This is a genomic window from Streptomyces sp. S.PB5 (assembly GCF_030403745.1).
In the GTDB taxonomy this organism is placed as follows: Bacteria; Actinomycetota; Actinomycetes; order Streptomycetales; family Streptomycetaceae; genus Streptomyces.
Window position 1 is genome coordinate 111808 of record NZ_JAQMWP010000020.1, and the last position, 55492, is coordinate 167299.

Annotated in this window: 56 protein-coding genes (2 of these 56 running past the window's edge); 25 read left to right on the top strand and 31 right to left on the bottom strand. The window is 71.7% G+C overall.

Annotation, left to right across the window (positions count from 1 at the left end; translation table 11 throughout):
* From PH203_RS39605 to PH203_RS39620, 4 genes are all read left to right on the top strand, one after another.
* Positions 1-530 carry the 3' portion of an AraC family transcriptional regulator gene (locus tag PH203_RS39605; protein ID WP_289926707.1) on the top strand. The gene continues 256 nt to the left of window position 1, outside the view, so the window shows 530 of its 786 coding nt (coding positions 257-786); its start codon lies beyond the left edge, outside the window; its stop codon occupies positions 528-530.
* A gap of 175 nt (positions 531-705) precedes the next feature.
* Positions 706-1617: a peptidoglycan-binding domain-containing protein gene (locus tag PH203_RS39610; RefSeq protein WP_289926708.1), complete on the top strand. Its 912-nt coding sequence runs from the start codon at positions 706-708 to the stop codon at positions 1615-1617.
* A 329-nt stretch (positions 1618-1946) separates the two neighbouring features.
* Positions 1947-2276: a hypothetical protein gene (locus PH203_RS39615; protein ID WP_289926711.1), complete on the top strand. Its 330-nt coding sequence runs from the start codon at positions 1947-1949 to the stop codon at positions 2274-2276.
* On the top strand, positions 2276-3736 hold the full coding sequence (locus tag PH203_RS39620) for a M14 family zinc carboxypeptidase (RefSeq protein WP_289926713.1): 1461 nt from the start codon (positions 2276-2278) through the stop codon (positions 3734-3736). Before PH203_RS39615 ends, PH203_RS39620 begins: the two co-directional genes overlap by 1 nt.
* Before the next feature lie 285 nt (positions 3737-4021).
* Here the strand turns inward: PH203_RS39620 and PH203_RS39625 are convergent, their stop codons facing one another.
* From PH203_RS39625 to PH203_RS39635, 3 genes are all read right to left on the bottom strand, one after another.
* Entirely contained in the window at positions 4022-5746 is a 1725-nt protein-coding gene (locus PH203_RS39625) for an acyl-CoA dehydrogenase family protein (RefSeq protein ID WP_289926714.1), read from the bottom strand.
* Between the two features lie 86 nt (positions 5747-5832).
* A complete protein-coding gene (locus PH203_RS39630; protein WP_289926716.1) occupies positions 5833-6405 on the bottom strand; it encodes a PadR family transcriptional regulator in 573 nt (190 codons plus the stop codon).
* 123 nt (positions 6406-6528) lie between these two features.
* Positions 6529-7416 carry an NAD-dependent protein deacetylase gene (locus tag PH203_RS39635; protein ID WP_289926718.1) on the bottom strand — a complete coding sequence of 296 codons (888 nt, stop codon included), beginning with the start codon at positions 7414-7416 and terminating at the stop codon, positions 6529-6531.
* Between the two features lie 136 nt (positions 7417-7552).
* Here PH203_RS39635 and PH203_RS39640 point away from each other — a divergent pair, with 136 nt between their 5' ends.
* Positions 7553-8779, top strand: a complete 1227-nt coding sequence (locus tag PH203_RS39640) for a PP2C family protein-serine/threonine phosphatase (RefSeq protein ID WP_289926720.1) — start codon at positions 7553-7555, stop codon at positions 8777-8779.
* Between the two features lie 30 nt (positions 8780-8809).
* Here PH203_RS39640 and PH203_RS39645 read toward each other — a convergent pair whose 3' ends face one another.
* Complete coding sequence (locus PH203_RS39645) at positions 8810-8956, bottom strand: hypothetical protein (protein ID WP_289926721.1); 147 nt, start codon at positions 8954-8956, stop codon at positions 8810-8812.
* A gap of 13 nt (positions 8957-8969) precedes the next feature.
* On the opposite strand from PH203_RS39645, the gene PH203_RS39650 reads away from it, so the two are divergent.
* Positions 8970-10733: a serine/threonine-protein kinase gene (locus PH203_RS39650; protein ID WP_289926722.1), complete on the top strand. Its 1764-nt coding sequence runs from the start codon at positions 8970-8972 to the stop codon at positions 10731-10733.
* A 39-nt stretch (positions 10734-10772) separates the two neighbouring features.
* On the opposite strand, the gene PH203_RS39655 is transcribed toward PH203_RS39650, so the two are convergent.
* Entirely contained in the window at positions 10773-10970 is a 198-nt protein-coding gene (locus PH203_RS39655) for an AzlD domain-containing protein (protein WP_354671297.1), read from the bottom strand.
* Positions 10971-11414: 444 nt separating this feature from the next.
* On the opposite strand from PH203_RS39655, the gene PH203_RS39660 reads away from it, so the two are divergent.
* Both PH203_RS39660 and PH203_RS39665 read left to right on the top strand, forming a co-directional pair.
* A complete protein-coding gene (locus PH203_RS39660) occupies positions 11415-11741 on the top strand; it encodes a hypothetical protein (protein ID WP_289926723.1) in 327 nt (108 codons plus the stop codon).
* A 156-nt stretch (positions 11742-11897) separates the two neighbouring features.
* Positions 11898-12386 carry a flavin reductase family protein gene (locus PH203_RS39665; protein WP_289926724.1) on the top strand — a complete coding sequence of 163 codons (489 nt, stop codon included), beginning with the start codon at positions 11898-11900 and terminating at the stop codon, positions 12384-12386.
* A gap of 57 nt (positions 12387-12443) precedes the next feature.
* Here the strand turns inward: PH203_RS39665 and PH203_RS39670 are convergent, their stop codons facing one another.
* From PH203_RS39670 to PH203_RS39705, 8 genes are all read right to left on the bottom strand, one after another.
* Positions 12444-13124: a class I SAM-dependent methyltransferase gene (locus PH203_RS39670; protein WP_289926727.1), complete on the bottom strand. Its 681-nt coding sequence runs from the start codon at positions 13122-13124 to the stop codon at positions 12444-12446.
* A gap of 178 nt (positions 13125-13302) precedes the next feature.
* Complete coding sequence (locus PH203_RS39675) at positions 13303-15339, bottom strand: glycoside hydrolase (RefSeq protein WP_289926729.1); 2037 nt, start codon at positions 15337-15339, stop codon at positions 13303-13305.
* A 682-nt stretch (positions 15340-16021) separates the two neighbouring features.
* Positions 16022-16915, bottom strand: a complete 894-nt coding sequence (locus PH203_RS39680; RefSeq protein ID WP_289926730.1) for a universal stress protein — start codon at positions 16913-16915, stop codon at positions 16022-16024.
* 176 nt (positions 16916-17091) lie between these two features.
* Positions 17092-17496: a CBS domain-containing protein gene (locus PH203_RS39685; protein ID WP_289926731.1), complete on the bottom strand. Its 405-nt coding sequence runs from the start codon at positions 17494-17496 to the stop codon at positions 17092-17094.
* Positions 17497-17595: 99 nt separating this feature from the next.
* Positions 17596-17931, bottom strand: a complete 336-nt coding sequence (locus PH203_RS39690) for a hypothetical protein (RefSeq protein ID WP_289926732.1) — start codon at positions 17929-17931, stop codon at positions 17596-17598.
* A gap of 212 nt (positions 17932-18143) precedes the next feature.
* The gene (locus PH203_RS39695; RefSeq protein WP_289926734.1) at positions 18144-18809 is read right to left on the bottom strand and encodes a hypothetical protein; all 666 of its coding nucleotides are present in this window, start codon (positions 18807-18809) and stop codon (positions 18144-18146) included.
* 627 nt (positions 18810-19436) lie between these two features.
* Positions 19437-19931: a hypothetical protein gene (locus PH203_RS39700; RefSeq protein WP_289926735.1), complete on the bottom strand. Its 495-nt coding sequence runs from the start codon at positions 19929-19931 to the stop codon at positions 19437-19439.
* Between the two features lie 137 nt (positions 19932-20068).
* Positions 20069-21400, bottom strand: a complete 1332-nt coding sequence (locus PH203_RS39705; RefSeq protein WP_289926736.1) for a phosphoribosyltransferase — start codon at positions 21398-21400, stop codon at positions 20069-20071.
* A 483-nt stretch (positions 21401-21883) separates the two neighbouring features.
* On the opposite strand from PH203_RS39705, the gene PH203_RS39710 reads away from it, so the two are divergent.
* From PH203_RS39710 to PH203_RS39720, 3 genes are all read left to right on the top strand, one after another.
* Entirely contained in the window at positions 21884-22573 is a 690-nt protein-coding gene (locus tag PH203_RS39710; protein WP_289926737.1) for a hypothetical protein, read from the top strand.
* A gap of 15 nt (positions 22574-22588) precedes the next feature.
* Positions 22589-23533 carry a universal stress protein gene (locus tag PH203_RS39715; protein WP_289926738.1) on the top strand — a complete coding sequence of 315 codons (945 nt, stop codon included), beginning with the start codon at positions 22589-22591 and terminating at the stop codon, positions 23531-23533.
* 164 nt (positions 23534-23697) lie between these two features.
* On the top strand, positions 23698-23988 hold the full coding sequence (locus PH203_RS39720; RefSeq protein ID WP_289926739.1) for a DUF1876 domain-containing protein: 291 nt from the start codon (positions 23698-23700) through the stop codon (positions 23986-23988).
* 513 nt (positions 23989-24501) lie between these two features.
* Here PH203_RS39720 and PH203_RS39725 read toward each other — a convergent pair.
* A complete protein-coding gene (locus PH203_RS39725) occupies positions 24502-25110 on the bottom strand; it encodes a cysteine hydrolase family protein (RefSeq protein WP_289926740.1) in 609 nt (202 codons plus the stop codon).
* A 150-nt stretch (positions 25111-25260) separates the two neighbouring features.
* Here PH203_RS39725 and PH203_RS39730 point away from each other — a divergent pair, with 150 nt between their 5' ends.
* Together PH203_RS39730 and PH203_RS39735 are read left to right on the top strand one after the other, a co-directional pair.
* Entirely contained in the window at positions 25261-25443 is a 183-nt protein-coding gene (locus tag PH203_RS39730) for a hypothetical protein (RefSeq protein WP_289926741.1), read from the top strand.
* 105 nt (positions 25444-25548) lie between these two features.
* The gene (locus tag PH203_RS39735; protein WP_289926742.1) at positions 25549-26130 is read left to right on the top strand and encodes a TetR/AcrR family transcriptional regulator; all 582 of its coding nucleotides are present in this window, start codon (positions 25549-25551) and stop codon (positions 26128-26130) included.
* 41 nt (positions 26131-26171) lie between these two features.
* Here PH203_RS39735 and PH203_RS39740 read toward each other — a convergent pair whose 3' ends face one another.
* The 10 genes from PH203_RS39740 to PH203_RS39785 form a co-directional block, all read right to left on the bottom strand.
* Positions 26172-26345 (bottom strand): hypothetical protein, encoded by a 174-nt coding sequence (locus PH203_RS39740; RefSeq protein ID WP_289926744.1) that lies wholly within the window; start codon positions 26343-26345, stop codon positions 26172-26174.
* 32 nt (positions 26346-26377) lie between these two features.
* Entirely contained in the window at positions 26378-27931 is a 1554-nt protein-coding gene (locus tag PH203_RS39745) for an MFS transporter (protein ID WP_289926745.1), read from the bottom strand.
* Between the two features lie 98 nt (positions 27932-28029).
* A complete protein-coding gene (locus PH203_RS39750; RefSeq protein WP_289926748.1) occupies positions 28030-29082 on the bottom strand; it encodes a class I fructose-bisphosphate aldolase in 1053 nt (350 codons plus the stop codon).
* Positions 29083-29139: 57 nt separating this feature from the next.
* Positions 29140-30165, bottom strand: a complete 1026-nt coding sequence (locus PH203_RS39755) for a 6-phosphofructokinase (RefSeq protein ID WP_289926749.1) — start codon at positions 30163-30165, stop codon at positions 29140-29142.
* Between the two features lie 30 nt (positions 30166-30195).
* Positions 30196-30912: a CBS domain-containing protein gene (locus PH203_RS39760; protein WP_289926751.1), complete on the bottom strand. Its 717-nt coding sequence runs from the start codon at positions 30910-30912 to the stop codon at positions 30196-30198.
* Between the two features lie 175 nt (positions 30913-31087).
* Entirely contained in the window at positions 31088-31744 is a 657-nt protein-coding gene (locus PH203_RS39765) for a TrkA family potassium uptake protein (RefSeq protein ID WP_289926752.1), read from the bottom strand.
* The gene (locus PH203_RS39770; protein ID WP_289926753.1) at positions 31741-32400 is read right to left on the bottom strand and encodes a TrkA family potassium uptake protein; all 660 of its coding nucleotides are present in this window, start codon (positions 32398-32400) and stop codon (positions 31741-31743) included. Before PH203_RS39770 ends, PH203_RS39765 begins: the two co-directional genes overlap by 4 nt.
* Complete coding sequence (locus PH203_RS39775; RefSeq protein WP_289926754.1) at positions 32397-35222, bottom strand: cation-transporting P-type ATPase; 2826 nt, start codon at positions 35220-35222, stop codon at positions 32397-32399. The genes PH203_RS39770 and PH203_RS39775 overlap by 4 nt, the downstream gene beginning before the upstream one ends.
* Before the next feature lie 24 nt (positions 35223-35246).
* Entirely contained in the window at positions 35247-35711 is a 465-nt protein-coding gene (locus PH203_RS39780; protein ID WP_289926755.1) for an OsmC family protein, read from the bottom strand.
* A gap of 56 nt (positions 35712-35767) precedes the next feature.
* Complete coding sequence (locus tag PH203_RS39785; RefSeq protein WP_289926756.1) at positions 35768-36631, bottom strand: CBS domain-containing protein; 864 nt, start codon at positions 36629-36631, stop codon at positions 35768-35770.
* A gap of 182 nt (positions 36632-36813) precedes the next feature.
* Here PH203_RS39785 and PH203_RS39790 point away from each other — a divergent pair, with 182 nt between their 5' ends.
* The 11 genes from PH203_RS39790 to PH203_RS39840 all read left to right on the top strand — a co-directional run bounded on the left by PH203_RS39790 (position 36814) and on the right by PH203_RS39840 (position 47100).
* Positions 36814-37266: a hypothetical protein gene (locus PH203_RS39790; RefSeq protein ID WP_289926758.1), complete on the top strand. Its 453-nt coding sequence runs from the start codon at positions 36814-36816 to the stop codon at positions 37264-37266.
* Entirely contained in the window at positions 37263-38174 is a 912-nt protein-coding gene (locus tag PH203_RS39795; protein ID WP_289926759.1) for a hypothetical protein, read from the top strand. Before PH203_RS39790 ends, PH203_RS39795 begins: the two co-directional genes overlap by 4 nt.
* Entirely contained in the window at positions 38158-39591 is a 1434-nt protein-coding gene (locus tag PH203_RS39800; protein WP_289926760.1) for a V-type ATPase 116kDa subunit family protein, read from the top strand. The genes PH203_RS39795 and PH203_RS39800 overlap by 17 nt, the downstream gene beginning before the upstream one ends.
* Positions 39588-40004, top strand: a complete 417-nt coding sequence (locus PH203_RS39805; protein ID WP_289926761.1) for an ATP synthase subunit C — start codon at positions 39588-39590, stop codon at positions 40002-40004. Before PH203_RS39800 ends, PH203_RS39805 begins: the two co-directional genes overlap by 4 nt.
* Before the next feature lie 2 nt (positions 40005-40006).
* Positions 40007-40228, top strand: a complete 222-nt coding sequence (locus PH203_RS39810; RefSeq protein WP_289926764.1) for a V-type ATP synthase subunit F — start codon at positions 40007-40009, stop codon at positions 40226-40228.
* Positions 40225-40812, top strand: coding sequence for a V-type ATP synthase subunit E family protein (locus PH203_RS39815; protein ID WP_289926765.1), 588 nt, complete (start codon positions 40225-40227; stop codon positions 40810-40812). The genes PH203_RS39810 and PH203_RS39815 overlap by 4 nt, the downstream gene beginning before the upstream one ends.
* Positions 40800-42551, top strand: a complete 1752-nt coding sequence (locus PH203_RS39820; protein ID WP_289926767.1) for a V-type ATP synthase subunit A — start codon at positions 40800-40802, stop codon at positions 42549-42551. The genes PH203_RS39815 and PH203_RS39820 overlap by 13 nt, the downstream gene beginning before the upstream one ends.
* Positions 42548-43927, top strand: a complete 1380-nt coding sequence (locus PH203_RS39825) for a V-type ATP synthase subunit B (RefSeq protein ID WP_289926769.1) — start codon at positions 42548-42550, stop codon at positions 43925-43927. The genes PH203_RS39820 and PH203_RS39825 overlap by 4 nt, the downstream gene beginning before the upstream one ends.
* A gap of 4 nt (positions 43928-43931) precedes the next feature.
* Positions 43932-44552 (top strand): V-type ATP synthase subunit D, encoded by a 621-nt coding sequence (locus PH203_RS39830; RefSeq protein WP_289926771.1) that lies wholly within the window; start codon positions 43932-43934, stop codon positions 44550-44552.
* A gap of 260 nt (positions 44553-44812) precedes the next feature.
* Positions 44813-45706 carry a universal stress protein gene (locus PH203_RS39835; protein ID WP_289926775.1) on the top strand — a complete coding sequence of 298 codons (894 nt, stop codon included), beginning with the start codon at positions 44813-44815 and terminating at the stop codon, positions 45704-45706.
* A 410-nt stretch (positions 45707-46116) separates the two neighbouring features.
* Positions 46117-47100, top strand: a complete 984-nt coding sequence (locus PH203_RS39840) for an alpha-L-glutamate ligase (RefSeq protein WP_289926777.1) — start codon at positions 46117-46119, stop codon at positions 47098-47100.
* Between the two features lie 597 nt (positions 47101-47697).
* On the opposite strand, the gene PH203_RS39845 is transcribed toward PH203_RS39840, so the two are convergent.
* The 6 genes from PH203_RS39845 to PH203_RS39870 all read right to left on the bottom strand — a co-directional run bounded on the left by PH203_RS39845 (position 47698) and on the right by PH203_RS39870 (position 54219).
* Complete coding sequence (locus PH203_RS39845; protein WP_289926779.1) at positions 47698-48513, bottom strand: SAM-dependent methyltransferase; 816 nt, start codon at positions 48511-48513, stop codon at positions 47698-47700.
* A gap of 207 nt (positions 48514-48720) precedes the next feature.
* Positions 48721-50100, bottom strand: a complete 1380-nt coding sequence (locus tag PH203_RS39850) for a permease prefix domain 1-containing protein (protein WP_289926780.1) — start codon at positions 50098-50100, stop codon at positions 48721-48723.
* Positions 50097-50471, bottom strand: coding sequence for a PadR family transcriptional regulator (locus PH203_RS39855; RefSeq protein WP_289926781.1), 375 nt, complete (start codon positions 50469-50471; stop codon positions 50097-50099). Before PH203_RS39855 ends, PH203_RS39850 begins: the two co-directional genes overlap by 4 nt.
* 168 nt (positions 50472-50639) lie before the next feature.
* A complete protein-coding gene (locus PH203_RS39860) occupies positions 50640-51116 on the bottom strand; it encodes a hypothetical protein (RefSeq protein ID WP_289926783.1) in 477 nt (158 codons plus the stop codon).
* A gap of 110 nt (positions 51117-51226) precedes the next feature.
* A complete protein-coding gene (locus PH203_RS39865) occupies positions 51227-52159 on the bottom strand; it encodes a hypothetical protein (RefSeq protein WP_289926784.1) in 933 nt (310 codons plus the stop codon).
* A 173-nt stretch (positions 52160-52332) separates the two neighbouring features.
* Positions 52333-54219, bottom strand: a complete 1887-nt coding sequence (locus PH203_RS39870; protein WP_289926785.1) for an ABC transporter ATP-binding protein — start codon at positions 54217-54219, stop codon at positions 52333-52335.
* Positions 54220-54437: 218 nt separating this feature from the next.
* Between PH203_RS39870 and PH203_RS39875 the strand changes: the two genes are divergently transcribed.
* Complete coding sequence (locus PH203_RS39875) at positions 54438-54860, top strand: hypothetical protein (protein ID WP_289926787.1); 423 nt, start codon at positions 54438-54440, stop codon at positions 54858-54860.
* Positions 54861-54917: 57 nt separating this feature from the next.
* Here the strand turns inward: PH203_RS39875 and PH203_RS39880 are convergent, their stop codons facing one another.
* On the bottom strand, positions 54918-55492 hold the 3' portion of the coding sequence (locus PH203_RS39880; protein ID WP_289926789.1) for a F510_1955 family glycosylhydrolase. 292 nt of this gene lie beyond the right edge of the window; the window shows 575 of its 867 coding nt (coding positions 293-867); its start codon lies off the right edge, out of view; it ends in the stop codon at positions 54918-54920.

Consider the following 55492-nt stretch of genomic DNA (forward strand, 5'->3'; position numbering starts at 1 on the left):
CCCATTTCCGGCTGCCCGGCGACGGAGAGCGGCGCCGGCTCCCGGCGATGCAGGACGCCGGTGCGGACGCACCCGCGCTGCGCGCGCTGCTACGGCAGACGGTCGCGGCGCACGCGCAGTCCCCGCCGCGGGCCGCCGCGGAGCTGTGGACGGCTCTGTGGCGCACGACCACCCTGACCGACGCCACGGAGAACGGGCCCAGATCTCGGCATCCCGCACTGCGGGCGGCCATGGCACATATCGAGGAGCATCTGGCCGGTCCGCTGACCGTCCCGGCCGTCGCCCGCGCCGCAGGCGTCTCGCACACCCACCTCACCCGGCTGTTCCGCCAGGACACCGGACACACCGTCATCGCCTACATCAGACACCGCCGCATGGAACGCGCCCGCCACCTTCTGATCGCCTCCACCCTGGCCATCCCGGCGATCGCAGCAGCGGTCGGCATCCCCGACCTCCAGGCGTTCAACAAGACGTGCCACAAGGAACTCGGGGCGTCACCGCGCGCGGTGCGACAGGCGGCGAGCGGGTGAGCGCAGCGGTCACCGGTCCGCCGGGCCGGGCGAGGTGCGGGATCCGGTCCCGTCTCCTTCCACGTGGCCGGTTCCCGACTCTCCGGACGTGGGGATTCCAATTTTCGAATTCCTTCGCACGCCATGTGTGTTGTTTCTGATTAAACTACGGACGCTCTGCGGAGAAGGAGTGCGTGTGAGTGAACCGACGGGTCCCGCCTGCCCGGAGTGCGGCACGGCTCGGCCGGCGGACGGTGGCCTGGCCTGTTCCTGCGCCCGTCGCGCATCCGACGCGCACCGCGCGGCCCGTGCGGCGGAGGCGGCGGCCGCGGAGGATTTCGATCCGGTGCGGATCCGGCCTTTCGTGGAGATCGGCGACGGACCGGCCGACGACCCCGACGGCATCACCCCGGCGCCCGGCTCCTCATCCGACCCGGGTGGGCCGTCCGAGCCCGAGGCCGCAGAAGGCGGGGAGCACGGCGCCGTCCCGCACCTCGACGAACTCGCCCCGCTTCCCTCGGACGCCGGCTCGCGGACCCCTCCACGGCGGCGAAAGGTCCTGCTGGTCACCGGCCTGGGAACCGCCGCGGCCGTCCTGCTGACGGGCTGCCTGGTCGGCGGGCTCCACTGGTACGACAGCCCCGCGCGGGACGACTCCTCGTCCGGCGGCGTACGGGCGGGCCTGCCGGACGCGCAGCCCACAGGGAACGCGCCCTCGTCGCCCGACGCCTCCCCGTCGGCACCCTCCGAGTCGCCGTCTCCGTCCGCCTCACCCGACACGACCCCGACCTCGGGCCCGCCCACCCCGACCGGCGGCACCACCCCCACCGCAACCACTTCTGGCACCCCCACCGCAAGCCCCACATCGAGTCCCCCGAAGGACGAGAACCCCGTCCTCCGTCCCGGTGACCGGGGTCCGGAGGTGACCGAGCTCCAACTCCGCCTGCGGCAGGTCGGGTTCTACGGCGGCGACGCCGACGGCACCTACGACACCGACGTCGAGAACGCGGTCCGCGGCTACCAGTTGACCCGCCTGGTCGCGGACGAGCCGGGCGTCTACGGTGCGGCGACGCGGGCCTCACTCGAGTCCGAGACCACGGAGCCGTGACGCGCGGATTCCGCGGGACGCAGACATGCGCGTCCTGTGCGACCGGCGGGTCATCCGTTCTGCCTCTTCGTGCGGAGGATGCCGAGCGCGGCGACTGGAGGCGGTGACTGCCAGTTGTGCCGCCGAAGTTGACAGCGGCCGGGCCCGGTTTCACTATCGGCAGTAGTGGCGGATTGTCGGATTTGGCCTGCTTCGCTGAAGGAGGCCGACCTGAGTCCCGGCCTTCCCGCTCTCGTCGGCGCCGTGCCCTTCGTCGTCCCCCGCGCATGCGCGCGCCCGCCGGCTTCGGCTCCACATGTGAGACGGACAAAGCGCCCAGGGAGACGACCATGAACGACCCATCGCAACGCGCTGCACAGCCACCATCCGAAAGCCCGGCGATCCGCTTCGACGCGACCGTGCACCCCGGGGTCACCAACCACAACCTCCGAGCCGTCGCCGATCTCGACCTGGACCGGATGCCCGACCCCGAGGACGAGGTCCGCCTGCTCGTCACACCGGAGGACTGCCGACGACTGCTGGAGAGCGGTTACGAGGTCCACCTGCGCGCCCTGGTGCCGGTACGGCCGGTCCCCGCCGAGCTCGTGGAGACCGACGAGTCGGTCATGGCCTGGCTCGAGGAGCGGGTCCAGGGCATCGAGCGGGCGGGAGGCGCGTGATGTACCGGACCGTCGCCCAGCTCGACTCGCTCACCGCGGCTCTCGCCGCCTGGTTCCCCCAGCTGTGCACCCGCACCAGGCTGCCGGAGCGCTCCGTGCAAGGGCGTGACGTGTTCGCCCTGCGGCTGCGCTCCGGCACCGGCACCAACCGGCGGGGCGTGCTCCTGATCGGCGGCACCCACTCCCGCGAGCTGATGAACCCGGACGCTCTGGTGGAACTCGCCGTCGACCTGGTCGTCAGCCGGCTGAACGGCACCGACATCGTCTACGGCGGCCGCACCTGGACCGCCCAGGACGTCCGGCTGATCCTCGACACCCTCGACGTGTGGATCGTGCCCTGCATCAACCCCGACGGCCGCGAGCACGTACTGACGGTGGACGGGATGTGGCGCAAGAACCGGCGCGACAACCCCGGCACCGCCTGCGACGGTGTGGACCTCAACCGCAACGCGGCCACCCTCTGGGGAGTCGCCGAGGGCCAGACCTCGTGCAGCCCCTGCAGCGACGTCTTCGCCGGATCGGGCGCCTTCTCGGAGCCGGAGACCCGCAACGTCAAGCATCTGCTGGACACGCAGACCATCCACAGCTTCGCGGACGTGCACTCCTACTCCGAACTCGTCCTGTATCCATGGGGTCACGCGTTCAACCAGAGCACCGATCCGTCGAAGCGGTTCACGACGCTGCCGACGGGAACCTGCGCGCCCATCGGCAGCGCGGGCTACCAGGAGTACATCACCGTGCGCGACCAGCAGCGCTTCCAGACGGTGGCGGGCCGGATCGTGGACGCGATCGCAGCGGTGCGCGGACGGGCGTACACCCCGCAGACCGGACGCGCTCTGTATGCCACCACCGGTACGCAGAGCGACTACGCCTACAGCCGGCACATCGCCGACCCCGCCCTGGGCAAGACCTACGGCTTCACCTTCGAGACCGGGCCGAGGGCGGCGACCATCGAGGACTCCTTCCACCCGGCCGATCCCACGCTCATCAAACGCGACGCCAAGTCGGGCCTCATCGCGCTCGCCCAGCAGAGCATCTGCGCCTTCGACCTGATCGGCCTGAAGCTGCTCGGCCGCACCAGCGAGGTGGACGCCCTGCGCACCGTCCGCGACAAGGCGTTGGCGAGGACCGAGGCCGGCCGTGAGTGGATCACCCTGATCGAGCGGGTCGAACTCCCCATCGCTCCCGTCCTGTTGGACGACGAACGCCTGGCCGCCAGGGCCGCGAAACTGCTGGCCCGTGCCGGGCAGCTGGTGGCGGACCCGGACCAGCAGGTCGGTGACGAGGAAGTCGATCTGGGCCTGGACCTGGTCCGTGAGCTCGACGACAGGTGCGGGGCCGAGGACGCCACGGTACGCGCCGACCTCAAGGCCGTCAGCGCGCTGCTGGAGCGACTGCGGGGCCGGTCGTCCGCCGAGCTGCTGAAGCACCTGACCAGTCAGGGCCCACGCAACGGCTGACGGCCCCCAGGGGCCCCGAGGGGCAGAGGCACCGGTCGGCATGGGGTAGAGTTGATCACGAGCTGGTCGCTGCAACTCACTTCGACCGGTGCTGCGTTGGTGGTCCAAGGAAAGACGCCCCGCTTCCTGCGGGGAAATGCAGGTGCAAGGCCTGCCCGGCGCTCGATCTGGGGCCCGTCCGTATACGGACGGGCCCCATGCGCGTTTGATCACGCCGAGTCGATCCGGCGCACCGGGTGGCCGGGCCCGTCTCGCGCCCGGCCACCGTCACTGCCTGCGGCGCGGCTACGGGGCCATCTCGTACGCGCCGGACAGCGCCTCGACCCGCTGCCAGACCCGCTCCGTGCGCGCCGTGTCGACGACCGGCCGGCGGACCGAGCTCAGCGCCCACTCCTGCTGCTGTCCGGTGGCCGAGTCCTTGCCGTGCAGTTCGACGGCGTGCTGGGAGAAGTCCCGTACGAGGACGGCGAAGAGTTCGTCGAGGACGTCCTCGTCGAGCCCGGTCAGGGCGGCCTGCTCCAGGACGAGCTGGCCGTGCACGACGAGGGCGAAGAGCTGGCCGATCGACAGGACGAGGTCGAGGTCGCGGCTCTGCTCCGCGTCGGGGCCCGCCGTGGTGACGAACTCGCAGAGCGCGTCGGCCTGTTCGCGCAGGCGGGCGACGTTGGGAAGATGCGCGTACGTCTCGAAGGCCGGACGCCAGTCGTGGAAGCGCACCGAGCCCAGGCCGCGGGCCGGGCCCTGCCGGAACAGGAAGTCGTCGTCGGCCGCGTCGAGACGGGTCGGGACGGCGGGGTAGTCGGCCGGGTCGAGGAGATGGCTGCGCATGAACTTCAGGATCAGCGCCAGGTTGACGTGGACCGTGCCCTCCAGCTTCGGCAGGCTGCGGATCTCCACGGCCGCCTGGCCGAAGTAGTTGTCCTTCTCGAAGCCCTTGGCGGCGATCACGTCCCACATCAGGTCGATGACCTTCTCGCCCTCCGTGGTCACCTTCATCTTCGTCATCAGATTGAAGAGGAGGTAGCGGCGGTCGTCGGGGCCGGCGGAGCGGAAGTAGTCGACGGCGCGGTCGCTGAACAGCTTCATACCGACGAGCCGGACGTAGGCGTCGGTCAACTCGCGGCGCACATGCGGGAAGGCGGTGACGGGGCGGCCGTACAGGATGCGGTTGTGGGCGTGGGTGACGGCCTCGTACATCGCGTGTTCGCAGATGCCGATCGAGGCGGTGCAGAGGTTGAACTTGCCGACATTGACCGTGTTGAGGGCGGCGTCGAAGGCGGCGCGGCCGGTGTGCAGGACGTCCTCGGCCCTGACGGGGTAGTTCTCCAGGCGGAACTCGCTGACGAACTTGGAGGAGTCGACGACGTTCTTGACCAGGTGGTAGTCCGGGTGGCGGCTGTCGGCGGCGAAGAACACATAGCCGTCGGGGCCCTCGACGTCGGTCCGGCGGCCGAAGACGGAGACGAGTCCGGCGGCGTTGCCGTTGCCGATGTAGTACTTGGAGCCGGTGGCGCGGAACCCGCCGTCGCCGTCGGGCGCAAGGAGCATGTCGGTGGAGTAGATGTCCGCGCCGTGGGCCTTCTCGGACAGGCCGAACGCGAACACCTCACCCTGGGCGAGGAGTTCGGCCGCGCGGGCGCGGGCGGCGGTGTTGTCGCTCTGCCAGACCGGGCCGAGGCCGAGGATGGTGACCTGCCAGGCGTACCAGTAGTCCAGGCCGTAGAAGCCGAGGATCTCGTTGAGCGCGGCGATCCGGGCGGTGTCCCAGCGCTTGTCCGGCTCCTGTTGCCCGGCGGCGGCCGACGGGGTCAGGAAGGTGGCGAACAGGTTCTCCTTCGCGGCGAAGGCGAGGAAGTCCCCGAGCCAGGCGCGGGTCCGGTAGTCCTCGATCAGCTGCCGCTTCCCACGCTCCTCGAACCAGTCGACGGTGGCCCGCAGCAGCCGGCGCGTCTCGGGGTCGAAGTGCGCGGGGTCGTATGTGCGCGGGTTGAAGAGCAGCTGGTCAGCCATGGTGAGGGCCTCTTTCGGCTGGCGGGCGGACGGGAATCGTGCGGTGGTCGAAGGGGGGTGGAGGTGCGGGTGGCGGTGCGGGGGCGTCAGCGGACGGGGTCGAACCGGGCCAACGTGGCGAGCACGTCGTCCAGCCAGCCGATCATCATGCGCTCGTACGCGATACCGCCGCGCAGTACGACGTGCTGGAGCTCCCGCTCCGGATCGAGGGGTGCTCGCCGGGCGGCCGTGCCGGCTTCGGGACCGGTGAAGTCCCGCTCCTCGCCGGCGAGATAGTGCTCCAGCCGGTCCTGGTGGGCCTGCCGGTGCCGCTCCACCTCGCGGATCAGGGCGGCCGGGTCGTCGAAGGCGGCACCCCGGATCTTCACCGCCAGGTCATGGCGGACGCTGTCCGGCTCGATCGGATCGTGCAGCCATGAGGACAGCGCGGCCCGGCCGAGGTCGGCGACGGAGTACTCCTTCTTGTCCGGCCGGCCTTGCTGCGGGACGTCCCGGACGTCGACCCAGCCGTCGTTCTCCATGCGCTTGAGCACGCGGTAGATCTGCTGGTGCGTCGCGGTCCAGAAGTAGCCGATGGACCGCTCGAAACGCCGGGCCAGCTCGTAGCCGGAGCCCGGCTTCTCCAAGAGCGACACCAAGATCGCGTGTTCGAGCGCCATGGACGACGATCGTGCTATGCAACTCGTTGCATAGCAAGTCTCCCGGGCTCCGATGCGACGCGGCTCACCTTCGTCGGGAACGCGTGCCGGTGCAGAGGGAGGCGACGGCGGGCCTTGCGCTTCCTACGCGTCGACGTGGAGGCCCAGCCGCCCCGCCACGCCGCTCAAGGTCGGGCCCAGGGGGAGCGCGACGCGGGTGAGCGCGTGCCGGTCGCCCCGGGTGGGGTCCCGGTTGACGATGAGCACCGGTGTTCCGGCCTGGGACGCCTGGCGGACGAAGCGAAGTCCGGACATCACCGTCAGGGAGGATCCCAGGACCAGCAGCGATGACGCCTCACGGACCAGCCGGCGGCAGTGCTCGACCCGCGCCGCGGGGACGGTTTCACCGAAGAACACGACGTCCGGTTTGAGGATGCCGCCGCAGATCGCGCAGGGCATCACACGGAAGTCCCCGACCTGTGCGTCGGTGAGGTCGGCGTCGCCGTCGGGGTTGATTCCCGCAGCCACCGGCTCGAAGCCCTCGTTGGCCTCTTCCAGGCGCAGCGCGAGGTCACGGCGCGAACTGACCGCGCCGCAGGACAGGCAGACGACGCGCGCCAGGCTGCCGTGGAGTTCGACGACGTCCTTGCTGCCGGCGGCCTGATGCAGGCCGTCGACGTTCTGAGTGATCACACCGGAGAGCAGTCCGGACCGCTCGAACGCGGCCACGGCCCGATGCCCGGCGTTGGGGCGGGCACGGCCGAAGGTGCGCCAGCCGAGGTGGCTGCGCGCCCAGTACCGGCGGCGGGCCCGGGCGTCGGCGGTGAAGTCCTGGTAGGTCATCGGGGTGTGCCGGCCAAGACTGCCGCCCTCGCCCCGGTAGTCGGGGATGCCCGACTCCGTGGAGATGCCCGCCCCGCTGAGCACCAGCACACCGCCGGCCTTCAGGACGTCGACGACCGGCGCCGGATCCGTGGTGCCGGGCGGCAGGTCCTCGTCAGGCGTCCAGCTCAGGGTGGGGCGCATCCGCATGCCGCCAGGGTACGGAACCCGTGAGCGCACCGCCGTCGTACCGGCAGAGGAAGCCGCCGCACCGTGTGCTCCGCTCGCCAGCGGGTAGTCGGTGTTCTGCCCTGGAAGGCGGCGGCCATGGCAGGAGGCGGAGGACGTGGTTGAGCATGCCGCGGTGGCGTCGAGGCTGATCAGGCTGATGCAGGACAGCCACACCGTCACGCTCGACAAGCTGCCGGAGCTGATCGCAGGGCACTGCGCCGAGGTCGGGGTGCATGACACCGCTGTCTTCGTCGCCGACCTCCGGGAAACAGTGCTGCGCCAGGTCACCGGGAACGGGCCGACCGCGGGCGAGGGCGGGCTGGAGTTCACCGTGCACGGCACCCTGCCCGGGCAGGCGTACCAGCGGGTGGACCTGCTTGCCCAGACGGATCACGCGGCCGGCGATCCGAACCACCGTCGGCGGTGGTGGGTGGCCGTCACCGACGGCGTGGAGCGGCTGGGCGTACTGCGGGTGGACACGGACACCGACGACGAACCGACCCGACAGGCACTGCGTGACCTGGCGGCCATGACAGCCCTGCTCCTGTTGAGCAAACGCTCCTTCAGCGACTCCTTCTCACGGCTGGTGCGCACCGAGCCGATGAACGTGGCCGCCGAGATGCAGTGGCACCTGACCCCGCCACCCGCCTTCGCCGGATCCGAGGCCACCGTCGGCGCCGTGATGGAACCCGCCTACCAGGTCGGCGGCGATGCCTTCGACTACGCCGTCGCGGGCAACGTCCTGCACCTGAGCGTCTTCGACGCCATGGGCCACGACACCACCGCCGGGATCACCGCGAACGTCGCCGTCTCCGCCTGCCGCAACGCCCGCCGCCAGGGCGCCTCCCTGGAAGAGACCAGCCGGCACGTGGAGGCCACCCTCATCGAGCAGTTCGGGACCAGCCGTTACGTCACCGGCATCCTGGCCGACCTCGATCTCGTGACCGGCCGGCTGACGTGGATCAACCGCGGCCACCACTTGCCGGTCCTGATCCGCGGCAACCGGTGGACCACCGAACTGGTCTGCCGCCCGGCCGGCCCGATGGGAGCCGACCTCGGTCTGCCGGTGACCGAATGCGTCGAGCAACTCGAGCCCGGGGACCGCCTGTTGCTGTACACCGACGGCGTCATCGAGGCGCGTGACGCCCACGGCAGGCAGTTCGGCCGGGACCGGTTCGTCGACTTCGTGCTGCGCCACCACTCCGGTCGGCACACCCTGCACGAAACCCTGCGACGGCTGATGGCGGCCGTGCTGCTCCACCACGACGGAGCGCTCGACGACGACGCCACCGTGCTGCTCACCGAGTGGCGTGGCGGACATCAGGACAAGCTGACCCCGTGAACGTGCCAACTCCGGCGCGAGCCGCGGCCGTCACCTCCACTGGCAGGTGGTGACGAGGACGAGGGCGGCGGCGATGCGCCGGCGGTACCGGCCGATGCCGGGGGAGCGGTCAGCGGTCCGCCTGCGCGCCCGGCGCTCCCCGTCCGGGGCCCGTCGGGCGGTGTCGGAGATGCCCACTAAGCTCCCGCCCATGAGTGAGGCAGACGGAGGCCCCGGCAGACGGGTCGTCGACGGGCGTTTCGAGTTGGAGGCCCGTCTCGGCGGCGGCGGGATGGGCATGGTCTGGCGGGCCAGGGACCTGGCGCTGCACCGGCTGGTGGCGGTCAAGGAGGTCCGCCCGCCCGACCGTGACCTCGCCGAGTACGACCCCGAGGCGGCGCGGATGCTCCGGGAGCGTGTGCTGCGCGAGGCCAGGGCCCTGGCCCGCATCGACCATCCGAACGTCGTCACCATCCACCACATCGTCGACGGCGGCGAAGGCACCTACCCGTGGATCGTGATGGAGCTGGTCGCCGGCGGCTCGCTGGCCGACCGGCTGGCCCGGGAACCGATGACGCCGGCCGAGGCGGCACGGATCGGCCGCGGTGTGCTGGCCGCACTGACCGCCGCCCATGACGCAGGCATCCAGCACCGGGACGTCAAGCCCGCCAATGTGCTGCTGCGGCACGACGGGCGCCCCGTCCTCACCGACTTCGGCATCGCCGCGATCCGTGAGGCGACCAGCCTCACCGTCACCGGCTCGATCATCGGCACACCCGACTTCATGGCACCGGAGCGGATCTCGGGGCACGAGGGCGGATCCGCGTCCGACCTGTGGTCGTTGGCGATGATGCTGTACACCGCGGTGGAGGGCCACCACCCGCTGCAGCGGGGCACGACCCTGGCCACCCTCGCCGCGGTCCTGCACGAGGACGTGCCGCCCCCGGTACGGGCCGGCGCCCTGGGCGACGTCCTGATGAGCGTGCTGGTACGGGACCCGTCGGCGCGCCCGTCCGCCGCTGCCCTGGACCGTCGGCTGGCCGTGATCGAAGCCGAGCCGTCCGGCGCCGCGTATCCGCGCGACGAGCCCACCTCGTATCCGCTGGCCGCGCCCTCCACGCCCTCCGGCCCCTCGTACCACGGTGTCCCAGGGACGCCCTTCACCTCCGGGGTGAGCGTTTCGGGCGCCACGGCCCCGGGGCACACCGCCGGGCCGCCCGGATTCGGCCCTCCTCCGGTGCTCCCCACGCCGGGGACGACGGCGCCGCAGTCGGTGAACGCGCCGCTGCGCGCGGCGCGCCGACGCACTCCCGGCCGCGCCGTCCTCCTGAGCGTCTCCGGAACCTCGCTCGTCGGCGCCGTGGCCCTTCTGTGGTGGCTGCTGCCCTTGAACGACGGCTCAGCCGACCTGGGCACCGGTGGCGCCACGCACACATCGGCCTCGCCGTCCGCCACCGCGCAGTCGAAGGAGACGGCCAAGGCGACGGCGACGGCGACGACGGCGACGGAGGAAGAGGGATCGGCGGGCATGCTCACTCCCGGCAACATCCGCACCGCCATCACGGCACTGGAGAAGGAGAGCGGCCGCAAGAGGTTCGGCAGTTTCTCGGTCTACCCGGACTATGTGACGGCGCGGATGATGGTGGACGGCAGTGACACCGCGTACGAGACGTACGACTACCGCCCGGGTACCGGTGCGCGGAAGGGCATCATCGACGGCACCCTGAGCAGTTCCGAGGAACCCTTCAGCGCCGAAAGCTTCAACTGGGACCGCGTCCCTGCGCTCTTGGCGGAGGCGGACAAGAAGCTGAACGTCAAGAATCCGGAGCTGCGCTATGTGATCGTGCGTCACCCCGACGTCTTCACGCCCGGGTTCGGGCTGGCCGTGTACCTCACGGACAAGTACGGCCGTGCCGGATACCTGGAGACCGACACCCGGGGCAAGGTGCTGGAGGTGCACCCGGCACAGGACTGACGGCGCGTCCTGCCGGGGGCCGGGTCGGACGAGGAAGGTTCAGCCGGCGAAGAGGGTGCTGGTCGGCAGGGCATGGACGGCGGTGCCGCCGAGGATGCCGGGCAGGGCGTGGCGGCGCCACCGGTGCAGGCCGACGGTGACGGCCAGCGCGGCGAGCGGGGCGACGGAACGTGCCTGGGTCACCGGCAGGTCGTGCAGGCAGTGGACGACCAGGATGATCATGACGCCGGCGGGCATGCGGGTCTTTGATCCGGCGTCGGCGCCTCCTGCTGGGGGTGGGATGGCGAGGCCGGGGTAACCGCGTTCGTACCAGGGCCTCGCCACCGGGGCCCTGCGTCGGCCGTTCGGGGAGGAAGCCGTGGCAGGAATGTTGGACAGGATCAGGCAGTTCGGCAGGAGCCCGCAGGGGCGACGTGCCGTCGAGCAGGTGCGTCGAGCCTCCGCGGATCCGAGGCGCCGCGCCCAGGCACGGCGGTTGCTGGGGCGGCTGCGCGGACGGAGCCGCTGAGCCGGTCACCGCCAGCGTCCGGAGTGTGAGGCCGCGTCAGCGTCCGTGATGTCCGAGGGCACAGGCGGCGCGGGCGCGTTGTCAGTGGTCGGCGCAAGAATGCCCTGCAAGATCAACACCGGGCCCGGACGGGGCGCGCGGTGTCCGTTCCTTCTGCCGGAAAGGCCCTGCCGATGCCCCACGCCCCCTCCCTGGCACCGGTTCCGCGCGGTGCGTCAGCGGCCGACGTGCTGCGTCTTGTCTCCGACTCCCGCACCCCGGTCTTCGTCACCGCACACCCGGGAGGACGGGTCCGCTACGGCTACTGGCGTTCGATCGACTCCGCCACCGGCCGGGGTGGCTGTTACGTCGCCCTGCCGACCGAGGTCTGCGAGGAACTGCGCTCCGCCGGGCGCCTCACCCTGGGCGAGCCCGTCACGGACCCGGCCAAGACCACCTGGCGGGTCAGCGCGGCACGCCCGCAGACCGGTGCGGGACGCGCACGGACCCGCGCCGCGTGAAGGACGCCCGCCCGCCTGTTCTGCCAGTTCCGTCGGTTCCCCGTCGAGGGCGCGTAGGCCGACCGGCACCCCTCGTCCTCTGGATGGCATGGTTTCGTGCTCCGTGGTGAGGTGATGCGAAAGGGCGGGGCCACGGATGACGGGAGCGGTCTGGGCATGGCGGGCAGTGACGAGTTCGTCGGACGGCTGGACCCCGAGATGTGTGTGGTCACGGCCGCGGCCGACGGCGAACGGGCCGGCTGTCTGGTCGGCTTCGCCTCGCAGTGCTCCATCCGGCCGGTGCGGTTCGTGGTGTGGCTTTCCGAGGTCAACCACACCTTCCGGGTCGCGCAGGCCGCGTCGGTCCTGGCCGTGCATCTGCTGACCCGTGAACAGCGTTGCCTGGCCGAGTTGTTCGGCGGGCGAACCGGCGATCAGGTGGACAAGTTCCGACACCTCCGTTGGCGGGAGGGCCACGCCGGGGCCGTGATCGTCTGCGATGCGGCGGCCTGGTTCGTCGGCCGGATCCTCACGCGCGTCGACGGTGGAGACCACGTCGGCTTCGTCCTGGATCCGGTCCAGTGGGGCGGGAGCGAGGCGCACGCAGGGCCGCTGCTGCGCCTGGGCGAGGCCGGCTCCATCTCGCCCGGTCACCCGGTGGACTGACCACGCCACCTGGACGGCTCTGCCCGGGGAGGAGTCACCGGGGGCGTGTCACGACGGTCAGCGCAGTCGGCGCGCACGTAGCACCAGGTCGTCGGTGTGGTGGGCGCCCGCGCCGCCGTCAGGCGCCACGCGGGGCCGTTGCTCGTCCACCTCGATCTCCCAGTCGTCGTCGAGAAGACCGGTGACCATCGAGGGCCAGACGTAGTCGGCGGGGTCGAAGCCGCTGTCGTGGGCCTGCTGGGTGTCCACCCCCGCGTGGTGGACGAGCAGCAGCGTGCCGCCGGGCGCGACGGCCGCGAGCAGCGCGCGCTCGGCAGCGGCGTCCGGGGTGCGCAGCAGGGCCGGGTACTGCGCGGAAACGAGGTCGAAGGAGGCCGGCGGGAGCGCCGCCTCGGTGAGTTCGGCATGGACCCAGCGAACGGTGACTCCGGCGTCCCGCGCATGCCCGGCCGCCCGTTCCAGTGCCACGCCCGAGACCTCGAGCGCGGTCACGTCCCAGCCGCCACGGGCGAGCCAGACGGCGTCCGCGCCCTCGCCGCAGCCGACGTCGAGCACTCGCCCGGGGGTGAGCCCGGCGACCTCGGCCACGAGCGCACCATTGGGCCGGCCGCTCCACAACTGCTGCCGGTCGGCGTACCGGCTGTCCCACTCCGCCCGCACCGCGGGGTCCCCGAGGTATCCGTCGGTGGGCAGGGCGAGGTCGGAGGCGGATGATTCCGTTGCGATGTCGTCGGTCACGGGCCCACCGTCGCTCACTGCCCGCTGCACGGCCACTGTTGTTGCCGGTTCGGCAAAAGCAGGCCTGCGTCGGCGCGTGACCGGACCGCGCGGGGCTGTAGTCGGCCCAAGGGCGACCACGCCGAACGCTCGGCCGGGAATCCCGGCCGAGCGTCCGTCAGAATGGTTCGCGGCGTGCTCAGCCCACTTCGGTGATCCGCCACCGCTGGTTGGAACCGGAGTTGGCCTGCCACGTCGTGACGGCCGCGCCCTCGTTCGTCGCCTGGCCGCCGACCTCCAGCAGCCGTCCGGTCGCCGCGTTCACCAGCGTCCAGGTGCCGTCGCCCGTGGTCGACAGGATCCACTCCGTCGCCGGGTCTCGCTCACCCGTGTCGGCCTCGATCACCGGCACGTTGTCACGTACGGCGAGCCGCTTGCCCTCGGCCGGGTTGGCGAAGACGTACCGCGCACGGTTGCTGCCCTTCTTGCCGTACTTCGCCTCCAGCCGCCACTCCTGCGCGACCGTGCCGTTCGCCGAGTTGATGACCAGGTTGGTGCCGTTCGCGCCGACGGTCACCGCCTTGCCGCTCTGCACACCGGTCAGCGTGTACGAGGCGCCCTTGCTGAACAGGCTCGCGTCCTTCGCGACACCGGAGACGCCCTTGACGGCGAACGACGTCACGGACTGCGCGGGGACGGTGAACGTCGCCCGGCCGTCGACGACCTTCACCGGGGCCTGCTCCACCAGCTTGCCGGCCGCGTCGGTGACGGTCGGGGTGACGGTGGCGTGCTCCTTGATCTTCCCGAACTTCGACAGGTCGATCGTCACCGCGCGGGGTGCGGTCGTGGAGTTGACGTGGACCAGCGAGGCGCCCTTGCCGTCCTTCGTCACGGCGGCGGCGCTGGAGGTGTCGTTCGCCTTGATCAGACGGTCGCCGGGCTTGATGAAGTGCGTGAAGTTGCGGGCCGTGTCGAACTTGGTGTTCGTGTAGATCGGGCAGGACTGCAGCGTGTCCGTCGACGTGCAGCTGAACGGCAGCTGGATGGAACCCCAGTTGCCGCCCTTGGCGGACTCGCCGCCCGGCTTCATGTTGTCGTAGTCCTCGACCGGCTGCCAGAACACCCAGGCCTTGGGCTCCAGTTCACGCAGATCGTTCACCATCTGCTGGGCCAGGCCCAAGCCGGGGCGCATGTCGGTGAAGCTCTGCCCGTCACCCCAGTCGCCCTCCACCTCGCTCATCCACAGCGGCTTGTCGGCCGCCTTGGCGAGATCGCGGACGGTGGTGCGCTGGCCGGTGCCGTAGGTGTGGACGTTCATCTGGCCGACGAGGTCCTTGGAGCCTTGCGAGTAGGAGTTCCAGTTGGTCGCGAACAGACCGGGGTTGGTCTCGTCCATCGCCGATATGTCGGCCTTGACCTTGGCCTTCTTCAGTGCCGGCGCCAGCGCGGCCAGCACCTTCTCCTGCATCGCGGGCCCGATGTGGGCACCTTCCTGACGGCCGCCCACCGGTTCGCCGTCGGCGTCCAGACGGGTTCCCCAGTAGCCGGTGTTGGGCTCGTTGAACGGGTCGACGGTGTCGACCTTGATGCCCTCGGACTTCTCCAGCCGCTTCGTCGCGCCGGCCAGGTAGGCGGCGAAGTCGGAGACCGAACTCTCCTTGAGCTGCTCGGCGTTGGAGTCGAAGCCGCCGGAGACATAGCCGCTGACCGTCATGAACCAGGGCGGCGAGTTCGAGAACGTCTCCCAGTGGTCGATGTCGTTCTTGATGCGCTCGACCCACCAGCGCTGCGTGGCGTCCGCGTCCGGGTTCCAGTCGGCGGGGTCGTCGGCGCTCCACCAGTCGGTGTCGGTACGGGTGGTGCCCTCCGGCGCCTTCCACCAGCCCTCGACCGCGCCGCCCGCGCGCAGGTAGTCCTTCACATCGGGGGCGTTGCCGCCGCCGATGTTGTAGCGCGCGATGTTCAGCGCCAGACCGTCGTCCCCGAAGAGCAGATCGGCGAGCTTCTCGCGGATCTCCTTGGGGTAGTCGCCGGTGGCGTTCGCGAACCAGACGAGGCTGGTGCCCCAGCCCTCGAACTTGTCCTGCTTGTACGACGGGTCGGGCTGGACGGTGACCGACGCGACCGTGTCGGCCTGCGCGAGCGGGGCGGGGACGGAGAGCAGTGCCGCTCCGGTCGCCAGCGCGGTCATCGACGCGGCCCCGAGGAGCCGTCTGCTGCGGGTGAGTCCTGCCATCGTGTGCTCCCAGCTTCATAGGTGGAAACGTTGCGGTGGTCCCTCCCGCCGGACGTACGGGGAGGGCGCCCCCGGGCGGGCCATGTGCCGCCCGGGGGAACAGAGGTGGGGGAGTGGATCAGGGCTGCGGTCGGCGTGCCTCGGTGTCGTCGGCGCGGTTCACCAGGAACGGGAACTGTTCCTCGGCCTTCCGGCGAACGATCAGCCCGACGCGGCCGCGTGCTTCGGTCGGGGGTTCGCCCGCGATGCCGACCGGCGCCCGGAAGCGCGGCAGCGGCCCGGTGAGCCCCGCTTTGCCGTGGCGGGTGGAGGCGGTGCCGGGTGCAACGTTGTCATGGTCGTTCCTCAGCGATGTCTCCGTTTGTCCGTGCGGCTGCGGGGCGCGATGGTCACGCGAACATCGATCGGCGAAGTGGAGTCCCGCGCTGTTATGTTTACGTAAACATTCGATGGCGGCATGTCTACACGCCCGCTATGACGAAGGTCAAGGGTGTCTCCCGGGAGGCATGTGACCAGGGCGGTGCAAGAACAGGCACGGGGTGGGCAACGGACGCCGTGCGGCTGTGGCGTCAGGGCGTTGTCGCCCTGACGCCACGTCATCCTGCTCGCCGCCGGCAGACCCTCCGCCTCAGGTCGGTCCCGGCCGTCGTGCGGCGGCATGAACGCCCGGCGGAGGGGGAGCTCACGCGTGGGCCACGACGACGACGGGGCACCGTGCGTGGTGCATCGCCGCGTGTGCCACGGGTCCGGTGTGTGTGCCGAGCCGGGACGACCGGATCCGTCGTCCGACGACCAGCAGGCCCGCATCCTGCGCGAACGCCGGCAGACGCTGTGCCGGACTTCCCTCCCGCGTCAGTTCATGGACCTCGACGGTGGGGAACTTCTGCCGCCACGGCTCCACGACGGCGGCCAGGGTGTGCGCGGCGGACGCCTGGATCGCTTTGCGCGCCCTCGCCACCGCGGCACCCTGCACGTACGGCAGCCGCCACACGGACACCGCCCGCAGCGGCGCGTCACGCAGCGCCGCGCACTCGAAGGCGAAGGAGAGCAACTCCTCGCACGCGTGCGCCGGATCGACGCCGACGACGACGTCCCGGTACGGCGTGTGCGCCGAGGGCCGGCCGTCCGCGTCCGGCAGATGCTCGTCCGCCAGCGAATGATGGGCGCGTACGAGCACGACGGGCCTGGTCACGTGGGCCACCGTCGCCTGGGCGACCGATCCCACCAGGAACCCGCCCAGGCCGCCGAACGCGCGGCTGCCCAGCACCAGCAACTCGGCGTCCGCGCCCGCCCGGGCCAGGACGTCGTACGCGGAACCGGCGATCTGCTCGGAGCTCACGGAGAGCTGCGGGTAACCCTCGCCCAGCCGGTCCACGGCGTCGGCCAGAACTTGGCGCGCCCAGCGGCGCGGCTCGTTCAACTCCGGCCGTTCCGTCTCACCGGGCGTCGTGACGCCCTCCCATGCCTGCAGCAGACGCAGCGGCAGGCCGTGCCTGAGCGCCTCCCGGGCCGCCCAGTCGGCGGCGGCGAGGCTCTCGCGTGAACCGTCCAGTCCTACGACCACGGGGCGCAACACGGCCGACACCTCCTCTGACCGGTGCCCGCACGCCCTTGTGCGGGCCCCTCACTGCCAGGATCGCGGTACGGCATGCACCACCGTCAGGGGCCGTTGCGACCTGGCCGTTGGGCCTTACGTCCCCGGCACCACCAGATGGAAGGGCGACCACCCGTCGGCGAGGACGGAGGGGACCGTCATGCGATGTCGACGACGTCCCCGAGGCCATCCAGTTCCTGAGTGGCCAGCCGGAACACGTCGTCGAAGGTGACGACGCCCACCAGCCGTCGCTCGGAGAGGACCGGAACCCTCCTGACACCCAGGTCGCGCATGATGCGGTACGCCGCCATCACATCGGCGTCCGCGTCGACGGACGCCGGGGCACCCGTCATCACGGCCTCGACACGCGTCTCGGCGGACAGACCCGTGGCGAGGACGCGGTTCACCAGGTCCCGGTCGGTCACCACGCCGACGAGCGAATCGTCGCCGACCACGAAGAGGTAACCGGCATCCAGGGCGCGCATGGTGAGAGCCACGTCCCGCACGGACTCCGTCGGCGGTACCGTGACGGGCGGACCGGACATGATGTGACGGACCAGCATTTCCCCCTCCTAGCCCCTTGGCCGGCTCCCGTGCGCGGCCATGAAGGAGGGGTGCGCGTTCCCGGCACCCCTCCACGCGTCGCTCCTTGCAGAGCGGCGTCAGGCGACCCTGCGCAGGTGCTGCTCCTTCTCCAGCACCTTGGCCTCATCGGTGAACCTGCGCGTGATTCCCGCCAGGAACCGCAGTGCCTCGTACCAGAAGTACGCCGCGCCGGCGATGAGGAATCCGGTGATCGTGACGCCGATGGTGTCGTTGCGCACTGCGAGGTCCCAGACCCCGAACAGATCGAAGTCCGCGAGCCACGCGGCGCCCATGCCGAGAGCCACCAGGGAGAACGCCCAGAGCTCCGGCAACAGATACAGGTAGCGGTGCCCGATCTTCGCGACGATCAGCACTGCCAGCCCGAGCAGCGCCAGCATCCCGAACGCATACATGAGATCCGCCGCCTTCCTGAGATGGGGAAACGGACGCCGACGGGAGGGGGCGACGTGAACTCGGCTGTCGTGCCCCTCTGTTGCCAGCGTCGCGCGCCGGCACCCCGGATGCCAGGGCCGACCGGGGCTTGCGGCGGTGCCGTTCGGCCCGAGTGCGAAGGGCGCTTGTGGAACGCGGTGAGCGCGGCGCCGGCCCGTCCTGTGCCGCGGCGTCAACCGTAGGGGACGGACAAGACCGGGGACGTGGCCCGGCGCACGGCGGCATGGGCCACCGCTCCGAGCCGAGGTGTGTCGCCGGAGGCGACGCGGTGTCCGAGGGCGACGAGGGCCGCGTGTCCGCCGGCGGTGGGCACGGCACACGCAGGGACATCCTCAAGACACACCTCCTCCACCCGCACCTCGGGAATCTTCTGCCGCCAGGGCGTCAGGACCTCGGTGAGCAGCCGTCCGGCGCGGCGGACACGAGGCGGCCGCCGTACCGCCGCGGCCAGGCTGTTGTGGCCGTGACCGGCGTCGAGCGTGAGGAGGACGGGACCGTCGGGGGCCGGCTCACCGGGGTGGGACTCGGGCGGTCGTACGAGCGTGAGGGGGAAGTCGGCCACGGCGGCGGTCCTGGCGCTGGTCGAGCCGAGCAGGGAAGCGGACGTGGTGCCCAGGCCGCGGGAGCCGGGGACGAGGGGTCCGGCATTCACGCCGGCCGTCAGCAAGGCCTCACCGGGCGGGGTGCCGAGCACGCGGGTGTCGACGGGCAGTCGCGGGGGGCGGGTGCTCAGGCGGACGGCGGCCAGATCGAGGGAGCGTACCGCCCAGCGGCGACGTGCGGCCGCCTCCGACGGGTCAGGACGGGCGCCGTTCGCAGCGGGCCAGGGGGAGATCAAGTGCAGTGAGGTGCAGCGGAGTTCGGCCTCTACGGTCGTCCGGGGCGTCGTCCCGGATCCGCCGGGCGGATGGCTCAGTCGTCTCTCGTATACGTCAAGGCGCCGGCCGGGCCCTTCGCACCACCGGCAGGCATCTGGCCGCCGGGCGGCGGCGGCCTAGGCTTGGTGTCGAGCCCAGGACCCAGGCTGTCGCCTCAGGACGTGGCTGTGAGTACCCAGCATCACCCCGTGTCCCGAGCCGTCACGAGCGTCGGCCATCACATCGAGTCGGCTTCGGTTCGGCTTTCCCCGCCCGTTCTCCTCCCGCGCGACGGGTGGGGATCCTGGTGTCCGGCCGGCGGCAGGTGGGGGACGTCGGCCGGACACACAAGCTGAGCGCGACGTGGCCGCGGTGCGGGCTGGGCGGCATCACCGTTGCCGGTGAATCCACGGGGGCGAGTCGGTGACCGGTCACGATCTCGGCGGAGATCTGCACGACACGTCCCTTGCCCGCGGCGGACCACGGCGCCGGAAGGTCCTTGTCGTCGTCGCCCCGTCGGTATCCGACGCCCCCTGAACTCTGCCGGTGACCATCACGCTCCACCCGGTGCGGGGGACGATTCCATAGCCTCAACCCTCGTCAGGGGGTCACTTGTCGATCTTGATGTCGGAGATGAGCATGGTGGCGAGATCCGACTGGACCATCAGGTGCGTACGGTGCGTGCGATGGCCGGAGTCCTGCCAGGTCAGGGTGACCCGGCTCCAGCAGTGGCCCATACCGCTGTCGTTGTAGACGACGGTCCACCGGGTCGGCACGCCCTTGGCGCGCAGCACGCCGTCCTTGTGGTGAGCGGCCTCCCAACGGGCCAGGCTGCGTTGCAGTCCGGGCGTCAGGTAGTGGGCGCGCAGGGCGCTGGTGAGCCGTCCATGGCCGACGTCGTAGAGCACGTCGACATAGGCGCCGTAGAAGTCGGCGACCCGGTCGACGGCCGATGTCGGGCTGCCGGTGCGGACTGGTGCGGCGGCGGTGGCTGCGGACGTGGCGTCCGCCGTGTCGCCTGCGACGGTCGCCGATGCGAGCAGCCCGAGCGCCACCACGGCGGAGCCCCAGGCGAGTTGATGGAAGGTATGGGACGTGGTCATGTCGTTGTCCCTCCTTCGCCTGTGCACGAGAGTGCGGACATACCTTCACCCTCCGGTACATCGTGCCGGGGCGGTCGGACTGCAGGGCCAACTGGCCTTGTCCGGTGGACCGTTCGGTGGTGGGCGTACCGTGCCCGTCACGGTGACCGGCGCGGTGGTGCCTCGGCGGCGGAGCGTGCGAGATGCGTGGTGAACCAGTCGCGGGCCAGCTGCGCGGCCGTGGCCAGGGTGTCCGGTTCCTGGAAGAGATGGGTGGCGCCGGGTACCACCGCGAGCCGGTGCTCGCAGTGCAGCCGTTCGGCGGCGATCCGGTTGAGCCGGAGCACGGTGGTGTCGCGGCTGCCCACGATGAGCAGGGTGGGGGCGCACACCCGGACCAGAGCGGCGGGGTCGGCCAGGTCGGGGCGGCCGCCGCGAGAGACGATCGCGCGGACGGCGGCGTCCGGTGCGGCGGCCTCCAGTGCGGCGGCCGCGCCGGTGCTGGCACCGAAGTAGGCCACGGGCAGGCCGGTTTCGTCGCGCAGCCAGGAGGCGGCGGCGTACAGGCGCCGGGCGAGCAGGCGGACGTCGAACACGTTCGCCCGGTCGTGTTCCTCCTCGTCGGTGAGCAGGTCGAGCAGCAATGTGCCCAGTCCCGCCCGGTTCAGAACGTCGGCGACGTACCGGTTGCGGGGGCTGTGCCGGCTGCTGCCACTGCCATGTGCGAAGGCCACCACGGCCGGGGCCGCGTCGGACAGCACGAGCCGCCCGCCCAGCCGGGCCCCGGCGGCCGGTACCCGTACCTCCCGATTCGGCAGGGGGTGCGGGGCCACCGGGGGCCGAGCAGCCGACGCCTGACGCGCGGCCTGAGCGAGCAGCGCGGTCACCTCGGCGTCAGAGGTCTGGGTGAAGTCGTGGTACCAGGCGCCCACCGCGCCCAGGAACTGCATCGACCGCAGGCAGACCACCTCATCGGCGACCTTCCGTAGACGCCCGACCACGGGGGTCGGCCCCACGGGCACCGCGAGCACGATCCGGGCCGCGCCCTGGCCTCGTGCCACCTGGCAGGCGGCCTCGGCGGTGGATCCGGTGGCCAGCCCGTCGTCCACGATCACCACCGTGCGCCCGGCCGACGGCACGGGGGCGCGGCCCTGGCGGTAGCGGCTCACGCGCCGCTCCAGTTCGGCCCGCTCGGCGTCCTCCACGGCGGCCTGTTCGGCGGAGTCGAGCCCGGTGTCGGCGAGCACGGCGTGGTTGAGGACGCGCACGCCGTTCTCCCCGATGGCGCCGAAGCCCAGCTCCGGCTGCCAGGGCACGCCGAGCTTGCGCACCACGAGCACGTCGAGAGGTGCGGCGAGCGCGGTGGCCACCTCGTACGCCACCGGGACCCCGCCCCGTGGCAGACCGAGCACCAGCACGTCCTGGCCCCGCAGGAACTCCAAGCGCCGGGCCAGCTGCCGCCCGGCAGCCCGGCGGTCGTCGAAACGCATCTGCCGCCTCCCCGCACCGGATCGCGGCCCGACGGCACTCCACCGCCGCCCGCCGCGGAAGTGAGACGTCTTCTCCTTCCCATTGCAGTACGCGGCCGAGGACGGGGGCAGGGCCGACCGGCCCTGGCGAGGGGCCGGCAGGCCCTGCCGCGGGAGGATGTCGTACCGCGTCCGCAGCCCGGCGACAGTGGGCGGCCGCCGGGCCGGTCGGGCCCCGGCGAGGGCCGACCGGCTCTCGCGCGGCCCGTGCCCCGTCCGTTAGGCAGGAACTGAAGCGAGGGCTCCGCGCGACGGCCCCCTTTGGCGCGTGCGGGAGTCCGAAGCGAGAACGAGGACGGGACCCTCGGCCGTCACTCCACCGCAGTGCCGCGAGGGAACCCCGGCCACCCGGACCGAGACCCATACGACCGCCGGTGTGCGGCCCGTCCGTCCCCGCGCACCGGTCTCCTACCGCACCCCACGTGGGTGACCAGGGAGGACCCGATGTCCGAGCCGCGATCATGCCGACGACCGGAAGCGCGACTGCTGCCCCTGCTGATGGCCTGCGCCGCGCTGACGCTCTACACACGGCGCCTCCGCCCCAGGCTGCTGACCTGGGGTGCGACGCCGGAGGAGACCGGCGGTACCTACCCGGGCGACGAACTCGTGCCCGACGCCGACGGCACCTCCACCATGGCCACCACCCTGCCGGCGCCTCCCGAGAAGGTGTGGCCCTGGCTGGTGCAGATGGGCGACGACCGCGCGGGCTGGTACAGCTGGGACCGACTGGACCACCACGGGGACGCCAGCGCCGACCGCGTTGTGCCCGAGTGGCAGGACCTGAGGGAGGGGCAGCGGCTGCCCTCCATGCGGGACGGCAGGGCCTGGTTCACCGTGGCCCGCCTGGAGCCGAACCGCACCCTCGTGCTGCGCTCGGACCTGAACCTGGCCTGCGGCCGCTCCTTCGACCCGGAGTCCGAGCCCATGCCCTCGGCGCGCCTCGACGGCGTCTGGGGCTTCCATCTGCGGCCCGCCCCGTTCGGGGAGACCCGCCTGGTGGTCCGCACCCGCGGGCAAGGACGTCCCCGGTGGCTCGTCGGCCCGTTCGACCTGCTGCTGGGGGAGCCCGCGCACTTCGTCATGCAGACCCGGCAGTTCCAGAACCTGCGCGTCCGTCTCGGCGCGCAACGCTGAGCAGTGGGGGACCCGATGGAGACGAGAGAGCACAAGACCCTCTGGGACTACGCCGCCGACACCCCCGGACCGCCTCTGAGCGGGCACGTCCTCGTCGGTGTCGACGGATCGGACGGGGCGTCCCGTGCGCTGGACTGGGCAGCGGCCGAGGCACAGGCCCGCGGGGCGCCGCTGGAGATCCTGCACGCCTGGCCGTGGGCCAGGCACGGCGCCGCCGACGCACAGCCGGGCGCGCGGGACATGGACTCCCTCATCGGCACGGCGCACGACGTCCTGGCGCGTGCCGCCACGCGGGCGCGGGAGCTCGCCCCCGGACTCGACGTCATGCGGACCCTGAGCCCGGAACCCGCCGCTACGGAGCTGGTGCGCCGCGGCGAGTGGGCCGCGCTGACCGTTGTGGGCAGCAGAGGGCCGGGCCGGGTCTCCGAGCTGCTGGGCGGCTCCGTGAGCCTGCGGGTCGCGGCGCGTTGCGGCAGTCCCCTGCTGGTGGTGCGCGGGGAGCGGGCGCCCGGTGATCCGGAGCACGGCACGGTGCTGGTGGGGGTGGCGGACGACACAGACGCCTGCGCCGCGCAGTTCGCCTTCGAAGAGGCACGGCAGCGGAGCGCGCAGGCCTGGGTCCTCCATGTGTCCGCCGTACCGCAGCTGACGGGCAGCCGGCGCGTGCCGCCCACCGAGCGGGCGGGGACGGCGATGACGACCCTGCTGCGCAGCGAGTCGGCCGTGCCCCGACTGGCGGTCGCCGGACTGCGCGAGAGGTTCCCCGAGGTCGGGGTCCGTGTCGACACGGTGTGGTCCGGCGCGTCCCGGGCGCTGGTGGAGGCCACTCGCCTCGCCGATCTGGTCGTCATCACGGCGCACCGTCCGCACGGGCGACGGCCCGCCCCGCAGCGCGGCTCGTTCACCGACGCGCTGCTGCACCGGGCGCACTGCCCGGTCGCTCTGGTGCCCGTGGGGTGACCGGGGCCCGCAGACCGCTCGGCCGTGGGGACGGCCGGTGCTCTCCCCGCGCATCAGCGCGGAGTGGGCCGAAGCCGATCGCCGAAGGACCCTCGGCCCCATGACCGGGCGGTGCCCTTGTTCGACCATGGAGACACAGCCACCACTGGGAAGAGGAGGCAGCGATGACGCACACCAGGGAATGGAAGGTCCGCCTCTACCTCTTCGAGGACGAGGGCACGACGAAGGCGCGGGTGGTGCTGGACACCGGAACCACCTCGCTCACCGGTCACGGGGCCGCGCACTGCAACCCCGCGGACAGCGACGTACCCGAGATCGGCGACGAACTGGCGGCCGGCAGGGCCCTGAACGACCTCGGCCGGCAGCTGGTGACCGTCGCTGAGCAGGACATCGAGGGCATGGGCACGTCGGCCACACGGCGGGATTCCGCCCCCGCGGTCGGCTGGCCCGTGTAGTGCCAACGCCTGTTATCCAGAGGGGAGTTGAGTAGTCCGGCCGGCAGGGGAGCCGTTCGCCGTGGGGACCGGCGCAGACCGCCGCAGCGGCCTCTGTGGAAAAGGGGCGGACCGGGCGGCCCGCCCCGTGCCGGGTCCGCGTGGGAGCGACAGGCGACGCTCACGTCGCCGCAGACGCTCCGAACGGCTACGCGGACCCGGTGTCCGACCGCTGCGGACGCGCGACGAAGACAGTGAGGCGCATCGCGAAGAGGGGCGACGTCATGAGTGATGTCGCAACGTCGTCGCCGGAGTACCAGCGGGCGAAGGCGCGCGCCGAGACGAAGCGGAAGTACCGCGGCGACCTGATGGGGTACGTCGTGATCGATACCTCCTCGTCGTGGTCTGGACGGTCACCGGGCTCGGCTACTTCTGACCGGGCTGGGTCCCGGGACCGTGGGAGGTGTTCCTGATCCTCTCCGCCTGGGATCTCTTCTTCCGCCGGGACGTGACCGAGGGGCCCCGGCACGGAGGTCAGTCGGGGATCTCGTCCGCCTTTGCGACCACCGCCGCGAAGAGGTCGGCGATTCCCGCCAGGGCGGCTGCCTGGAGCGTGGCCGCCGGTACCACCGAGCCGTCCGGGCCCACGAGGTCCCGGGTGGCGGTCGCAGCGGCCACGACCGTCGGACGGTAGCCGAGACCGAAGGCGTCGCGAGCGGTCGAGTCGACGCACATGTGCGTCATGAACCCGGCGAGCACGAGGTCGGTCAGGCCCGTCGAGCGCAGGAGTTCCCGCAGACCGGTGTGGAAGAACGAGCTGGGGTAGTTCTTGACGACGACGGGCTCCCCGGGCCGCGGCGCCACCTCGTCGCTGATCCGGCCGATGGGGGCGTTGACGTCGTACGGGGTTCCCTCGCCCGCGTGGTGCATGACGTGCAGCACCGGGATGCCGAGGTCCCGTGCCCGGGACAGCAGTCGGGCGGCCTCCGCCAGCGCCTCCTCGACACCGTCGAGTCGCATGACGCCCTGACGGTAGGTGTTCTGGCAGTCGATCATGATCAGTGCGGAGTTCCGGAGCGCTGCCGGCTGATCGCCCAGACCGAGCAGATCACGCAGCGTCACGGAGGGGCTGGTCGGTGCCATGTCTCTCAACTCCTTCTGCGTTCGACCCGAACGCTAGAGCCGGGGACGCTGCATCCACGCTGCACGGACACCGCAGCGCTTGCGGCGCGAGCAGGGGGAGCGGGAGAATGGTTAACGCAAGGGAACCTGCGTTTGCGGGAGGCGAGGAGCATGCTCTTCCCTGACGGCTTCTGGACGATGTTCACCCTGATCGTCGTGCTCGGCATGGCGGCCACGACCGTGGCGGCCGTACTGATCTCCGCGTACACCTCCGGGCGTGGCACCGCCCCGTCGAGCAAGGTCACGACACTGCCGCGCCCTCAGCGGCCGACGTCCTACCCGAAGGCGAGCTGACCGCTGGTGCGGCCCGGTCGAAGCGACCCCGCCCTGCGTCATGTCGGCACCGCGCCGAACCCCGGCGAGCCGCCTCGGCGCCGACCGGGCGGCCGAAGCGCACGGGTGCGCGCCGCAGTCCTGGCGGCGGCCGTGGACGAGCTGCTCGACGGAGGCCTCGAGGCCTTCTCGATCGGTCAGGTCGCCCGCCGTGCCGGGGTGCACGAGACCTCGATCTACCGACGATGGGGGACCCGGGCCGCCCTGGCCCTGGACGCCGTGCTCGACCGCACCGATGCGGAGATCCCGGTACCGGACACCGGCTCACTGCGCACCGATCTCAGCGCGCTGCTGCACGATGCCGCGGCCTTCGTGCGCACGCCGCTGGGCGAGTTGCTGGTGCGGATGGCGCTGCGGGAGGACATGGCCGAGTACGAGGACGCTCGCGAGCGGTTCTGGAACCACCGCTTCGCCGCGGGGGCCGCGGTGCTCGACCGTGCCGAGCACCGCGGCGAACTGCGCCCAGGCATCGATCGGCGGCTCGCCTTCGAAGCGTTGACGGGTCCCCTCCACATGCGGCTCCTGCTGACCCGGGAGCCCGTGGACGATGCGTTCCTGGAGAGCGTGGTCGACCTGGTCCTCGGTGGCATGGCCCGCGACGCCCACCCTGGCACGGGCGCCGGACCGGTTGCCGCAGGACGGTCCTGAGCCGCTCTACGGGCCCACACGCATGATCTGCGCCACGAGCCCTACGGCGCGGAGCACAGGGCTTCGACCGCCGTCCGGTAGACGGTGGACGGGTTGGGGTCGCCCGTGCCGTCGAGCATCAGGAAGTTCAGCTCGGGTACTCCCGCGAACACCGGCGGGCGCTCCGAGGGCCGGTAGACGTCCTGGAATTCGTGCAGCGGATCGCGAGCGGACATCGGGCCTTCCTGTGGCGAAGGCTGTGTCCGTGTCAGCGCCGGGACGTGCGGGAGGGCAGGGCTGAGAAGGCGAGCAGGGCGCCTGCCGCGGCGACGGTGGAGCCGACCACGAGGCCCAGCCCCATGCCGCTGACGAACGACGACCGGGCCACCTCAGCGAGCATCCGGCCGGCCGTGCCACCGACCCGCTCGGCCAGCGACAGCGCTCCGCCGAGCGAGCCGAGCACGTCGTCCGACACGTCCTGCGGCAGCCGGTGCGGGGCCAGCCGCGGACGCATGCGGTCCTGGTAACGGGTCGTCAGCAGGCTGCCGATGACGGCCACACCGAGGGCCCCGCCCAGTTGGACGGAGACCCCGTTGGTCGCCGACCCCACCCCCGTGTCGCCGATCGGCAGGGTGCCCATGAGGGAGTCCAGCGCGGCCGGGACGACGAGGCCGGCGCCGAGACCCAGCAGCATCATCCCGCCGAGCACGTCGCCGTACGCGGACGAGGCCTCGGCGGTGGACAGCTGCCACAGCCCGCCCGCGACGACCACCAGCCCCGTCCCCACCACCGCCTTGGTGCCCGCCCACCGCACCAGAACCGGGGACAGCGGCGCGACCAGCGCCAGCAGGCCGGCCACCGGCAGGATCCGCACACCGGTCTCCAGAGCCGTGTAGCCGAGCCCGAACTGCAGGTACTGCGTCAGTACGAACAGGGCCCCGAAGAGCCCGAACATCGCCAGGGACACCGAGGCGGTGGCGACCGAGAACCGGCGTTCGCGGAAGAAGCCGAGATTGAGCATCGGATGCGTGCTCGTCCGCTCCCAGAACACGAAGCACACCAGCACCGCCAGGCCGACACCGCCCGCGCCCAGCACCAGGCCCGACGTCCAGCCGCGCACCGGCGCCTCGATGATCGCCCACAGCAGCAGTCCCAGTGCCGCGACGGACAGCACGGAGCCGACCGGGTCAGGGCGCAGCGCGGCCGGATTGCGGGACTCCGGCACCAGCAGCAGCACACCCACCAGGCCTGCCAGCGCGACGGGGATGTTGACCCAGAAGACCGAGCCCCACCAGAAATGCTCCAGCAGCAGCCCGCCCGCCACCGGACCGATGGCGATACCCAGCCCGCTGGTGGCGGCCCAGACGCCGATCGCACGGCGCCGCTCGCTCGGTTCGCGGAACACGTCCGTGATGATGGACAACGTGGCGGGCATCATCATGGCCGCTCCGACGCCCATGGCGGCCCGTGCCGCGATGAGCGTGTCCACGGATCCGGAGTACGCGGCCCATGCCGAGGCCGCTCCGAACACCGTCAGGCCGGCGACGAACACGCGTCGGCGGCCGAAACGGTCCGCGCTGCTGCCGGAGACCAGCATCAGCCCGGCGAAGACCAGCGCGTAGGCGTCCACGATCCACTGCAACTGGGTGGTCGTCGCGTCGAGTTCCTGCACCAGGGTGGGCAGTGCCACGTTCAGAATCGTGTTGTCCAGCGTGACGATCAGCAGCGACACACAGAGCACCACGAGACAGCCCCAGCGGTTGCCCGCCCGCCGGCCCCGCGGGGCCGCTGCCGTCGGAGGCACATTCCCTACGTTCGTCATGCTTCCATCGAGCGCCGGGCAGGCGCGGCGGCGCAGGTGCCGAACGTCCTGCGGCAAGGGCCTCGTGGCCCCTGCCCGAGCGTGCGGACACGCCTCGGTCAGGCGACGGTGACGCTGTCGTCGAGATAGACGTCCTGGACGGCGTGCAGCAGCGCGACGCCCTCCGCGGCGGGCCGCTGGAAGGCCTTGCGGCCGGTGATGAGGCCGGTGCCGCCGGCCCGCTTGTTGATCACCGCGGTGCGTACGGCCTGCGCCAGGTCGCCTTGGCCGGCCGAGGCGCCGCCGCTGTTGATGAGCCCCACGCGCCCCATGTAGCAGTTGGCCACCTGCCAGCGGGTGAGGTCGATGGGGTGGTCGGTGACGAGCGTGCCGTACACACGCTGGTCGGTCTTTCCGAAGTCGAGCGCGCGGAATCCGCCGTTGTTCTCCGGTTGTTTCTGCTTGACGATGTCGGCCTCGATGGTCACGCCGAGATGGTTGGCCTGGCCCGTGAGATCGGCGGAGAGCGCGTAGTCCACGCCGACGTGCTTGAAGGCCGGGTTGCGCAGGTAGCACCACAACACGGTGAACATGCCCAGTTCATGCGCCTTCGCGAAGAGCTCGCTCACTTCCCGCAGTTGGCGGTCCGCCTGCTCCGAGCCGAAGTAGACCGTGGCGCCGACCCCGGAGGCACCGAGGTCGAAGCACTGCTGGACGTTGCCGAACATGATCTGGTCGTGGTGGTTGGGGTAGGTCAGCAGCTCGTTGTGGTTGAGCTTCACGATGAAGGGGATCCGGTGCGCGTAGCGCCTCGACACCGCCCCGAGCACCCCGAGGGTGCTGGCGACCGCGTTGCAGCCGCCGTCCAGGGCGAGTTCGACGATGTTGCGCGGGTCGAGGTAGCGGGGGTTCGGGGCGAACGCGGAGGCCGCGGAATGCTCGATGCCCTGGTCCACCGGCAGGATCGACACATAGCCGGTGCCGGCCAGACGGCCGTGGTCGAAGAGGGACTGGAGGTTGCGCAGCACGCGGGGCGAGCGGTCGGTCGCGGCCATGACGCGGTCGACGAAGTCGCCGCCGGGGAGCACCAGATCCTCCCTGGGGATCCCTTCGGCTGTGTGGGTCAGCAGGTCCTTGGCCTCCTCGCCCAGCAGGCCCGGGATGTCGGTCATCGTTCCACCTCTTCTGTCGTTCCGGTTTTGGTACATCAGGGGGAAAGCCGGCTGAGGTCAGCCGAAGAACACCGAGAACTCGTCGTACAGCGACGGATCCACCTGCTTGGTCCGCCCTCGGGCTTCGGTGAGGGGCACCCGTACGATCTCGGTGCCGCGCAGCGCGGTCATCGTGCCGAAGTCGCCCTTCTTCACCGCGTCGACGGCGTGCAGCCCGAAGCGCGTCGCCAGCCACCGGTCGAAGGCACTGGGAGTTCCGCCACGCTGGACGTGGCCCAGAACCGTGGTGCGGGCGTCGCTGCCGGTGCGTTGCGAGATCTCCTGGGCCAGCCACTCCCCGATGCCGGACAGCCGCACATGGCCGTACTCGTCCAACGTCCGGTCCTTGAGGACCATCTGTCCTTCCTTGGGCTTGGCTCCCTCCGCGACGACGACGATCGGCGCGTAGTGGGTCCTGAACCGGCTCCGCACCCAGGCGCAGACCTGGTCGATGTCGAACGGCCGCTCCGGAACGAGGATCACGTTCGCGCCTCCCGCGACACCGGCGTGCAGGGCGATCCATCCGGAGTGCCGGCCCATCACCTCCACCACCAGCGTGCGCATGTGTGATTCGGCGGTGGTGTGGAGACGGTCGATGGCCTCCGTGGCGATGCCCACGGCCGTGTCGAAGCCGAAGGTGGAGTCGGTGCCGACCACGTCGTTGTCGATGGTCTTCGGTACCCCGACCAGCTTGACGCCGTGACGGCTCAACTCCTCCGCCGCACCCAGAGTGTCCTCGCCGCCGATCACGACGAGCGCGTCCACTTCGTGGGCGGCGAGGGTGTCCCGGACGCGCAGCACCCCGTCCTCGTGCTTGAGGGGATTGGTGCGCGAGGAGCCGAGGATCGTTCCGCCGCGGGGCAGGATCCCGCGCACGTCGGCGATGCCCAGCGGGACCACCTGCCCCTGGAGCGCGCCGAGCCAGCCGTCCCGCAGGCCGACGAAGTCGAAGCCGTATTCCTGGACGCCCTTGCGGACGACGCTGCGGATCACGGCATTGAGGCCGGGACAATCGCCGCCGCCGGTCAGAACTCCCACCTTCATGACTGGGTCCCCTCCCTGTGGCAGTTGACGTCAGCGGGTGCGCTCCGGTGGGCGGGCTCCCGCCGGTGGCGTGGCGCCGGGGCCGTGCTGGGCGAGGGACTCGTCCACCCGGTATCCGATGTGCGCGCGGACCGAGACCACGCCGTCGACACTCCTGCACAGCCGCTCGATGATGGGGATCAGGCCGTTGACCGTCACGGATCCGTGGAGGGTCACCCTCCCCTCGCTCACCTCGACCGTCACGTCCGAGGGTGCGAGGCGCAGCGTCTCCTGCAGTACCTCCCGGGCGATCTCGTCGCGGATGGCGTCGTCCCGGCGCAGGAAGACCCGCAGCAGGTCCCCGCGGCTGACTATGCCCTTGAGCCGGCCCGCCTCGTCCACCACGGGCAGCCGCTTGACGCTCCGGAGCATCATGAGGCGGGCCGCTTCGGCCACGGTCCACTCCGGATGCACGCACACGGCGGGAGCCGACATCAGTTCCTCGGCCTTGACGCCCTGGGCTTTTGCGCGTTCCCACTCCTGCGGATGAGGCAGCGGTGTCCGGCTGACCGAGTCGGTCTGTACGGAGCACTTGCGCAGCAGATCTGTCTCGGAGACCACGCCCAGAGGCCGGTCCAGATCGTCCACCACGGGTACAGCGGTGACGTCATGGTCCGCCAGCAGCCTCACGAGCTCCTTGAACGGCGTCTCGCACCGGGCCCGGACGACATCGCGGGTCATCAGATCGGCGACCGTACGGTGGCGCATGGCGCGCCTCCCTTCACCGGGTGACGGAAGATCCCCGTCACCCTTCCAGCGTGTCAGCATCGGCCTGCCTGGGGGGAGAGCCAGTCAGGCCTCGCTCGGGGCCGGACGGCCCGCAAACCGGGCCGTGCGGCCCCTCGGATCACGGCCGTTCGCCGGCGCACGGGAAGCTGGCGTGTCACTGGAAGACCGCGTGCACCTCGCCCTCGGTGGCGGCGTGGGACACGACGAGGATCACGTCGTCCTCCCGCAGCGTGAGACCGGGGTCGGGAGAGGCAGGTCGACCTCCGCGGACGACGGCTGCGATGACGATGCCCGGCGGGACGGCGAGTTCAGCGAGGGTGTGGCCCACCGCGCGGGACTGCCCGGTGATGGTCGTCTCGATGACGTTCACGCCCGCCTTGCTCAGGCGGAGCAGGGCGACGGTGTCCGTGGCGCCGGTCGCTTCTTCGATGAGGGAGATGAGCGGCGCGGCGGCCGGTACGGCGGTGTCGACACCCCAGTGCGGGGTGAAGAGCCAGGCGTTCTCGTCGTCGTTGACACGGGCGATGACGCGGGCGACCTTGAACTGGCGTTTGGCGAGCAGGCTGATGACGAGGTTGTCCTCGTCCTCGCCGGTGGTGGCGACGACCAGGTCGGCGGCGTGCGCGCCCGCGCCCTCCAGGACGGTCGGCTCGCAGGCGTCCCCGACGCGCACCTCGGCGGGCACATGTCCCCGGAGTTCGGCGACCCGGTCGTCGTCCTGGTCGACGAGTGTGACCTGGTTGCGGGCGGCGCCCAGCACCTGGGCGATCTGGGTGCCGAGGCGCCCGGCCCCGGCGACGACGACTCTCATGTCCCGAGCTCCTTGTCCAGGAAGCCGCGCAGCCGGCCCAGCGCGTCGGCGGCGACGGCGAACGTGACGAGGTCGTCCGCCTCGGCCCGGGTGTGGTGCGTCGGCAGGAACGAGCGGCCTCCGCGGGTGACCTCGACGATCCGGATCTCCCCGTCGACCTCCAGGTCGCCGAGCGGGCGGCCGGTCAGATAGGCGGGAAGCAGGGACCTCAGCAACAGGGTCTCGCCGTTGCCGAAGTCGAGTTCCGGGGTCAGATGGCGGTGCAGCAGCATCTGGTGCAGCTGGTGGACGGTCCAGCGCACGCTCGCGATCGTCGGGATGCCGAGCTCGCGGTAGATGTCGGCGCGCCGTGGATCATAGATGCGCGCCAGCACGATCGGGACCCGGTAGGTCTCCTTGGCCGTGCGGGCGCTGACGATGTTGGTGTTGTCGCCGGAGGTGACGGCGACGAACGCGTCGGCGAGCTCGATGCCGGCGCTCTCCAGCAGGGTGCGGCTGAACCCGTTGCCGTGCAGGACCCGGCCGGGAAAGCCGGCCGGCAGCAGCCGCTCGGTCCTGGGGTCGCGGTCGATGACGCGCACGTCGTGGTCCTCGGCGGCGAGTTGCGCGGCCAGGGAGGAACCGACCCGGCCGCAGCCCACCACGATGACTCTCATGGTGCCGCCTCCTTCTCCTTCTCGATGGTGACCGGGGTGCGGCGCACCCACCACTTGCGGGCCTCCTCGGCGCCCAGCAGCAGGACACCGAAGCCGGCCAGGACGGCCCAGTCCGTGAGGGCGAGTGGCGCCGTGTTGAACACCGTCTGCAACGGGGGCGCGTAACTGATGGCGGCCATCAGGCCCACGCCGAAGCAACCGGCGGCGATCAGCCGGGGGTTGGAGAACAGCCCGGCGGTGAAGACGCTGAGCCGGTCGGTGCGCACGGCCAGCGCGTTGAAGAACTGACCCACCACGATCGCGGCCTGGGTGAGAGTGATCGCCTTCCGGTAGGCGGGGTCGTCGGCGGTGAACTCGTCGAAAGGGATCCCCGAGGCGTTGACCTGCCAGAAGAACACGGCACACACGCCGAGCGACATCACCGTGCCGAGGAACAGGAACCGGCGGACGAGCGCGGCGGAGAACAGCCGTTCACGGCGGGAGCGGGGCGGGCGTTCCATGGTGTCCCGCTCGGGCGGCTCCGCCCCCAGAGCCAGCGCTGGAAGCACGTCCGAGCCCAGGTCGATGGCGAGGATCTGCACCGCTGTCAGCGGCACCAGCGGGAAGCCGGCGAAGGCCGCGGCGAGGATCGGTACGAGCTCGGCGATGTTGTGGCTGAAGAGATAGGCCAGGAACTTGCGGATGTTGCCGTACACGGACCGGCCCAGCTCCACCGCGGCGGTGATGGAGGCGAAGGAGTCGTCGAGCAGCACCATCTCGGACGCCTCCCGGGCGACGTCCGTGCCGCCTGCTCCCATGGCGACGCCGATGTCGGCGTGCTTGAGCGCGGGCGCGTCGTTCGCCCCGTCCCCGGTGACGGCCACGACCTCGCCCCGGGACTGGAACGCCGCCACGACCCGCATCTTGTGCTCGGGACTGACCCGGCACAGCAGCAACTGACCGGGGGCCGCGAGCAGCGCGTCGAGCGCGGCAGCGTCCATGGAGTCCAGCCGGGCGCCGGTCACCACGGTCGGGGAGGCACCGGTGACGATGCCGACGCGCCGGGCGATCGCCTCGGCCGTCAGCGGATGGTCCCCGGTCACCATGACGATGCGGATGCCCGCCTTGTGGCACGCCCGCACGGCCTCGGACACCTCGGCCCGGGGCGGGTCGAGCATGCCGATCAGCCCCAGGAAGGTCAGTCCCGTCTCCGCCTGCTCGGTGCTGCCGGGCAGCTCCTCCATCCGGCGCACGGCGACGCCGAGGACGCGTAGGCCCGCGCCGGCCATCGTGTCGTTCGCCGTGGTGACCTGAGCCCGGAGGTCCTCGGTGAGGGCGCGTGCCGTCCCCTGGTGCCGTATCCGGGTGCACCGGGCGAGCAGTTCCTGCGGAGCACCCTTGACACACACCACGTCGCCGTCGGGTCCGCGGTGCACGGTGCTCATCAGCTTGCGCACCGGGTCGAAGGGGAACTCCCCGATCCGCGGGGCCGCGTCCTTCTCCGCGGCGATGTCCAGACCTCCCTTGGCCGCGGCGACCAGGATCGCGCCCTCCGTGGTGTCGCCGAGCACCCGCCAGCCCTCGCGGGCGGTGGGCGGCACCAGCCGGGCGTCGGTGCACAGGGCCGCGCTCCGCAGCAGCTCACGGACCGGGCCGGGATGGGCCACCGCGCCGACCGGCGCGTACCCCACGCCGGAGACAGCGTGCCAGGTGCCCGCGCTCCAGATCCGCGTGACGGTCATCTCGGCCTGCGTCAGAGTGCCCGTCTTGTCCGTGCAGATCACGGTCGTGGAACCCAGTGCCTCGACCGCGAGCAGCCGTTTGACCAGGGCCTGCCGACGAGCCATCCGCCGCACACCGATGGCCAGCGACACCGACAGCGTCGCGGGCAGCCCCTCGGGCACCAGCGCGACCATCACCCCGAGCGCGAACACGAACGCCGACACCACCGGCTGTCCGGTCTGCAGGCGCAGCGCCAGCATGCCCGCGCCGATCGCGATCGCCAACGCCGCCACACGCCGGGCCATGACGGCCACCTCGCGCTGCAACGGCGTCTTCTGCCGCGGCGCGGTGTCGGTGAGCCGGAAGATCCGCCCGAACTCGGTGGCGGGACCGGTCGCGTGGACGATCGCCTTGCCCGATCCGGAGACCACCGTGGTCCCCATGAAGACACAGTTGCGGGCGTCCAGCGCGCTGCCCGCGGAACTCGGTTCGGCGGACCGCCCGACGGCCGAACTCTCGCCGGTCAGGGGCGCGTTGTTCACCGAAAGCCCATGCGCCTCGACGACCCGCGCGTCCGCGGACACGGCGTCCCCCGCCTCCAGCAGGACCAGGTCCCCGGGCACCAGCGCACTGGACGGCAGCTCCCGCCGCTCCCCGTCCCGCAGCACCCGGCAGGTGTGCGGAACCATCGCCTGGAGCGTCTGCGCGGTGCGCTCGGCCGAGTACTCCTGGACGAAGCCGATCACCGCGTTCAGCACGACCACGCCCAGGATCGCGAAAGCCAGTTGGAGATTGCCGGCGTCGCGCGGGTCCTGGAGGGCGTAGGCGAGGAACGTCAGCGCCGACGCGGCCAGCAGGACCACCGCGAACAGGTCGGTGAACTGCGCCGCGAACCGCCGCCACAGGCCCTTGCGGCGGGCCCGCGGCAGCTGGTTGGGGCCGTAGGCCGTGCGCCGGGACTCCGCCTCCTCGGCGGACAGCCCGCGCGGCGGGACGCCGTACGCCTCGAACACCTCGTCCGGGCGCAGACCTTGCACCGTTGCGCCCGACCCGCCGAGCGGCGCAGCCGCCTGCGGTCGGGCGCTGTCGGCCGGAGCACCGGCGACGAGGTGACGTGGCACCGTATCCCCAAGTTCGCCGGAAGGTCAGTCGGAGGTCCCCGGTTCCAGCCGGATCTCCGTCTCCGGTGTCTCGTGCAGCGTGTTGTGGACGGTGCAGTGCGAGGCGACCGCCACCAGGGCGGCGTGGCGCTGCGGGGACAGCCCCGGCGGAGGGGTGATCAACAGCCGCACGGACGCGACCCGGGCGGGACGGTCAGGCGCCATCGTGAACTCCGTACGGACGTGCAGTCCGGAGCGGGGTATGCCGTGGCGCTGGAGGTAGCGGCCCGCGTAGAAGGCCACACAGGTGGCCAGGGAGGCCGCGAACAACTCGACGGGAGTGGGGGCGGTGTCGTTGCCGCCCGCCTCCGACGGCTGGTCGACCAGGAGCTGATGCCCGCGGACATCGACGGCGTACGCGTCACCGTGGACGTGCACGACGTCGAGCCGGTGCACCTCGGGCTCCTGCGATCGCAGCGCTGCGGTGGTCTCCGTTGCGGTGTCCGACATGACGCGGCCCTTCTCGTCTGCTGCGAGTGCTCTTCACTGCCGTACGGGCATGGGGCTCAGTGCGCGATCAGACGGTCCACGACCTCGTACACGTCCGGGATGCGCGCCACTTGCTCGTTGAGCCGCGGAATCAGCTCGGCGTCGACCGAGCCGCTGAGGGTGACGGTGCCGTTGCGGACACGCACGTCCACATGATCGCGATCGAGCCCCAGCCCGTCGATGACCTGGGAGACGATCTCCGCGTGGATCGCCCGGTCGTCACGGATCAGGGCGTGCAGCAGTTCGCCGCGGCTGACGACGCCCACGAGCCGGTCCCGGTGATCGGTCACGAAGACCTGCCGGACCCGGGAGCGGGCGGCCGTACGCGCCGCCTCCACCACAGGCGTCCAAGGGTGCACGGTGAGCGCCGGTGCGGACATCAGCGTGGCGGCCGTGGCGCCCGCGTCGCCGCCGAGTCCTCGGTGGCGGCCGAGCAGCTTGGCGAACGCGTGGTGGCGTTCGCCGGGTGGTGCGGAGAGGTCGGCCGCCCGGGCCAGGAGGTCGGACTCCGCGATCACTCCGGCGACGCGCTGGGCCTCGTCGATCACGGGGATGGCCCCGATCCGCTGCCGGGCCAGCACCCGGGCGATCTCCAGGAACGGAGTGTCGGCCTGGACCCCGGTGACGGACCGCTTCATGACGTGCCGCACTTGAAGGTCGGCGACGGTGGCCGTCGGTGTGCCGGTCCGAGCGGGTGCGGCGGTCGGGGGGATGGCCGGCTCCTCGGCGGCGACCCGTGCCGAGTGCGAGGCCATGGCCTGCAGATAGCGCACCATCATGGTCTGACGGAACTGCTCGGCCGGTTTCCGGGCGTACGAAGGCACCGCTCGGCGAGCCTCCACCGACGCGGCTCCGCTTACCCGCGCGTCTCGGTCGTCCATGGCAACCTCCCACGGTGCGCGGACCCTTACTGCTCTTACGCCCACCATCGCGCCCGCCCGGTGACCCGGACAGGGGCCGCTCGGCCCTTCCGGCAGGTCAACAGGCCCCTGTGAAGCCCTCGCCCGTCTTCCTAACGTGAAGACAGGAAACGCTGGGACCGGTGTCGATCCGGGAGGTGCTCATGCCTGGGCTGCGCGGATTCCTCGCGCGTTGGCGGCCGGCCGAATCGCCCGGACCGGCGGTCGGCGGGGCCGTCCCCATGGACCGGAGCGTGCAGCTCACCGCCGAACTGGGTCCGGTGCTGGCCCTGCTGGACGATGCCGCCGCCCAGGCCGCCGCCCTCCGCGACACGGCGGCCCACGAGGCCGCCGAGCGCCGCCGCGCCGCCGCCGAGGAGGCCGACCGCACCCTGCGCGCGGCGCGGGCACGGGCCATGGAGCTCAGGACCGAGACCGCGTCCCGCCGCAGGGCCCAAGCAGTCACCGAGGCCACCCATGGGGACGCGGCGGCGCGACACGCCGTACGAGAACTGCGGGCGCGGGCCCGTGCCCGCACCCCGGACCTCGCTGCACGCGTGGTCGCCCGGGTGACGCGGGAGCTCACCCCCGACACACCGTGCCGGAGGCCGCCATGAGCATCGGGTGGGTCGCGGGAGTGACCCGGGCCAGGGCCATGGCGGCCCGGCGTGCGGGGCCCGACACGGCACGCGCGCTGGCCGACGCGTCGGGTCCGGCCGACTGCGTGCGCCTCCTGGCCGCGACGATCTACCGTCGTGGCCTCGACGGGAACGCCGGGCGGGCCGTCTCGGACGCCCTGGTGTGGCAGCTGCGGGTGCTCGCCGGATGGCAGCCCCGGGCCGGTGCCACCGCCGTACGCCTGCTGGCGTCCGGCTTCGAGATCGCCAACACCCGCGACCGGCTGCTGACACTGGCCGGCGGGTCGCCGCCGACGCCGTACCGGCTGGGCATGCTGGCCACAGCCTGGCCGCGGCTGGCCCAGGCCGCTTCACCGGCCGGAATACGGGCCGTCCTGGCCACGTCCGTGTGGGGTGACCCCGGCGGTGAGACTCCCGCTGCCGTGCTCACCGGGATGCGGCTGTCGGCGGCCGTGCGCACGGCGGGGTACGTACCCCCGGCGGAGCGTTGGGCGGCGGGGGAGGCCGCGCTGCTGGTGGCTCGCGAGGTCCATCTGACCGGACACCGGCTGACCGAGCGCGCCGCCCGGGACGCCGCCCGTCTCCTCGGCACGGCCGCCGTGCAAGCTCCGGCCTTCGGCGACTTCCGAGCCCGGTTGGCCCCGCCCGCCCGCTGGGCGTTGGAGGGGGTCGGGCGGCCGGAGGACCTGTGGCGTGCCGAGGCCCGCTGGTGGCCCGAGGTCGAGCGGGACGCCCTGACGCTGCTGAGCCGGGCCCGGTTCGACATGTCGCCCGTCGTGGGCGCGGCCGCCGTCCTGGGCGTCGACGCGTGGCGAGTACGGGCCGGACTGGAGTGCGCCGCACACGACGGCCGGGCGAGGGAGGCGTTCGATGAACTCCTGGGCTGACTCCTTGGCACCGACCCGCATGCGGCGAGTCGCCGTCGTGGCCTCCCGCGACGCCCTGCGTGACACCCTGGTGCAGGTCGCCGACGCGGACTGCGTGGAACTCGACCGCACCCACGGGCCCAGCCCGCCCGGACCGGCCGCCCGACAGCTCCAGCGGCTGGACGCCGACGCCCGACAGGCCCTGCTCGCCCCGACCGAGCCCGACCTCGACACCCTCCGGCGGGAGGGCCGGGCCGACCTGTTGGCGGGCGAGGCCCAACTGGAGACGTACCGCGAAGCCGCCGTCTGGCGCGGCACCGTCGCCGGCCTCGCCGGATGGTGCCCCGCCGAGGAACTGCCCCGCCTCGCGGCCCGCCTCGCGGACGTCGGCGGCACCGTCGTCCCCCTGCGCACACCCCGCGGCATCGACCCGCCGACCCTGCTGTCCGACGACGGCACGGTGCGGCGCTCCCTGACCCCGCTGGTGCGCACCTATGGCACTCCGCCGTACGACGACGTCGACCCCACCCTGCCCGCGGGCATCGCCTACGTCGTCATGTTCGGCATGATGTTCGGCGACGCGGGCCACGGCGTCCTGCTCCTGCTCGGCGCACTCCTGCTGGGATCCGGCCGTCCGGCCCGCCTCGCGTCCCTGCGCCCCCTGTGGCCCTTCCTCGCCGGCGCGGGCGCGGCCAGCACCCTCGCCGGAGTGGCCTACGGAGAGTTCTTCGGCCCCACCGGCGTACTGCCCGTGCTGTGGCTCAACCCCCTGGACGAGCCCATGCGTCTGCTGGGCAGCGCGATCGCCCTCGGCGCGGTGCTGCTGGCCCTCGCCTACACGGCGGGCATCGTCAACCGATGGCGCGAGGGCGGCCCGGGCCGGGCCCTGTACGCGGCGTCCGGCATCGCCGGAGCCCTGGTCTTCCTGGGGTTCGCGGTCCTCGCGGCCGGCATCGCCCTGCACACGCCGGTGATCGCCGGGACCGGCTCGGCGATCGCCCTCATCGGCCTGGGCCTGGTCGGCACCGGGCTCCTCGCGGCCTCCGGCGGCGGTGGCTCGGGAGCCCTCCAGACCGGCGTGCAGGTCTTCGACGTCGTGATCCGCATCGGCTCCAACACGGTCTCCTTCGCCCGGCTCGCCGCGTTCGGGCTCACCCACGCGGCGCTGGGCGACATCGTCTGGCGCGGCACCGAGTCCCTGGCCGGCGCCGGTCCGGTGGCCCTGGTCGCCGGAGTGCTGCTGTTCGTCCTCGGCAATGCGCTGGCCTTCGCCCTGGAGGCGCTGGTGGCCGGCGTCCAGGCCCTGCGGCTGGAGTTCTACGAGCTCTTCTCCCGGGTGTTCGACGCCGAAGGACGGCCCTTCCACCCCTGGCACGTGCCCACCCAGACCCTCGACGCACATGTGCCCACACCCCACGGCACGGAGGTGACATCATGATCGCTTGGCTGATCGCACTGCCGCTGCTGGTCGCGGCCTACGGGGTCACCCGACGCCTGCTGCGACGCCGCAGCCGGGCCGTGCTGCGGTCGATCCTCGCGGCGGACGCGGCCCTGTTCACCGGAGCCCTGGTGCTCCTGCTGCTCGCGCTGAACGGCGGCTCGGCCCAGGCCCAGACGGCCGCCGCCGAGAGCTCGGGCTCCGGTTCCGCGGCCCTCATCGGCGCCGCCATCGCCGTCGCCGGAGCCTCCATCGGTGCGGCCATCGCGGTCGCCTACACGGGCGCCGCGGCACTGGCCGCGCTCAGCGAACGGCCCGAGCTCTTCGGCCGGGCCATGGTCATCGTCGGCCTCGCCGAAGGCATCGCCATCTACGGCCTGGTCGTCGCCATCATCCTGATCGGGAAGACCTAGCCATGGCGTACATCGCGGCGATCGGGGAACGGCAGCGCGTCATCGGGTTTTCGGCCGTCGGCGTCACCGCCCACCCCGCGCAGGATGCGGAGGCGGTGCGGGCCGCGTGGCGGGCGCTTCCCGCGGACGTCGGACTGGTGCTCCTCACGCCCGCCGCGGCCGAGGCGCTCGGCCCGGAGAGGGGCGGGGGAGAGGGACGGCTCGTCGCCGTGATGCCGTCATGAACATCGGACACCGTGGTCACGCGGCCATGGGCACGGGGCGTCCTGGTAACCCCGCCCCGAAGCCTGACCACCCCGCCGAGACCGCCACCGCCCTCGCCCCCGTACGTGACCGCCTCCTCGAAGAGGCCGCCGCCGACGCCCAGGCCCTGCTGACCGCGGCCGCCGAGGACGCAGCGTCCCTGCTCCGGGACGCGGAGGCCCGGGCGGCCGGCATCCTCGCCGAGGCCCGCAGTCAGGGCGCGGCCGACGCCGAGACCGCCCGCCGAGCCGTCCACGCCCAAGCCCGCCGGGCCGCCCGCGCCCGTGAACTCGCCGCCCGCCGTGAGTGCTGGGAGGAACTGCGACGCCAGGTCGTCGAGGGCGTCGAGGCGCTGCGCGACACCGACGCCTACCCGCACCTGCGCGAACGACTGGCAGCGCGCGTAAGGCAATTGCTCGGCCCCGACGCCCTCGTCACCGAGGCCCCCGGCGGCGGAATCGTCGGCGAGGCCCCGGGACGCCGGCTCGACCTCAGCCTGGCCACGCTCGCCGAGCGTGCCCTCGAACGGACCGGAGCGGAGGTGGAGCAACTGTGGGCACCCTGACGCAGACCCGGTACGGCACCGGGCGCATCCTTCGGGTCGCCGGCCCGCTGGTCGAGGCCGAAGGCGTGGGCGGCACCGCGATGTACGACCTGGTGGCGCTCGGCGAGCGGGAGCTGCCCGGGGAGATCGTCGCGATCCGGGACGCCGTCGTCACCGTCCAGGCGTACGAGTACACCGGCGGCCTCGCGCCCGGCATGCCGGTGAGGCCGCTGGGCCGCCCGCTGTCCGCGACCCTCGGCCCCGGCCTGCTGGGCGGGATCTTCGACGGGCTGCTGCGCCCGCTGTCGGCCGCGGGTGCGTGGCTGGAACCTGAAGCCGTCGAAGGCCGGCCCGACACGGACCGACCGACCTGGCCGTTCATGCCCCGGGCCGCCGAGGGCGACGACGTCCGACCGGGCGACCTGCTCGGCGAGATCGGCGGGGCCGGACCGGTAGCGCTGAAGGTGCTGGTGCCGCCCGGCTGCGCGGGCCCGGTGGAGGCCATCGCGGCGGCAGGCCGCCATCCCGAGGACACCGTGGTCGCGACGGTCGCCGGCACCCCGGTCCGGATGACGACCCACTGGCCGATCCGGATACCCCGCCCCGTCCGCGAACGGCTGGACACCGGCCGCCCGCTGCGCACCGGCCAGCGCGCCATCGACCTGCTCTTCCCGGTGGCGCTGGGCAGCACCGTCGCCGTACCCGGGGGCTTCGGCACCGGCAAGACCGTGCTGCTCCAGCAGATCGCCAAGTGGTGCGACGCGGACGTCATCGTCTACGTCGGCTGCGGCGAGCGCGGCAACGAGATGGCCGACGTCATCGACGAGTTCACCGCCCTCACCGACCCGCGCACCGGCGGACGCCTCGCCGACCGGACGGTGATCGTCGCCAACACCTCCAACATGCCGATGATGGCCAGGGAGGCCAGCATCTACACGGGCGTCACCGTCGCCGAGTACTTCCGCGACATGGGCCTGGACGTCGTCGTCATCGCCGATTCGACGTCCCGCTGGGCGGAGGCACTGCGTGAGTTCTCCTCCCGTACCGGCGCGCTGCCCGCCGAGGAGGGCTATCCCGCGGGCCTCGCCTCGGCGATCGCCGCGTTCTACGAGCGGGCCGGGGCGGTCACCACCCTCGGCGGGCGCACCGGCTCCGTGACGGTCATCGGCGCGGTGTCCCCGCCGGGCGGCGACATGGCCGAACCGGTCACCTCCCACACCCAGCGTTTCGTCCGCTGCCTGTGGACCCTCGACCGCGATCTCGCCTACGCGCGCCACTACCCGGCCGTCTCCTGGGCCGAGTCGTTCTCCCGCGACGCCGAGGCGCTCGGCGCCCACCGCGCCGCCACCGACGACCCGGACTGGCCCGCCCGACGAGCCCGGGTCTCCGGGCTGCTCGCGGAGGCGGACCGGCTCGCCGACCTGGTCGACCTGCTCGGCATCGCGGCGCTGCCCGACCAGGAGCGCATCAGCGTCCTGGGCGGCCGGCTCGTGCGCGAGGGCGTGCTCCAGCAGAGCGCGCTGTCCGAACGGGACGCCTACAGCGGCACCGAGAAGACGGCCGCGCTCGCCGAGGCGGTCCTCGCGGTCGTCGACCGCTGCCGCGAACTGGCCGGCCAGGGTGTACCCGCGGCACGCATCGAGGAGGTCGACTTCTCGCCCGTCCTGCGCGCCCGTGAGGAGGCGGGCCCGCACGACGCCGAGACCGTCGGGGCACTGCGGGCGGCCATGCTCGCCCGGCTCGGGGAGCTGACGACATGAACACAGGCGTGGAGTACACCTCGGTGCGGGAACTGCGCGGTCCGCTCGCGGTCGTCGACAAGGTCGAAGGCGTCGGCTGGGACGAGTTCGTGCTGCTCACCCCCGACACCGGCGCACCGCGGCACGGACTCGTGCTGGAGGTCGACCGCGGCACGGCCGTCGTCCAGGTCCTGGAGGACACCGCGGGACTGGACCCCGGACGGCTGCGCGCCGCGTTCACCGGATCGCCGCTGCGCGTCCCCGTCGGCCCCGGGTGGCTGGGCCGGATCTGCAACGGCCGCGGAGAACCCCTCGACGGGGGCCCGCCCGTCTTCGGTGGCGCCGCCTCGGCGGTGGGCGGGCGTCCCGTCAACCCGGTGCGCCGCGAACCGCCTGCCGACCCGGTGCTCACCGGTGTCAGCGCCGTCGACGCTCTGACCACGCTCGTACGTGGCCAGAAACTCCCGGTGTTCTCGGCGGCCGGTCTGCCGCACCTGGAACTGGCCGCGCAGATCGCGGCGCAGTCGACGGCCGGCGGCGAGCCGTTCTGCGTCGTGTTCGCCGCGATGGGAGTGACCCACGCGGACGCCGGGTTCGTCCGGGACGCGCTGGAGGAGCGTTCCGCGGCGGGGGAACTGGTGCTCCTGCTCAACACCGCCGACGACCCCGTCATCGAGCGCATCCTCACCCCGCGGATCGCCCTGACCGTCGCCGAGCACCTCGCCTTCGCGGAGGGCCGCCACGTCCTGGTCGTGATGACGGACATGACGAGCTACGCCGAGGCACTGCGCGAGGTCTCCGCGGCCCGCGGCGAGATCCCCGCCCGCCGCGCCTACCCCGGCTACCTCTACAGCGACCTGGCGTCCCTGTACGAACGCTGCGGACGCATCCGTGGTCTGCCCGGCTCCGTGACCGTGCTGCCGGTGCTCACCATGCCCGCGGGCGACATCACACACCCGGTCCCCGACCTCACCGGATACATCACGGAAGGCCAGATAGTCCTCTCCCGGCAGCTGCACGCCCGGGGGGTCTACCCGCCCGTGGACGCGCTGTCGTCGCTGTCCCGTCTGATGCGCAGGGGCGCGGGCCCCGGCCGCACCCGCGAGGACCATCTCGACGTCGCGGCCCAGCTGCTCTCCGCGCTGGCCCGGGCCCGCCAGGTCAAGGAACTCGCCGACCTGGTCGGACAGGCGGCCCTGAGCCCGGCCGACCGCGGCTACCTCGACTTCGAGGAGGCCTTCGCACGCGGGCTCGTCGACCAGCGAAAGGACGAACTGCGCCCCCTGGACCAGACGCTGGAGCGGGCCTGGCAGGTGCTGCTCACGCTTCCGCGCGGCCAACTGACCATGCTGCCCACCGAGTTCCTCGACGCCCACCTGCGGACCGAGGAGGGGTGATCCCGTGGCGGAGCTGCGCGTACCCCCGGGCAGGGCCGGCCGGATGCGACTGCGCCGCAGCCTCGACGTCGCACGGCGCGGGGCCGACCTGCTGGATCAGAAGCTGCGCATCCTGCGCGCCCGCCACGAGGAACTCCTGCGGGCCGAGCACACCGCGCGTGAGGACTGGAACGAACGACTGAGAGAAGCGGAGACCTGGCTGCGGCGCGGCCTGCTCCTCGGCGGCGAGGAGGCCCTGGAGGCGGAGGCCCCCGCACACCCCGCGGAACTGGAGGTCGCCTGGACCGCCACGATGGGCGTACGGCATCCCGGCACCGCCTCCTGCACCCTCCCGGAGCGAGACCTGGACCAACCGGCGCCCGCCGCCACCGCGTTGCTCCACGCCGAGACCGCCTACGCGGCCGCCGTACGTGCCGCCGCCGTCTACGCGGCCGCCGGCACCGCCGTCCGTGCCGTCGGGGACGAGGTGCTCGCCACCCGGCTGCGGGTGCGGGCCCTGCGGCGGCACTGGATCCCCCGGCTGGAGACGGCCCTCGTTCTCGCGGACTCCGCACTTGAACAGAACGAGCACGAGGACGCCGTACGCAGGAAGTGGGCGTCGGACGCGGCGGCGCGTGCGCGGTGACGGGCCGGCCGCTCGGCTGACTGCCCGGCCGCACACCCGGTCGGCTCGGACAGCGCGGACAGTGCGGACAGGGCCGATGGCGGGGCCCTTCGGCCCATCCGCAGCCGTTCACGGCGCGGTTCGCTGGGACTACGGAGGGGGCCCGACGTCGACCCAGGGGGCGAGACTTGTGGACACGCGCCGCACACCGCCCTTCTGGCAGAGGATCCTGCTCCTGCTGTTCGCGGCGCCGGACAGCATCCCGACGAGGAGGCAGAGCCATGGCCTTCGACGGACGATCCTGCGACGCCCCCCTGATCGTGGGCGTTGACGGCTCCGGGCCCAGCCTGCGGGCCACCGACTGGGCAGCCGACGAGGCCGTGCTGCGCGGAGCACCGTTGCGGCTGGTGTACGCCTCGATGTGGGAGCACTACGAGGGCGAGGGACTTGCCGCGGATTACGGAAAGCCGTTCGAGAAGCTTCGAGGGGAGCACATCGTCGAGGCCGCCGCACGGCGAGCCCGCGAACGCCGGCCGGAACTGGAGGTGACGGCGGAAGCACTGCCCGACGGACCGGTGACCGTGCTGCCGGAAGAGAGCCGCCGCGCCTGTGCGTTGGTGGTGGGCACACGCGGCCGCAGCGGGGTCGCCGAGGCACTGCTGGGCTCCGTCAGCCTGGCCGTGGCCGCCCGCGCACACTGCCCGGTGATCGTCGTGCGCGGCGGACACGACAACCAGGCAAAGGCCGGCATCCACCAGTGCGTCCTCCTGGGCGTCGGCGCGGACACCAAGGGATCGGCGGCCGTGCGCTTCGCCTACCACGAGGCACGGATCAGGGGAGTACCTCTGGAAGCCGTACGAGCCTGGCGGCGCCCCGCGCACGAGAACACCGACCACCCCCTGCTCAGCGGCACCACCACCCGGCCCCACGAGGAGCAGGCCGTGCGCGTGCTGGAGGCCGCGCTGGAGGGCGCCCCGGCGGAACTCGACCTGCGGCGGCGCACCGCCGAGGGCCACGCCCACCGGGTGCTGGAGGACGCCTCGCACCATGCCGACCTCCTGGTCCTCGGCGCCCGGCGCCGTCACGGTCACCTCGGGCTCCGACTCGGCCGGGTCACCCACGTGGTGCTGCACCACTCCGCCTGCCCGGTCGCCGTCGTGCCCCAGCGGGACTGATCGGTCACCGGGATGGAAACGGCGGCCGAGGACGGCCCCCGCGACCACCGGCAGGTCCCGTCCGCGCCCGCCCCGCCAGGGCGCACACCCGGGGGCGGACAGCGCAGGACCGGGAGCAAGCGCGGGGACTGCGTGCGCCCTGGTGCGGCGTCCGGCGGGGCGCCTACCCTCACGGCACGACCCTGCGCCAGGGATACGGCAGGGCGGAACCTCCTGTGGTCACCGGCCGCCCGGCGCGTATCGCCGAACGGGTCCGCCACGGACCCCGGACGTACGCGGCACAGCGGCTGCGAGGGCGGACTCGCCCACCGTGACCACGCGCGCGACAGGAACCAACCCCTGAGTCCGCTCGGCCGCGCAACCGGGAGCCCGCGGCACGAGCCTGCGTCGAGAGCCCCGTGGAGGCAGCTGTGTCCCGACCCTGCGTCGCCCTGATCGCCGACCCCACCTCACCCGAAGGCTGCCGGGAGTACCTCGCCGAAGCCGTCCGGCTCCTCACCGGTGCACCCGCGGTGCGGATCGACTCCCGCCACTTCGCCGCCGACGGATCCGCACGCGGGATCCCGGAACGCGGACGCTTACGTCTGTACGTCCCCGAACAGGGCTTGGACGTGCTCGCCGACATCGTCGTCCTCTACGAGATCCCGCCCCACCGCCGTCGTTCCCTCGCCGCGCTCCAGCAACTCCTCGCCCACCACGGCGTGGTGACCCTGGCCGCCGACCCCGCCGCCTGGCGCACGGCGACCGAGAAGGACCTGACCGTGGAGCGCCTCGCCCGGGACAAGGTCGCCCAGATGGAGACGGTCGTCCTGTCCGGGCCCGGCCACGAGGACGCGGCCGCCGCCTTCGACAGGCTCGGACGGGACGTGTGGGCCCGGCCCGTCATCGGCACCGGCGGCAACGAGACCTTCCACATCACCACCCGCGAGGCCCTGCGGCGGGCCGTCACCTACTACGCGGAGCGCGGCACCGACTGGATGCTGTCCCGCGACGCGGGCAACATCACCGCCGAGGGCCACCGCCACCAGTTCCGGGTCTTCGTCCTGCACGGCCGGGTCGTGCACGCCCGGGAGCACATCCAGCCCGCCCTCGACACACCCTGCAACACCTGCCAGGGCGCGACCCCGGTCCATCTCACTCCCGAGGAACTGCCCGCGCGGCTGGCCGAGCTCGCCGTCGCCGCCACCGCGTCGGTCGGCCTGCCCTTTGCCGGTGTCGACCTCGCCGTGGAGAACGGCGGTGTCGTCTTCGAGGTCAACGTTCAGCCCGCCTTCGTCGAGGGCGAACTCGCCACCGTGGCCGTCCCGTACATCCAGGCGCATCTCGACGCGTACGCCCGGGGCGAAGGCGGACACCGCCCGGCCGCCGCACGGGTACGGGCGACTCCTGCATGAGCCCGGGCCGGGAAAGGCCGAGACGCTGACAGCGGCGACGCACAACGGCCTTCGCGACCCTGGCTGCGGGACTGTTGTCCCTCCTGCACCGGCCGTCGCGGAGTGACCATGGAATCAGGCGCCGGCGCCGGCCACGGAATCCGCAAGGGGCTCTCCCGTCCCCGGCCGGAGGCGGCGCCCGCGCCAGGGGGGCGTCCCGCGAGGGCTACGGGTGTCCGTGGGTCGGCCGCCGTCGGCCCGCGCGCCCAGCCAGCGCGCGAACACGCCCCCCGCCCCGAAGCCGACCCGAGCGGGTCCCACCTGCCTCCTGTGCACACGGAGTTGGACCGTAAGGCCCCTGCAGCGCCCCGACCCGCCCAGGGCGTCTCCTTCGAATCGTCCGCGCCCGCCGGCCCGCCGCCGAGGCCCGTCAAAGGGAACCGGGCGGCTCGGCGCGCTTCGCGGCCCGCCCAGCACCGCGTCGGGCGTGAACAGCAGACCGCGGCAGATGCCGAGCGGGCCCCTGGCCGACCGGGGCCCGCTCGCGTGCCGGTGAAGTCGCCCCGGCGGCCTTCCCGTACACCGGGGGGAGCGGCCGGCCGGCGATCCGGTTGCCGGTTACGGCTTCAGGGCGAGACCGCCGTGCTCGGCGATGACCTCCGGAGTGTCCGAACCAGGCTCCGGACGCCACTGGGTGACCGGGACGACACCCGGCTCGACCAGTTCCAGACCGTCGAAGAACGCGGTGATCTCGGCAACGGTACGCAGGTTGTACGGCACCGCGCCGCTGTTGTTGTAGGCGTCCTGTGCCTGCTCGAAGACCGGGTCGATTCCGAGTGAGCCGTCGTTGATGGAGAGGTAACTTCCCGAGGGCAGGGCCTCCATGAGCCGGGTGACGATGGAGCGGGCCTGCTCGTGACCGGCGACGTGTCCCAGAATGTTGCTGAGGATGAGCGCGGTGGGCTTCTGGAAGTCCAGTGTCTTCGCGGCGGCGGCGAGGATACGGTCCGGGTCCGTGACGTCGGCGTCGATGTAGGCGGTCGCGCCCTCGCGGGTGGAGTAGAGCAGGGCACGGGCGTGGGCCAGGACCATGGGGTCGTTGTCGACGTACACGATCCGTGCCTCGGGGGCGATCCGCTGCGCGACCTCATGGGTGTTCTGGGCGGTGGGAAGGCCGGTGCCGATGTCGAGGAACTGTCGGATTCCCGCCTCGGAGACCAGGTAGGCGATGTTGCGGCGCAGGAAGGCGCGGCTGCTGCGGGCGATGGTGACGATGCCCGGGAAGACGGCGGTGTACGCGTCGCCGGCCTGCTCGTCGACGGGGTAGTTGTCCTTGCCGCCGAGCCAGTAGTTCCAGATGCGGGCGGAGTGCGGCACGGAGGTGTCGATCCGCTGCTGCTCCGCAGGTTCGGGCGTCGTCACAGGGTCAGTCATGAGTCGCGTCAGTCTCTCAGCCTCGGTTGGATCATCTACGGCACAACCTACGTCCGAACAGCCGCCGTGCGCCCGTCTGTTCGGTATTTCGGGTCGGCTTCAGGCATGCCGTCCGGGGCCGCCGACCGCTCGGTTCGGAAAACCGGCGGTCGGCCACCCGTGACGACAGGCATCGATCGCAACCGGCTGGGACCCTGGTGAACAGGCTCAGAGGTAGTCGAACAGCGGCGGAAAGACCAGGGCCACGATCCACGCCCACACGGCGTAGACGGGCAGATAGCCGGTCTGCCAGCGTTCGAGTCGGGCGAACGGCGTACGTCGGCGGACGAAGTCCAGCAACAGCCGTGCCGACCAGACGAGGTTGGCGAGCAGGATGACGTTCTCGCCCAGTGCCGCCGCTTTGTTGGGCGTGGTTCCGTAGTCGCTGATCCGTCCGGTGATCTCGATCAGCACCAGTACGTCGATGGCGAGAGCGCAGAGGACAAGGACGAGTTGGAGTTTGTCGAAGATGCTCGGCGGGGCGAGCGGATCGCGGGCGGAGATCGAGTAGAGCAGCAGTCCCAGCACGACGGCGAGGAGGACGTCGAAGAGGATCAGCGCTTCGCGTTCGAGGTCGATACCGGCGCTGGTCCAGCCGACGGTGCCGAGGAAGGCCAGCAACACCGCGGCGATGAGGGGTGTGAACAGCCGTGCCAGCACGGGCGCCATGTTCTCGACGACGCTCTGCTTGGCCTCGACGAGCCACCCCGCCACCACGACCGCGGCCACCCCGCCACAGGGCAGCAGCCAGTGCACGACAAAGGCCTCGGGGACGATCCCGATGGCCTTGAAGATCCCGAACACGAACGGGATCAGAAGGCCGCCGCCGGTCCCGATGAGGGACATGTAGACGACCCACTCGCCGGTGAACCGTACGAAGTCCATGCGCCGCCGGGCGGCCCGTACATCGTCGGCCACGTAGGCCAGACCGACCACGAACCACAGAGCGATGGGCAGATGGATGCCGGTCAGGACGATCGACTGGGAATCCTCCGCGAGGGGATACACGTTGGCCGCCACCGCGCCGAGCGCGAACAAGGCCACCAGCGCACCGACCAGGGCCGGTGCGGCCCGGCGACGCCAGGCCAGCAGGGCGGCCAGCCAGGGCAGTGTGAACAGGCCGAGGTTGCGTGCGTAGAACGCGGCATCGTGCTCAAGGTCCAGTCCGAACAGCGCCGGCACTTTGACCGAGGCCGCCGCGCCCGCGGCACAGAGGACCACGGGCAGCAGCTCGCGCCGCCGTCCCCGGGCGGCGTCCGTCACGGGACCGTCGGTGTCGGCGCTCAGCACCAGTTGCTTCCACAGCCGTTCGGAGTGCTCGCGGGCGAACTCACGGGAGAGCTCGTCCAGACCGCCCATGCGTTTGACGGCGACCAGGAACGCCTCGTCGGCGCGCAGGCCGACCGCGAGAAGTTCGTCGACCGAGTCCCGGAGATGGTCCTCCAACTCCTCGGCATCGGCCTGCCGCAGCTCCGGGCGGCGCTGTACATAGGAACGCCACTGGGCGAACTGGGTCTCCAGCCCGTGCCGGCCGTCCGCCGTCGTCATGCCGGGCCCTCCAGCGGATTCGGCGCCCACGTGCGCGGATCGCCCGGACCGAGCCAGACCTTTCTGAGGGCGTCCACGACGGTGTCCCACTGGCGGCGCTGCTCGGCGAGTTCGGCCAGGCCGCTGTCGGTGACGCGGTAGTACTTGCGCCGCCGCTCCCCGGTCGCCGCCTGCCAGCTCGACTCCACGTGCCCGAGCCGCTCCAGCCGGTGCAGCAAGGGGTAGAGCAGGCCTTCCGTCCAGTCCAGCTCTCCACCGGACAGCTGGTTGATCCGCCGGAGGATGGCGTAGCCGTAGCTCTCACCCTCGGCCAGGATGCCCAGCACCATCGGTGTCGCCGATGCGGCGACGAGATCCTTGGTGACCTTCATCTATCGCCCTCATACCTAGAACTGTGATGCATTCTAGTTCTAGGTATCACATGCGGACAGAGGCGCGAGGCGGTTCGGCCATTGTGGTGTCGTCACGTTGTGCCCGTCACGGATGAGCGGGTCATCGAAACCGCTGCCGACGGTTCGATGACCCGCCCCGTTTCACGGTCAGGTGAGCCAGCTGTTGGCGGCACACCCGGAGCTCTGCACCCAGCGGTGGGAGGAGATGTGGATGGGCACGCTGCCACTGGTGTACGTGTTGTCGGTCACGTCGTCCGCATACAGCTCGTACGGCGAGAGGCAGACGTACCCGTGCTCGTAGGCGTAGTTCAGCGCCAGATAGAAGGCGACCACATCGTTGCCGCCGATCGTGCCGTTGTTCGCGACGGACTTCGGCTGGTTCCAGTCGTTGCCCTGGAAGGGGCCCGAGTTGTCGCTCCAGTCGGGGTCGTTGCCGGGAGTGACTCCGAGGAGCGTGCCCGTGCAGTCGAACCCGTTCCAGGCGCGGACGTTGCCGTCGCGGCCGTGGCTGCTCCACTCCGCGTCGCAGTACATGCCCTGTTCGGCCGCCTGGGCGGACGCCGGGACGGCGAGACCGAGGGCCATCAGGCCGGTGGCTGCGATCGCAGTGGTCAACTTGCGCATGTGTACTCCTGTTTGTCTGTCTCACCGGAGGTGTGCTGATCCACGGTGGTGACCGTGGACGTGGTGTCGCGACCGTGCGCCGTCAGCACGGGAGACCCTGAACGGGGGTCTCACCTGCGCGGTTCGACGACCTCCGCGGCGCGGGCGGACGCCCGGAGCTGGAGGCGCGCATAGGCGTCGAGGTCGTCGCCGTACCGGCCGCGAAGCCTGTTGACGTAATGGGTCTCGCGCTCGTTCCCGATGGATCGCAGCGAGGTGTTCTTCGCGCACGTCGCATCGGCGACGGCGAGCTTGCGCTCCGCCTCGAACGCCTTGTCAGGCTCTGTCTTGAGGCCCTGTTCGACGGCTGCCTGCCGGGCCTCTTGCGGGGTGCGGTACGTGTAGCCGGAACGGGCCATGCACCCGGACCAGGAAGCCAGCGCCGCGGCGAATCGTTTGTCGGCCATCAACTGGGGGACGTAGAGGGGTTGCAGACCCATCACTGTCTTCTCCGCACGGAACCAGGCCGCACGGTCTCCGTACAGCTGCTCCTCCGCCTCCGCCACACAGCCGCCCACCCGCTTGCGGACCGTTCCGCCGGTGGGCACCTCGGCTGTGATCACGGGGGCGTCGACGCCTTCGTCCAGGGCCTTGTCGTACGCGGCACGTCGCTCGTCGGAGAGGCCCTTGCGGTAGGTGACATTCCTGTTGGTCAGCCGGGCGCGTTCGTGCTTGGCCTCGATACGGCTGCCGTAGCCGTGCCTGTCCGCCCAGGCGACATCGTCGGTGACCCAGCCGAGCGTGCGGCTCTCCTCCAGGCTCAGCCGCTCCGCCTCCCAGTAGTCGAAGCCCTTGCGCGCCATGCAACGTTTGATCAAGCGCTGTTGGGCATCTCCGATACGGAGCTGCTCGGCGTCGGTCAGCTCTCGCAGTCGGCTGCCGCCGGCCGAGGTCCCCAGATCCGTGCCGGACCGCTTCTCGTCCTGGTTCTGCGGGCCGCATCCCATCGTGACGACGCCCAGAGCCGCGGTCACGACCAGCGCGGCAGCGCTCGTGCGCTTCATGAACAACGTTTCCCCCGATACGGCGCGTGGTCCCGGTCCGCGGTCGGCCTGCGGACCGGGAGCAACGTACGTGAGGTCGCGCCGCCTGCTGTCCTGACATGTGTCAGTACCACCGGACGCCCGGCGCCTCCGTTCTCGTGGGACTCACTGAGCGTGCGGTGGGCGTGCGGCCGTCACACGGACCGGGTGCCGGCGGGTGACGACAGCGTGTCGCCGCTGTCCGGTGCCGAGTCGGCCGCTGGGACCTGCGGGCGGGAGTCCTGCCGGGCGTTGTCGCCGAGGAAGCCGCCCGACTGGTGCTTCCACAGCCTGGCGTACGTGCCCTGCCCCGCGAGCAGCTCCTCGTGGGTGCCCTGTTCGACGACGGTCCCGCGGTCCAGTACGACGAGCCGGTCCATGCCCGCGACGGTGCTCAGCCGGTGTGCGACCACGAGCGCGGTGCGCCCCTTCATCAGGCGCCACAACGCGTCCTGGATGAGGATCTCGCTCTCGGAGTCCAGCGCGCTGGTCGCCTCGTCGAGGAGCAGCACCGGTGCGTCCCGCAGGATGGCGCGGGCCAGGGCGACGCGCTGACGCTGGCCGCCCGAGAGCTTCACCCCTCGTTCGCCCACCAGAGTTCCGAAACCGTCGGGCAGTTTCTCGGCGAACTCCGTGACATGTGCCGCCTCGGCCGCCGCGAGGATCTCCTTCTCCGTCGCGCCGGGCCGGGCGAAGGCGATGTTGTCCCGCAGCGGGCGGTGGAACATGGCGGGCTCCTGCGGGACGTAGGCGATGAGCGAGCGCAGGTCGATCTGCCGTAGCCGCCGGATGTCCTGGCCGCCGATCAGGATGCGCCCGCCGTCGATGTCCGACATCCGCAGCAGAAGACGGGTGAGGGTGGTCTTGCCGCCACCGGACCGCCCCACCAGTCCGATCCGCGCACCCGCGGGTACGTCCAGGTCGAGTCCTTCGAAGATCGGCGCGGCGCCCCGGTGGGCGAAGGTGACGTTGTCGAAGCGGACACCGGAGTCGCACGGGGCGAGCGGCTCCGGATCCGGCGGGTCGAGCACGGTGGGCGGGTCCAGCAGCAGCTCGGTGAACTGCGCCGCCTCGGTCATCGAGCTCTCCAGGCGCCGGTAGATCTGGTTGAACTCGAACATGATCTCGGTCGCCTGGGAGTAGTAGGTGAAGGCGACGACGACCCCCTCCACGCCCAGCCCCGGACCGCCGAAGGCGATCGCCACCACCAGCCCCAGCACATTGGTGGCGACGGACATCGGCGCGATCACGGTGTCGACGCGCAGGTTGCCGTAGTCCCACGACCTCAGTGTCAGCCGTCGGGACTCCGCGACACGGCTGCGATGCTCGGCTCCTTCCCGTCGTTCGGCAGCGAACGCCCGGATGGTCTCCATGTTCATGAGGCTGTCGGCGACATGGCCGGAGACGCGCGCGATCGCCGCCTCCCGCGCGTTGACCAGCCGCTGCCGGCGCCGGATCAGCGGGGTGGCGGCCACCAGGGTCAGCACCATCATCACGAGCAGACCGGCGACCAGCATCGGCGAGTAGGTCCACAGCACCGCGGCACCGAAGACCAGCGGCACCAGGCTGCCCACGATCCGGTACGTCATCGTGTCGATGAAGTCCTCGAAGCGCCTGCCGTAACTCAGGACCCGCTTGGTGAGGGAACCCGCGAAGTTGTCGTGGAAGAACGCCGCGTCCTTGGCCAGGAGTTCGTCCATGCCGTCGACGTAGAGGTGCTCCATACCGAGCGCGGCCACCCGGTTCAGACAGTGCTGGCCGACCCGCCACACGGCCTCGGAGAGCAGCAGAGTCACTCCGAAGGCCAGCACGTACGGGGCTGCGGAGTCGAGGGTGAGGCCGTCGTCGTCGGCGGCCTGCCCCGCCAGCTTGGCGATCAGCAACGGGGCGATGTAACGGATGCCGATGTTGCCCAGGGCCGGAAGCAGCAGCGCGGGCAGCGCCAGCCGCCACAACCGCAGCAGTTCGAGGTTGTAGTGGCGCAGCGCCAGCAGGACCGCACTCCTGCCCGGCGCGGAGCCGTAGGTGTCAGATGTGCCCATGACACTCCCGAGGGTGAGGAAGCGGGCAGTGTCCCGTCGAACGAGGTTCTCAGTCCATGCATTTACGGCGGAGCGGTGATAATCGGACACTTCGCCGTCACCCCGGGTCCGGCGCTGGTCCCTGACATCTGTCAGGGACCGTTGAGGACGGCAGCCTTCTAGGTTTCTGGGCGCACCCCAACCGGCACCGCTCGACACCCACAGGAGCAACCCAGCCCATGCGCCCCCAGCGATCCCTTTTCGGTGCGGTCGGCACCATGACCCTGGTGCTCGCCTCCGTCTTCGGCTCCGGTACGGCGCAGGCGGCCTCGTCCGGCACGTCCGCCGTCGCGCCCACGATCTCACCGGCCGCCCCCTCCCAGCTGGTGGCCAACGGCGACCACATCACCTGTGGCACAGGGAACTTCTGCGCAGGCGTCTGGGACCCGACGGTCGGGCAGTGGCGGGTCTTCTTCCTTTACGACTGCCACCGCTACTACCTGTCGAACTGGCACGGCACGGGCGAGGTCATGAACAGCCAGACCGACAACGCCGAGGCGACGATCTACGGCCAGAGCGGCAACGTCATCCAGACCTTCCCGGTCAGCACCGAGAAGCCGGACGTGGACTGGGAGCCGGTCTGGTCGATCCGCAACTGCTGACCCGGCGCACCACTCCACCCACTCACGGCATCGGGAGCGCGCGCGGCGGCCGTCGGTTCAGTGTCCGCCGTCCGCCTCGACATCGAGGCGCTTGGTGAAGGACCGGCCGCCGTCCTTCGACTCGTACACCCCGTTCTGCGTCGCGGCCAGGACGCGCTTGGCGTCGACGGCCGTGAGTGCTTGGGGGCCACCGCCCGGAACCGCACCGAGTTCCTGCCAGGTGCTTCCGCCGTCGGTGCTGCGGGACAGTCCTCCCGAGGTGTCGATCCCGTACAGGGCTTGCTCGGTCGGCCATGAGAGGAAGGCCATCACGGGCTGCTCGGCCGCGGCGAAGGTCCGGCCGCCGTCGGTGCTGCGGGCCACTCCGCCGGCTGTGGTGGCGAGGACGAGTCCGCGGTCCTGGGGGCTGACCGTGATGTCGAGTGCCTCGATGGCGGCGCCGTCCGTCCAGGAGCTGCCGTCCTTGCTGGTGCGCAACAGGCCGTTGGTGGCGTCGTACCCGTAGACGGTGTCGTGCACATGGTCCAGGGCATGGAAGTCGGATTCGCCGGAGAGGGACAGCGACTGCCAGCTCTTGCCGGCGTCCGTGCTCCTGATCAGGCCTTTGTTGCCGGGACCGCCTTCACCTGCGG

What these genes read in the sequence shown, in the direction of transcription:
- PH203_RS39825 (WP_289926769.1), top strand. Translation starts at nt 42,548, where the DNA reads ATGAACACAGGCGTGGAGTACACCTCGGTGCGGGAACTGCGCGGTCCG.
- PH203_RS39720 (WP_289926739.1), top strand. Translation starts at nt 23,698, where the DNA reads ATGACGCACACCAGGGAATGGAAGGTCCGCCTCTACCTCTTCGAGGAC.
- PH203_RS39700 (WP_289926735.1), bottom strand. Translation starts at nt 19,931, where the DNA reads ATGACCACGTCCCATACCTTCCATCAACTCGCCTGGGGCTCCGCCGTG.
- PH203_RS39635 (WP_289926718.1), bottom strand. Translation starts at nt 7,416, where the DNA reads ATGCGGATGCGCCCCACCCTGAGCTGGACGCCTGACGAGGACCTGCCG.
- PH203_RS39630 (WP_289926716.1), bottom strand. Translation starts at nt 6,405, where the DNA reads ATGGCGCTCGAACACGCGATCTTGGTGTCGCTCTTGGAGAAGCCGGGC.
- PH203_RS39790 (WP_289926758.1), top strand. Translation starts at nt 36,814, where the DNA reads ATGCCTGGGCTGCGCGGATTCCTCGCGCGTTGGCGGCCGGCCGAATCG.
- PH203_RS39800 (WP_289926760.1), top strand. Translation starts at nt 38,158, where the DNA reads ATGAACTCCTGGGCTGACTCCTTGGCACCGACCCGCATGCGGCGAGTC.
- PH203_RS39730 (WP_289926741.1), top strand. Translation starts at nt 25,261, where the DNA reads ATGCTCTTCCCTGACGGCTTCTGGACGATGTTCACCCTGATCGTCGTG.
- PH203_RS39785 (WP_289926756.1), bottom strand. Translation starts at nt 36,631, where the DNA reads ATGGACGACCGAGACGCGCGGGTAAGCGGAGCCGCGTCGGTGGAGGCT.
- PH203_RS39755 (WP_289926749.1), bottom strand. Translation starts at nt 30,165, where the DNA reads ATGAAGGTGGGAGTTCTGACCGGCGGCGGCGATTGTCCCGGCCTCAAT.
- PH203_RS39685 (WP_289926731.1), bottom strand. Translation starts at nt 17,496, where the DNA reads ATGCTGGTCCGTCACATCATGTCCGGTCCGCCCGTCACGGTACCGCCG.
- PH203_RS39655 (WP_354671297.1), bottom strand. Translation starts at nt 10,970, where the DNA reads ATGCCCGCCGGCGTCATGATCATCCTGGTCGTCCACTGCCTGCACGAC.
- PH203_RS39690 (WP_289926732.1), bottom strand. Translation starts at nt 17,931, where the DNA reads ATGTATGCGTTCGGGATGCTGGCGCTGCTCGGGCTGGCAGTGCTGATC.
- PH203_RS39760 (WP_289926751.1), bottom strand. Translation starts at nt 30,912, where the DNA reads ATGCGCCACCGTACGGTCGCCGATCTGATGACCCGCGATGTCGTCCGG.
- PH203_RS39810 (WP_289926764.1), top strand. Translation starts at nt 40,007, where the DNA reads ATGGCGTACATCGCGGCGATCGGGGAACGGCAGCGCGTCATCGGGTTT.
- PH203_RS39660 (WP_289926723.1), top strand. Translation starts at nt 11,415, where the DNA reads ATGCCCCACGCCCCCTCCCTGGCACCGGTTCCGCGCGGTGCGTCAGCG.
- PH203_RS39615 (WP_289926711.1), top strand. Translation starts at nt 1,947, where the DNA reads ATGAACGACCCATCGCAACGCGCTGCACAGCCACCATCCGAAAGCCCG.
- PH203_RS39815 (WP_289926765.1), top strand. Translation starts at nt 40,225, where the DNA reads ATGAACATCGGACACCGTGGTCACGCGGCCATGGGCACGGGGCGTCCT.
- PH203_RS39765 (WP_289926752.1), bottom strand. Translation starts at nt 31,744, where the DNA reads ATGAGAGTCGTCGTCGCCGGGGCCGGGCGCCTCGGCACCCAGATCGCC.
- PH203_RS39675 (WP_289926729.1), bottom strand. Translation starts at nt 15,339, where the DNA reads ATGGCAGGACTCACCCGCAGCAGACGGCTCCTCGGGGCCGCGTCGATG.
- PH203_RS39780 (WP_289926755.1), bottom strand. Translation starts at nt 35,711, where the DNA reads ATGTCGGACACCGCAACGGAGACCACCGCAGCGCTGCGATCGCAGGAG.
- PH203_RS39870 (WP_289926785.1), bottom strand. Translation starts at nt 54,219, where the DNA reads ATGGGCACATCTGACACCTACGGCTCCGCGCCGGGCAGGAGTGCGGTC.
- PH203_RS39710 (WP_289926737.1), top strand. Translation starts at nt 21,884, where the DNA reads ATGTCCGAGCCGCGATCATGCCGACGACCGGAAGCGCGACTGCTGCCC.
- PH203_RS39625 (WP_289926714.1), bottom strand. Translation starts at nt 5,746, where the DNA reads ATGGCTGACCAGCTGCTCTTCAACCCGCGCACATACGACCCCGCGCAC.
- PH203_RS39650 (WP_289926722.1), top strand. Translation starts at nt 8,970, where the DNA reads ATGAGTGAGGCAGACGGAGGCCCCGGCAGACGGGTCGTCGACGGGCGT.
- PH203_RS39705 (WP_289926736.1), bottom strand. Translation starts at nt 21,400, where the DNA reads ATGCGTTTCGACGACCGCCGGGCTGCCGGGCGGCAGCTGGCCCGGCGC.
- PH203_RS39740 (WP_289926744.1), bottom strand. Translation starts at nt 26,345, where the DNA reads ATGTCCGCTCGCGATCCGCTGCACGAATTCCAGGACGTCTACCGGCCC.
- PH203_RS39805 (WP_289926761.1), top strand. Translation starts at nt 39,588, where the DNA reads ATGATCGCTTGGCTGATCGCACTGCCGCTGCTGGTCGCGGCCTACGGG.
- PH203_RS39665 (WP_289926724.1), top strand. Translation starts at nt 11,898, where the DNA reads ATGGCGGGCAGTGACGAGTTCGTCGGACGGCTGGACCCCGAGATGTGT.
- PH203_RS39745 (WP_289926745.1), bottom strand. Translation starts at nt 27,931, where the DNA reads ATGACGAACGTAGGGAATGTGCCTCCGACGGCAGCGGCCCCGCGGGGC.
- PH203_RS39850 (WP_289926780.1), bottom strand. Translation starts at nt 50,100, where the DNA reads ATGACGACGGCGGACGGCCGGCACGGGCTGGAGACCCAGTTCGCCCAG.
- PH203_RS39770 (WP_289926753.1), bottom strand. Translation starts at nt 32,400, where the DNA reads ATGAGAGTCATCGTGGTGGGCTGCGGCCGGGTCGGTTCCTCCCTGGCC.
- PH203_RS39750 (WP_289926748.1), bottom strand. Translation starts at nt 29,082, where the DNA reads ATGACCGACATCCCGGGCCTGCTGGGCGAGGAGGCCAAGGACCTGCTG.
- PH203_RS39855 (WP_289926781.1), bottom strand. Translation starts at nt 50,471, where the DNA reads ATGAAGGTCACCAAGGATCTCGTCGCCGCATCGGCGACACCGATGGTG.
- PH203_RS39875 (WP_289926787.1), top strand. Translation starts at nt 54,438, where the DNA reads ATGCGCCCCCAGCGATCCCTTTTCGGTGCGGTCGGCACCATGACCCTG.
- PH203_RS39835 (WP_289926775.1), top strand. Translation starts at nt 44,813, where the DNA reads ATGGCCTTCGACGGACGATCCTGCGACGCCCCCCTGATCGTGGGCGTT.
- PH203_RS39725 (WP_289926740.1), bottom strand. Translation starts at nt 25,110, where the DNA reads ATGGCACCGACCAGCCCCTCCGTGACGCTGCGTGATCTGCTCGGTCTG.
- PH203_RS39845 (WP_289926779.1), bottom strand. Translation starts at nt 48,513, where the DNA reads ATGACTGACCCTGTGACGACGCCCGAACCTGCGGAGCAGCAGCGGATC.
- PH203_RS39715 (WP_289926738.1), top strand. Translation starts at nt 22,589, where the DNA reads ATGGAGACGAGAGAGCACAAGACCCTCTGGGACTACGCCGCCGACACC.
- PH203_RS39865 (WP_289926784.1), bottom strand. Translation starts at nt 52,159, where the DNA reads ATGAAGCGCACGAGCGCTGCCGCGCTGGTCGTGACCGCGGCTCTGGGC.
- PH203_RS39620 (WP_289926713.1), top strand. Translation starts at nt 2,276, where the DNA reads ATGTACCGGACCGTCGCCCAGCTCGACTCGCTCACCGCGGCTCTCGCC.
- PH203_RS39795 (WP_289926759.1), top strand. Translation starts at nt 37,263, where the DNA reads ATGAGCATCGGGTGGGTCGCGGGAGTGACCCGGGCCAGGGCCATGGCG.
- PH203_RS39860 (WP_289926783.1), bottom strand. Translation starts at nt 51,116, where the DNA reads ATGCGCAAGTTGACCACTGCGATCGCAGCCACCGGCCTGATGGCCCTC.